Raw genomic sequence first — 54,528 nt, 5'->3', positions numbered from 1 at the left:
TCGACGGACGAGCCGGACGAGCCGCCCGATGCCGCTCCGACTCCGCTCGAGGACGCCCCGCCGCTCCCCCGCGCTCCGAACGACGGCAGCCGTCCGCCGTCCGCGGCGGGCGACGCCCCCACCGTCGCGAGCCCGGTCGTGTCGTCGCGCACGACCAGCTGCTCGTCGCGCGCCGGGTCCCAGAAGCCGAGGCGGAACGCGAGCGACATCAGCAGGATCGTGACCACGACCGTCGGCGCCACCACCGCGAATCCGCCGAGCATCATCACGCCCAGCGGCACTCCGAGCAGCCCCGCGAGCGCGACCGCGGCGAAGCCGGGCACCATCATCACGATGCCCGTCTCGAGCCCGACGGCGAAGGTCACGGCGACGATGCCGGTGCCCGCGCGCCCCAGCCGCGGCGCGATCCGGCGGGCGAGCGGGGCCGCGATCACGATCAGCGCGTCGACGAAGATCGTCTGCAGGTACGTGGCGAAGGAGAGGCCCAGCGCGTAGGGGATCCCGCGGCGGCCGAAGACGCGCAGCAGGCCCTCGACGAGCCGGACGACGGCGCCCATCTCGTTGAGCATCGCGCCGATGAGCACGCCCCAGCCGATCAGGAGGCCAGCCTCCATCATCACCTCGCCGAAGCCGGTGGTCATCGTGGAGACGGTGTCGACGGGGCCGAGCCCGGTGAGCAGGCCGATCGCGGCGGCTCCCACGGCCAGCGCCAGCACCGGGTTGAACCGGAAGCGCACGATCGCGACGACCACCACGACGATCACGAGGGCGACGACGCCCAGGGTGTACCACTCGGGCATGACGTCCTCCTCCGCCCGCGACTGCGCGTGCCGTCACACCCTAGGGGACCGCCGCGCACCCCCTCGCCCCCGCCGGGCGCAGGGCCCTAGCGTGGACGCATGGCACTGACGCTCCCCGAGCCCCGACTCCCCTCCCTCCTCGACTCCCCCGTCCTGCGCTGGGGGGTGATCGCGCCCGGCTCGATCGCCGGCTCGTTCGTCGAGGCGCTGCAGAAGCACACCCGGCAGCGCGTGGTCTCGGTGGGCTCCCGCTCGCTGGAGCGCGCGGAGCGGTTCGCGAGCCGGTTCGGGATCGAGCGGGCCTCGGCCGGCTACGAGGCCGTGGTCGAGGATCCGGAGGTCGACGTGGTCTACATCGCGTCCCCGCACTCGGAGCACGCCCGCCAGGCGCTGCTCGCCATCGCCGCGGGCAAGCACATCCTGGTCGAGAAGCCGTTCGCGCCGACCCCGGGCGAGGCCGAGATGATGGTGCACGCCGCGCGCGACGCCGGAGTCTTCGCGATGGAGGCGATGTGGATGCGCTACCTGCCGCACATGGACGTCGTGCGGCAGCTGCTCGCGGACGGGGCGGTCGGCGCGCCCGCCGTCGTCTCGGCCGACTTCGGCGCCGCCTTCGACTTCGACCCCTCCAGCCGCATCTTCGACCCGGCGCTCGCGGGCGGCGGCCTGCTGGACGTCGGCGTCTACGCCTCCTCCTTCGTCTCGATGGTGGCGGGCACCCCGCAGAGCACCGTCGTCGCCGGCAGCATGACCTCGACCGGCGTCGACGCAACCGCGACGATCGTCGGCAGCCACGCGCACGGGGTGCAGTCGGTGGCCACCTCGACCGTGCTGGCCGACACCCGGCACGCGGCGAGCGTCGCTGGGCGGGCGGGGCGGATCGACGTGCACCCGTCGTTCTGGACGCCGGGCGGCGTGACGCTCACCCGCGGCTCCGAGAGCGGGTCGTGGATCGACGAGACGCCGCTCCAGGGCGGCGAGGGCCTCGCCTGGGAGGCGCTGCACGTCGCGCAGTACGTGACGGAGGGGCGCACCGAGTCGCCGCTGCACCCGCTCGACGAGGTGGTCGCCGTGGTGCGGACCCTCGACGACGCGCGCCGCCGGCTGGGCGTCTCGGTGTAGGGCGGGCGGCGGGAGACCCCCGCCCCTGCCCTCAGCCCGCCGGCAGCTCGACGCGGAAGCTCGTGCGCCCCGGCTCGGACGCGACGAGGACGCGCCCGCCGTGGGCGTCGACGACCGCCGCCACGATCGCCAGGCCCAGCCCCGTCGATCCGGTCGTGCGCGCTCGGGAGGAGTCGCCGCGGGCGAAGCGCTCGAACAGCACCGGCACCAGCTCCGGCGCGATGCCCGGGCCGGAATCGGTGACCGTCACGACCGCGATCGGCCGCCCCTCCGACACCTCCTCGGCGAGGGCCGCCACGACCCGGGTGCCGGGGGGCGTGTGCACGGTCGCGTTCCGCAGCAGATTGGCGACCACCTGGTGCAGCCGGAAGCCGTCGCCGCGGATCTCGATCGGCTCCTCGGGGAGCTCGAGGTCCCACTCGTGGTCGGGGCCCGCGGCGTGCGCGTCCGAGAGCGCCTCGATCACGAGCAGCGTCAGGTCGACGGGCTCCTTCTCGAGGTCGCGGCCCTCGTCGAGGCGGGCGAGCAGGAGGAGGTCCTCGACCAGCGAGGTCATCCGGGTGGCGGCAGACTCGATCCGGTCGAGGGAGTAGGCCGCCGACTCCGGCAGCTCGGTCCCGCCGCGCCGGGGCAGCTCCGCGTAGCCGCGGATCGCCGCGAGGGGGGTCCGCAGCTCGTGCGAGGCGTCGGCGACGAACTGCCGCACCTTGTCCTCGCTCGCCTGCCGCGACTCCAGCGCACCGGTGACGTGGTCGAGCATGCGGTTGAAGGCGGCGCCGACGCGGCCGACCTCGGTGCGGGTGTCGGCGTCCTCCTCCGGGACCCGCTCGACCAGCTCGACGGCGCCGCGGTCCAGCGGCAGCTCGGCCACGCGGGTCGCCGTCGCCTCCACCCGCTCCAGGGGCCGCAGTGCCACGCGGATGATCGCGGTGGCGACGAGGGCGACCAGCAGCATCGCCAGCAGCACCACCACGACGACCACCCAGGTGAGGGAGGCGAGCGTCTCGGCGACCTCGCCCAGGGGGACGCCGACGACGACGACGGAGCCCTCGACCGCCGCCGCGCGCACGCGGTAGGTCCCGAGGCTCCCGGGCAGCTCGATGGTCGCCTCCTCGCCCCCCGCGGCGACGGCCGCCGCGAGCACCGAGTCGGCCGGGTCCGAGAACTGCCGGCAGACCCCGTCGGCGTCGACGTAGGCGCCGATGAAGGAGCCGTCCGAGCCCTGGACGGCGGTGATGGTGCTGAGGTTCTGGCTCGGGCCGCCGCCGAAGGATCCGCTCGGGCAGGTCGTGGCCTGCTCGATCGCGCTCGACCCGCCGAAGCGGCTCGGCCCGTCGAAGTCCTGGAGGCGCGTGACCGACTGGCTGAGCGACGCGTCCGTGCTGCCGTAGAGGATCGAGCGGGCGGAGAGCACGCTGACCGCTCCCACGACGCCCGCCGTCACCGCGACGAGCGCGACCACGGCGACGACCATCCGCCGCCGCAGAGTCCACGGCGCGCGCCGGCCGCGGCGGGAGCTGCGGAGGGCGGAGCGGGTCGCGAAGTCGCCGAGCGACGGGCGGCCGGTGCGGCTCACTGGTCGGCGGGCTTCAGGAGGTAGCCGGCGCCGCGCACGGTGTGGATCATCGGCGAGCGGCCGGCGTCGATCTTCTTGCGCAGGTACGAGATGTAGATCTCGACCACGCTCGACTTGCCGCCGAAGTCGTACGACCAGACCCGGTCGAGGATCTGGGCCTTGCTGAGCACGCGGCGCGGATTGCGCATCAGGAAGCGCAGCAGCTCGAACTCGGTGGCGGTCAGCTCGATCTCGTCGCCGCCCCGGCGGACCTCGTGGCTGTCCTCGTTCAGCACCAGGTCACCCACGACGACCTCGGGGTCGTCCGCGTCGTTGGCGAGCAGGGTGCTGCGGCGGATGAGGCCGCGCATCCGGGCGACCAGCTCCTCGAGGGAGAAGGGCTTGGTGACGTAGTCGTCGCCGCCGGCGGTGAGCCCGGCGATCCGGTCGTCGAGCGCGTCCTTCGCGGTGAGGAAGAGGACCGGGGTCTCGCTGCCGTCCGCGCGGACCCGCTGCAGGACCTGGAGGCCGTCGATGTCGGGGAGCATCACGTCGAGCACGATCACGTCGGGCCGGAACTCGCGGGTGATCGTGATCGCGGCGCGGCCCTCGGCGGCGGTGCGCACCTCCCAGCCCTCGTAGCGCAGAGCCATCTGGAGCAGGTCGGTGAGGGTGCTCTCGTCGTCGACGACGAGGACGCGGATCGGCGTCCCGTCGGCCCGCTTCAGGCGGGTGCGCTGCGCGGGGGCGAGGTGCTTCGAGGGGGCCGGGGTGCTCATGACTCCAGTATCGGGAGTTCCCTATGGATCGGCTATGACCGGCCGATGCCGTCGCTGTGCGCTCCCGATGCGTCCTCCGCGGGATCGGCGTCGAGCTCCTCCGGAGCGATCGCCGCGGTGCGCGCGTAGCCGCGGACCCGCCGGTCGATGAAGGTCGCCGCCCAGAGCAGGACGCCGATCACGAGCAGCACCCCCGCGATGCCGTACTGGGCGGTGTCGCGTCCCGAGGTGATCGGCAGCACCAGGTAGACGCAGGCGATCGTGCCCAGCACCGGCAGCACGGTGGGGGTCCGGAAGTGACGGTGCTCGACCGGCTGCCGCCGCAGCACCAGCACGGAGACGTTGACGACGGCGAAGACCGCCAGCAGGAGGAGCGACGTGGTCCCGCCCAGGAGCACCGCGATGGGGTCGGAGGGGTCGCGCGACACGTAGGCGGTGAGGAGCAGGGCGATCACCGTCGTGAAGAGGATCGCGGCCCACGGCGTGCGCCGTCCGCGCAGCACGTTCTGCAGGAACGGCGGCAGCACGCCCTGGCGGCTCATCCCATAGAGCAGGCGGCTGGCCATCATCATGTTGATCAGCGCGCTGTTGGCCACGGCGAAGAGCGAGATGAAGGGCAGCAGCGTCGAGATCGGGAAGTCGGGCGCCGCGGCCTCGACGACCGTGACGAGCGGAGTGTCGTTGCCGGCCAGCTCCCCCACGGGGACGATCGCGACGGCGAGCGTGGACACGAGCACGTAGACCACGGCGGTGATGCCGAGACCCGTGAGCATCACGCGCGGGAAGATGCGGCTGGGCTCCTTCGTCTCCTCCGCCATGTTCACGGAGTCCTCGAATCCGACCATCGCGAAGAACGCCAAGGAGGTCGCGGTGCTCACCGCGAGCAGCAGCGACTTGTCCTCCGGCGCCTCGAACGCGACCACCCGCGAGAAGTCGGCCTGCCCGCCGAACACGGCGAAGAAGCACACGAAGATCACGAGCAGCAGGCCCGAGAGCTCGATCAGGGTGAGCACCACGTTCAGCCCGACGCTCTCGGCGACGCCCCGCAGGTTCACCAGGGCGATGCAGACCATGAACACCAGCGCGATGCTCAGCCGCGTCCCCGCGCCGTCCCCGAGCCCGAAGCCGATCGCGAAGTTGCTCGCGAAGGCGCCCGAGGCGGCGGAGGCCGAGGTGATCCCGCTCGCCATCACGGTGAAGCAGACGAGGAACGTGACGAAGTGGATCCCGAACGCCTTGTGCGCGTAGAGCGCGGCGCCCGCGGCCTGCGGATACTTCGTCACCAGCTCCAGGTAGGAGCAGGCGGTGAGCGTGGCGACGACGAACGCGATCACGAAGGGGAGCCACGCGGCCCCGCCCACCTCGGCCGCGACCTGCCCGGTGAGGGCGTAGATCCCGGTCCCGAGGATGTCGCCGACCACGAACAGCAGCAGCAGCTTGGGGCCGAGCACCCGCTTGAGCTCGGGCGGGGCGGACGTCTCTCTCGTGGCGGTCATCGTCGGCCCCTCCCGTTGCGGATGAGCGCGAGCCTACGACCGCGGGCACCGCCCCGGGAAGAGCGGGCGCCCCCGGAGGAGGAGCCGACGACACCCACGACTCCGCCGTCGCGCCGTGCGCAGCGCAGCCTCCACCCCGCCGTCGGGAGGCTGCGCGAGGCCGGCTGACCGGATGCTGCCACGGCCGGAGCCTGCCCGGACGTCCCGTGGGCCCCCGACCCTCCGCCCCGCGCGGAGCCGGGGGTCCGCCGCATGTCCGGATGCTGCCGTGCCCGGATGCTGATCTGGTTCCGCCGACGGGCCTCCGCGAGGCTCGGAGGACCACGACGAGAGGACGCACCATGACCGCCACTGCACCCGCCGCCACCCCGCACCTCGGCCCCGTCGCCGCCGGAGGCGCCCTCGCCTGGGCCGCGCTGGCCGCGCTCCTCCTGCTCGGGGAGCCGCACCCCGCGGCGGTCCTCCTGCTCGTGCTCGCCGCCGCCGCCGCGACCTCGCTGAGCGTCGTCGCCGTCGCCCGCCGGCAGCCCCCCGCCCGCCGTACCGGCGTCGTGATCGGTCTCCTCGCCCCCCTCCTCGCGAACGCCGGTCTCACTCCGCTCGCCGCGCTGGTCGGCCCGGCCGTGTTCGGAGCGGTGGCGCTGGTCCTCGCCGGTGAGCTCGCCGTCGTCGCGGTTCTCGCGCGGCGGCGCTGAGTGCGCGCCTCCTACACTCGGGAGGGTCGGGAGAACGGGGGGGGCCGCCGGTGCTGAGCGAGAACGCGATCGCGCTGTACCTGCACGCGTCCGTGCGCGGAGACTGGTCGCTCGAGAGCGCGTCGGACGAGCTCGGCGTCACCGTCGACGGCCTCCGCGAGGCGCGCGACGAGCTGATCGGGCTCCGGCTGCTCGCTCCGCTGCACGCGGGCGCGGAGTCGCTCGCCACGGCCGCGCCGGACATCGCCCTGGCCGAGCTGATCGCCGACGACGAGCGGCGCCTCCTCGAGCTGCAGACCGGGATCACCCGCCGCCGCAGCGAGCTGATGGCCCTCGTCCCCGCCTACCGGAGCGCCCGCAGCGCCCTCGCCGCCGCGGAGCAGGTGGAGGTGATCGAGGACCCGGCGACCGTCCTCCGGCTGCTCCTCGACCTGCAGCGCGGAGCCTCGGAGGAGGTGCTGATCGCCGCTCCCGGCACCAGCAGCGTGGAGCGGCACGAGGCGAGCGACGCCGTCGACCGCGAGCTGCTCGGGCGCGGTATCGCGAGACGGACGCTGTACCACGACCGCCGCCGCGACAACGCGGCCCTCCGGCGCTCGGTCGCGGAGCTCGAGCCGCTGGGCGCGCGGTTCCGGACCCTCCCGGTGCTGCCCTTCCGGCTGGTGGTCTTCGACCGCTCCCTCGCGATCGTCGCCCGCTCCCGGGACGAGGACGACCGCGCCGCCCTGGTCGTCCGCTCCTCCGAGCTCGCGGCGACCCTGGCGCGCGTCTTCGACGCGGCGTGGGAGTTCGCAGCGCCCCTGCACGCGGCAGGTGCCGAGGAGGAGCCCTTCCTCTCCGCGGTGCAGCGCTCGATCCTGCAGGGCCTCGCCGCCGGGCTCACCGACGAGGCGCTCGCGGCACGGCTGGACCTCAGCGTGCGCACCTGCCGTCGGCACATCGCCGGTCTCTTCGACCTGCTCGGCGCCGAGAGCCGCTTCCAGGCGGGCGTGCTCGCGTCTCGGCGGGGCTGGCTGCCGGTCCGACCGCGCTGACGCCGGCCGTCGGCGAGCTCAGCGCCGCGGAGCCGCGGTGTCGGAACGGGGTGTCCGCTAGCGGACACGTCCTCTTCCGGCTCTTGTCCCGGCACTCTCCCAGGTCGAACATGGGGACCGCCGCCGACATCCCCGATGACGGGCGGCCTCCGCACCGCGACCCCGTACCCGACGGGACCGCGGCCCCGACGCCCGCGCCGTACCCGACGGACCGCGGCGCATCAGCGACCTGAGCCGAACGCGCGCACAGGCGCTCCTCCGGCGCGCCGTCCGGCACCCCCGACCGACGACGCTCCGGGCCCCCGCTTCCACCTACCCGAAGAGCTCACCCGTGAACCCCAGCACCCCCGCCCGCCCTGGTCCTCCCGCTCCACCCGAGATCCGCCCGCTCCTGACGCGCCAGCAACGCGTCGCCAGCCCCCGTGCCGTCACCAGCCGCGCCAAGCAGCAGTCGCCCTCGCTCATCATGATCGTGCTCCTCTCCGGCGCCGGCGCTCTGCTCTACGGCGCCTTCCTGCTCAACCCGCGCAACATCGGCGACCCCCTCCCGTTCGCCATCGTCATCATCTGCGAGCTGTACCTGATCGGCCAGGCCGCGCTCACGATGTGGACCGCCCTGTCGAGCACCTACGACCCGCGCGACTCCGCCTTCCACTCCGCTCGAGCGACGCTCTACGGGAGCCCGGTCGACGGCATCCCGATCGGCGAGGACCTCTACCTCGGCCGCCGCCGCATCACCGTCGACGTCTTCATCACGACCTACAGGGAGGACCCCGCGATCATCGAGGAGACGGCCCGTGCGGCCCGCGACATGCGCGGCACCCACGTGACGTGGCTCCTCGACGACGGGGACGACCCGCAGGTCGCCGCGATCGCCGAGCGCCTGGGCGTCCGCTACGTGGTGCGCGAGGACCGCGCGGGTGCCAAGGCCGGCAACGTGAACCACGCGCTCCGTCTGACAGACTCGGACTTCGCCGTGATGATCGACGCCGACTTCGTGACCGTGCCGGAGTTCCTGGAGGAGACTCTCCCCTTCTTCGCCCACGACGACGTCGCCTTCGTGCAGGCCCCGCAGGTCTACGGGAACGCGCACAACTTCATCTCGCGCGGCTCCGCCTACATGCAGATCGTCTTCTACGCCCTCACCCAGCCGGGCAAGAACAAGTACAACTCCGCCTTCTGCGTGGGCACCAACGCCGTCTTCCGCCGCAAGGCCCTCGACGACATCGGCGGGATGTACGAGGGCTCGCAGTCCGAGGACATCTGGACGTCGATCTTCGTGCACGAGCGCGGCTGGCGCTCGATCTTCGTGCCGATGACCCTCGCGGTCGGGCGCACGCCCGAGACGATCGAGGCCTTCGTCCGCCAGCAGGTCCGCTGGGCCGTCGGCGGGTTCGAGATCCTGCTCAAGCACAACCCGTTCTCGCCGAAGCGCCGGCTCACGACCGACCAGCGCGTGCAGTACTTCATGACCGTCACGTTCTACTTCACCGGGATCGTGCCGCTGGGCCTGATCGTGCTGCCCCCGCTGCAGATCTACCTGAACATCACGCCGGTCAGCCTGGAGGTGCCGCTCGTCGAGTGGATCCTCTTCTACTGCGGGTTCTACGTGCTGCAGATCGGGCTCGCGCTGTTCATCATCGGCTCGTTCCGGTGGGAGACGCTGCTGCTGTCGACCGTCACCTTCCCGATGTACACGAAGGCGTTCTTCCTCGCTCTCGCGGGTCGGAAGCCGGCCTGGACCTCGACGGGCGCGACCGGGCAGGCCGCCTCGCCCTTCAACTTCATCAAGGTGCAGATGGTCTTCCTGGTGTTCCTGGCCGCGACCTCCGTCGTCGGCTTCCTCAAGGCGGAGTGGACCGCGGAGTACTCGGTGGCGCTCGCCTGGAACGTCCTGAACACCCTCACGCTCGGAGCGTTCGCGGTGATCGCGGCGCGCGAGCACGTCCTCCTGAAGCGCGCCGCCCGGGCCGAGGTGGTCGCTCCGAGCGGCCCCGCCGCCGCGGGACGCCACGGACTCGCCGTGGGTGCGGCATGACCGCGCTGCGCTGGCTCGGCTTCCTCGCCTCGTGCGCCCTCGCGCTCGGCGTCGCCGCCGCCGGCCTGGTCTACGCGAACAACTCCTCGCTCACCGTGCGGGCGGCGAGCGCTCAGCTCGTCACCGACGAGTACTCGCTGGGGACGCCCTACGCGGGCACGATCCAGGACCTCACGATCTCCCGCGGCGACGCGGTGGAGAAGGGCGACGTGCTCTTCAGCCTGCAGAGCACCGTCCTCGAGTCCGACATGCAGACGAAGACGTTCACCAGCGCCGATGTCGGCTACCGGATCGAGGAGGGCGGCCTGATGGTCTTCACGGCGGCGCTGGACGGCGTGGTCACATCGGTCGACGCCGAGATCGGCTCCTTCGTCGAGGAGGACCAGATGATCGCGGTCGTCGCGATCTCGGACTCGATCCACCTCGAGAGCGAGTTCGTGCTCGGCGCCCGGGACTACTCGCGGGTCCCGATCGGCGGCACCGTCGCCGTGGCGATGCCGGACGGGACGACCGTCGACGCCGAGATCTACGACGTCGAGGTGGAGCGGTTCCACGAGGGGCGGGCGACGACCGTCATCCGCGCGCGCACCGACGAGATCACGACGCAGAACTACACCGTGGTCGGAGCTCCCGTCGCGGCGGAGGTGCGGCTCCGCGACGACGGCGACGGCTTCGGCGGCTGGCTGGTCGCCCAGCTCGGCAGGCTCTTCACGCCGGGCGGGTTCGCGCGGTGAGGCGCGGGGCGGAGGCGGCCCTCGCTCTCGCCCTCGCGATCGCAGGCCTCACCGGATGCACGTCCGACGGCTCCGCGTCCGACTGGGCCGTGGCAGCGTCCGTGCATGCGCGGGAGCTGCCGCAGGTCCCCGGCCCCTACGCGGGGACGGCGCGGCTCGCCGAAGGGGTGCGGCCGCCGACGAACTCGTGGGTGTCCGGACCGGTGTTCGGGGAGGATCTCCCGCTCTACACAGGGATCCTCACCGTCACGCCGCGCGCCGACGGCTTCACCGTGGGCCTCCCGATCGTGGAGGCGGCTCCGCGGACCGTCTACGCCCTCGCCCGGGACGATCTCACCGTGACGGTCCCCTCGAGCGCGGTGGCGCTCTCCGCGTTCGACGACCTCGTCGCGCACTGGAGCCTCGCGGGTGCCGGTGAGCTCGTCGCAGCCGAGGGCTGGCCCTACGCCTCCTACCGGACCGAGAGCGCCCAGACGGTGCTGATCGGAGGCGCCACCGCTCCCGAGCGCGCGGCCGGCGGCCTGCTCCTGGTCACCGCGGGCGGACAGCGGTACGGGCTGGTGGCGCCCGCCGCCGCCCTCGATGCGTTCCCCCGGATGACGCTGGACGGCACGCTGCTCCTCTTCGCGGTGCCTCCGGGAGCGAGCAGGGCGCGGATCGACGAGCTTCGGCGTCGTGCAGTGCCCCTCGAGGGCGCGAGCGTCTCCCACGTCGTCACGGCGAGCACCACCACCACGACCTACGCGCTGCGGACCGAGGGCGGCGCCGAGACGTTCTTCGGCCTCGGGGCCGAGGGGGCGATCGGCTACGACACGCTCTACGGCCGGGTGGGGCTCCGTGCGGGAACGTCGTTCTCCCGCGCCGCCCCCACTATCGTCGAGTCGGGGGCGCTCGATCTCGGCTCCCTCACGGCCGAGGAGACGACGACGCTCCGGACGCAGGTGCCGCTCGACGCCGCGGCCACCCGCTTCGCCGCGCCCGACACCTACGGAGCCGGCAAGGAGCTCTACCGCGCCGCTGCTCTGCACCGTCTCGCCGTCGACCTCGGCCTGGAGGAGGTGGCGGCCGACCTGCACGACCGGATCGCCGCCGAGCTCGACCAGTGGCTCGACCCGCGCGGCTGCGCACCGGGCGCCGTGAAGTGCGTCGTCTACGACCCCGTGCTCGGAGGCGTCGTCGGCTCCGCGCCGTCGTTCGGGTCCGACGCGTTCAACGACCACCATTTCCACTACGGCTACCTGCTCTCCGCCGTCGGGATGCTGGCCGCCGAGGACCCGTCCCTCCTCGAGCGGTACCGGACCGTCGCGGACCTGCTCGCCCTGGATCTCGCCTCTCCCGTCGACACCGCCGAGTTCCCGCGGCTGCGCGTGTTCGACGCGTACCGCGGCCACTCCTGGGCCTCGGGGCTCGCGCCGGCCCGGGACGGCAACGACCAGGAGTCGGTGTCCGAGGCGGTCAACGCCTGGAACGGCCTCGCCCTCTGGGCCGCCGCCTCCGGGAACGCGCCGCTGCTCGAGGAGGCGCGCTGGCTGCTCTCCCTCGAGACGCAGGCGGCTGAAAACCTCTGGCTGAGCCCGGAGACGCCGGTCGGCTTCGAAGCGCCGTTCGTCGCGATCAACTGGGGCGGCAAGCGCGACTACGCCACCTTCTTCGACGCGACACCCTCGGCGCTGCTGGGGATCGAGCTGATCCCGATGCCGCCGTCGACCGCGTTCCTCCCCGACCCCTCGCGGGTCGACGAGCTCGTGGCCGGAGCCCCAGGCGCGCCGCTCGCCGACTACGTGCTGATGCTCCAGGCGACGAGCGACCCGGCCGCGGCTCTCGCGCGGGCGGAGCGCCTGCCGGACTCCTCGATCGACAGCGCCGACTCGCGCAGCTACCTGTCGGCGTGGATCCTCACCCGCTGATCCCGCACAGCCCGCTCAGCCCGCGTGCGCTCCGAGGAACGCGAGCGCCCGCGGCCAGGCGTCGGTCGCCGCCTCGGCCTGGTAGGTCTGCTCGTTCGCGTCGTTGAAGAAGGCGTGGCCCGCTCCCGGGTAGACGACGACCTCGACGTCCTTGCCCTCGGTCGCCTCGCGGATGCGCGGCACCTGCTCGACGAGGGGAGCGTCCTGATCGCCTAGGAACGCCAGCACCGGCACCTGCAGCGCGCCGAGCTCCTCGGCGGACGCGGTGACGTGCCCGTAGAACGGCACGGCCGCCGCCAGCCGCGGCTCGGCCAGCGCGAGCGCCCACGAGAAGGTGCCGCCGTAGCAGAACCCGGTGACGGAGACGCTGGTCGCGCCCTCCTGGCGCAGGAGCCGCTCGACGAGGGCGCGGAGAATCGCGACGGTGCGCGTCGCGTGCTCCGGAGTGAAGACGGGGGCGAAGAAGGTGCGCAGCTCGACCTGGCGCGGCAGGCGCCGCACCGGGTGGTCGTAGTCGGCGCGCTGCTCCTCGTCGAGCTGCTCGAGCAGGCCGCTGTCGGCCAGGAGCTCGGGGGCGACGACGCTGTAGCCCTCGGCCGCGTAGCGGTCGGCGACCGAGCGGATGTGCCCGTCGACCCCCCAGACCTCGTGGATCAGGATCAGCGCGCGGCCGCCCTCACCGCTGCGGTACACCGGTACGTCGTGCTCGGCCAGGGTCCAGGTCTCATCGCTCGTGGGCATGCTCGCACCCTAGCCCCGGACCCCGGGAGCACGCGTCGTCAGAAGTCGTACTCGCAGTTGCGGAGGTTCGCCACGTCCTCGGTGAGCGTCGGCTCCCCGCCGAGCAGGAACGCGTAGTTCTTCGAGCTGGAGGCCAGGAAGCGCAGCGTCGAGTCGTGCACGCAGTCGCGCTCGGTCAGCAGCACGGACGAGCCCAGGGCCGCCGCCGTCGTCGCTCCCGAGAGGGCGTCGGCGAAGGAGGACCCCGCGGCGAGGAAGACGCTGTCCTGCAGCAGCGACTGGGGGTAGGCGCTGTTCAGCTCGACGCTGGTCTCGTAGCGGTCGCGGCCGGCGATCCTCGAGACCGAGGGGGCGAGGCCGCGACGCGCGAAGTCCGCCACGTACGCGTCCCGGATCGAGGGGTCGCCGCCGAGGAACTCCACGTGCTCCGGCGCCAGGGCGCGCACCGCGGTCGCGGTCGCGGAGTCGGCGCCCGAGGTCGCACCGTCGACCAGCAGCACGGGCTGCGCACGCCAGCCGGCGATCGGCGCGGCCGACAGGGCGTCAGGGAAGTTCGTGCCGGTCGCGACGAACATGTTCGAGTAGGGGCCGGTGCCGAAGGCGTCCGCGACGATCCGGCGGGAGGTGTCGTAGCGGTCCGTCCCGCCGATGCGCTCGGTGCCGCCGACGATCGAGCGGATCGCGGACAGGACCCCGGGGCTCACGCTCAGCTCGCTGCCGACGACCACGACCCGCTCCGGGCGGAGGCGGCGGATCTCGTCGGAGACGACCCGCGGCAGGCGGTCGGGATCGGTGAGCAGGAGCGCGCCTCCGAGTGCGGCGGCGGCCGGGCCCGCGCTCAGCGCGTCCGGCCAGTTCGCCCCGCTCGCCACGTAGAGCACCGGGATGCCCGGGGAGAAGTAGCCCGTCGCCTCCACCGAGGTCGCGTAGCGGTCCGATCCGGCGAGGCGGCCGGTGTACTGCTGGTAGTCGCTGCTCAGCGAGAGGTCGATCCCGGCGGCCGATCCGCCCACCGGGACGCGCACGTCTCCCGCGTCGCCCGAGCGGAGGACGTGGTCCCAGTAGCTGTCGTCGATCACGTCGTCGCGGCTCGACGCCCGGACGAGGTAGTCGCCGGGGACGACCTGCTGGAACGAGTACGGGTTGTCGCCGCCCGTGATCAGGTCGAGCTCGCCGGTGCGGAAGTAGCCGTCGGTTCCCGGGTCGCGGTACCAGATGTCGACGCGCTGGTCGCCCGCGACGCCGCTCAGGCGTCCCTCGAGCGAGCCCAGCCGTGCGGTGCGCAGCTGCACGCCGGCCGCAGGGGCCTGGAGCGGCTCGGCGCTGCGGGCGACGGCGCTGCCGCCGGACCAGAGGTCGGCGTACAGGTCGGCGTTGTCCTTGATCAGCAGGTAGTAGGTCTGCCCGGCGGTGAGCCCGTCGATGCTGAAGGTGAGGTCGCCGGCGACGGAGTGGTTCCCGAGGAGCCCCGCCTCGCTCGACCAGACCTCGACGTTCAGGAGGGCGCCGCGGGGAGTGGTGGTCGCGATCGAGCCGTCGGCCTCCTCGACCACGACACGGCCGCTGATCGACGCCGCAGCGCTCGCACGGGCGGCGCTCGGCGCCTCGTCCGGCACGGCGGGCAGGGGGGACTCGGCGCTGGGCTGCCAGAGAGGCTGCCCCTCGGGGAGCACGATCGAGCGGGGCGCGTCGGAGGCGGCGCCGAATGCGGCGACGGGGGCGGCCGACGGCGCGGCCGCCGATGCGGCGGAGGCGAGCGGGCTGGAGGTGATCGCCAGGGCGGCGACGAGGACCGCGGAGGCGGCGGACCTCAGAACGAGCGGGGACACGGCGGAATGCCTGCTTCCAGGAGGAGGTCGCCCTGCGGCCGACCCGGCGGAGGGGATCGCGCTCATGCTAGCGGCGGCCCGCGCCCCGTCGTCCTCCCCGATCAGGGGTCAGGAGACAGGCGGCGCGACGAGGATGTCGTCCCACTCCAGAGCGCGCTCGAACCGGAAGCCGTGCCGCTCGTAGAGGCGGCGGGCGTCGCTGCGCTTCAGCACGTCGAGCCGGAAGGGCAGACCCGGCCGCGCCTCCTCCGCCATCACCCGGCGCAGGACGGCGCCGCCGACTCCGCGTCCCTGTGCGTGCGGCGCCAGGTAGAAGTGCTCGATCCAGACCGCGTCCGGCTCGACCCGCGCGGCGATGCTCCCGGCGAAGGCGCCGTCGAGCTCGATCACCCGGGTGAGCTCGGGCCGGTAGCCGTCGAGGAAGCGGTGCCGCACGCGGTGCTCGTCGTAGCGGTCGAGCGTCTCGAGCGACGGGCGCATGACGACCGCGCGCAGCTCGGCGATCGCTGCCGCGTCCTCCGCGGTCGCGGGGCGGAGCGACCAGCCGGCGTCGTCGGCCACGGTCAGCGGCCGCGGGGCTTGCGGGTGCGCCGCACCGCCGGCGCGGACGCCTTGGCGCGGGCCGGCTTCTTCTTGCCGCCGCCGGCCCTCTCCGCCTTCTCGCGCGCCTCCCGCGCCTTCGCCTTGGCGGCCTTCGCCCGCGACTCGACCTTCGGCGTCGCGGCGGTTCCGCGCGTGGTGTTCGCGCTGCGGCCGCGGACGACTCCGATGAAGTCCTCGACGTCGTCGCCCTTGTCGTCCGTCACCCAGGCGAGGCGGACGGAGGAGGGAGCGACGCCGGTCACCGGCACCGCGGTGACGTCCTTGCGGCTGTGCACGCGCGCCACCGACTGCGGCACGATCAGCACGCCCACGCCGGCCGCGACCTGCTCGACCGCGTCGTCGAGGCCGGCCATGCGCGGCAGCGGGCGCCGCGAGCCGTCCGCGAGCTCCTCGGCGACCGCGGCCCACTCCGGCACGTCCTCCGGATCCTGGAGGAGGTGCTCGCCGGCCAGCTCGGCGACGTCGAGCTCCTCCGCGGCGGCCAGGGCGTGCTCGCGGCCGACGACGGCGACGGGCTGCTCGTCGTAGAGGTGGATGGAGCTGAGGGCGGAGGAGGAGACGTCGCCGCGGACGAACGACAGCTGCGCGCGGCCGTCGAGCAGCGCCTGCTCCTGATCGCGCTCGGCGACGACGGTGATGCGCAGCGGGAGATCGGAGCGGCGCTGGCCCCAGACGCGGGTCCACTTGGTGGGGGTGACGCCGGGCACGAGGGCGACGGCGAGCACGGGGCCGGCGGGGACGGCGTCCTCGGCGTCGGAGTCGGCGTCGTCGGAGTCGGCGGCGTCGACATCGCTGTCCCCGGCGTCGCTGTCCTCGGAGTCGAGGTCGTCGGAGTCGCCGTCCTCGGAGTCGCCGTCGGTGTCGTCCGACTCGGTTCCGGCTCCGGCGCCGACCGCGCCCGATCCGGCCGACGCGTCGACAGCCGCCGCGTCCGCCCCGCCCTCCGGACGCCCCTCCGCCTCGGGAGCGGCCTGCTGGTCGACGGTCTCGGGCTGCTCGCTCATCCCCTCAGGGTAGGTGGTCCGCGCCGCGCCGGTAGGGTTGCCGCATGGCCAAGGCGACACAGACGATGAAGGCTGCGACCGCGGCGAAGAAGCTGCAGGTCTACCTGCCCGCGACCCCGGAGGAGTTCCAGGAGTCGGCGATCACGCGCGAGCAGTACGACGAGCTCGCCGCGAACCCGCCCGCCTGGCTCGTGCAGCTGCGCGAGGAGGGGCCGCACCCCCGCTCCGTCATCGCCTCCCGGCTGAACGTCTCCATCTCGGGGCTCGCCCGCGGCGGCGTCACCGAGGCGCTGACCACTCCCGAGATCCAGGCCCTGCTCGACGAGGTCCCCGAGTGGCTGCGCGTCGAGCAGAACCGCTACGCGGAGGTCCGCCGCGAGCAGGCCCGCATCAAGTCCGAGCGCGCCGCCAAGGCCGCCGACTGACCCCACCCCCGCCTGCAGGACCCCGATCCGGCGCGGGCGACGTGGCCTGCGGACCGGAGCGGGATCCCGCCGAGGGGAGCCGCGCGGCTACTGGTTCGAGAACGCGGCGTCGAACGACGCGGTCGGGGTCCTCCAGAGCAGCGAGCGGATGAAGCCGACGGCCTCCTTCGCGCCGTGGAGGCGGTCCATCCCGGCGTCCTCCCACTCGATGGAGATCGGGCCGGAGTAGCCGATCGACTCCAGCGCCCGGAACGCGTCCTCCCACGGGACGTCGCCGTGCCCCGTCGAGACGAAGTCCCAGCCGCGGCGCGGGTCGCCCCAGGGCAGGTGCGAGCCGAGCACGCCGGCGCGGCCGTTCTTCGGACGCAGGCGGGTGTCCTTGCAGTCGACGTGGTAGATCCGGTCCTTGAAGTCGACGATGAAGCCGACCGGGTCGATGTCCTGCCACATCATGTGCGACGGATCCCAGTTGAAGCCGAAGGCCGGGCGGTGCCCGATCGCCTCGAGGGTGCGCACGCTCGACCAGTAGTCGTAGGCGATCTCGGACGGGTGCACCTCGTGCGCGTAAACCACGCCGTTCGCGTCGAACTCGTCGAGGATCGGGTTCCAGCGGGTCGCGAAGTCCTCGTACCCCTCGTCGATGACGGAGGCCGGGACCGGCGGGAACTGCGCCACGTAGGGCCAGATCTTCGAGCCGGTGAAGCCGACGACCACGTCCACGCCGAGCTTGCGGGCGACCCGCGCCGAGCGCTTCATGTCCTCGGCGGCGCGCTGCCGCACCCCCTCCGCGTCGCCGTCGCCCCAGGTGTAGTCGCGCACGAGTGCCTTGTGGCGGAAGTCGATCGGGTCGTCGCAGACGGCCTGGCCGGTGAGGTGGTTCGAGATGGCGAAGACCTCGAGGCCGTAGCGGTCGAGGATCTCCAGGCGCGAAGCGGCGTAGGCGTCGTCCTCGTCCGCGCGCTTGAGGTCGAGGTGGTCGCCCGAGGCCGCGATCTCGAGGCCGTCGTAGCCCCACTCGGCGGCGAGTCGGGCGACCTCCTCGAAGGGCAGATCGGCCCACTGCCCGGTGAACAGCGTCACGGGGTGGGTGGCGGGGTAGGTCTTCTCGTCGCTCATGCGGCGATCTCCGTCCGGTCGTCGGCGGCGGGCACGGTCACCCAGACGCCTGTCTCGGCCGCGTCGAGCACGGCCTCGGTGATGCGCGCCGCGCGGAGGCCGTCGGCGAAGGTCGGCAGACCCTCCACGTCGGCGCCCGCCACGGCGGCGTAGGTGTCGCGGGCGAACGCCGTGAAGGCGTCCTGGTAGCCCATCGGATGACCGCTCGGCACGATCGAGAGCCGGGCCGCATCGGGCGCGAGGATCGAGGCGTCGCGCGGCACCAGCAGGGCGCTGTCGCGCCGGCCGACCCACAGCGTCTCGGGGAGCTCCTGCTCGAAGCGCAGCGACTCCTCCAGCCCGGAGACCTCGAGCACCAGCTCGTTGCGGTGGCCCGCGGTGACCTGCGAGACGAGGAGCGTGCCGACGGCGCCGCCCTCGAGCCGGACGATCAGGCCGGCCACGTCCTCGGTGCTCACGGGGCGGCCGCCGCGCTCGGCGTGGACGGTGCTCGTGATCGCGGCGAGCGAGTCGATCCGGTCGCCGGTGACGAACTCCAGCAGGTCGACCAGATGCGAGCCGATGTCGCCGAAGGCGCGCGAGCGGCCGCCGGCGGCCGGGTCGACGCGCCAGTTGTCGTCGGAGGCGCCCAGCAGCCAGTCCTGGAGGTAGCTCCCGCGGACCGTGACCAGACGGCCGGTCTCGCCGGAGGCGACGCGGGCACGGGCCTCGCGCACCATCGGGTGGAAGCGGTAGGCGAACGGGACGGTCGCCACCACGCCGGCGGAGGACGCGGCCGCAGCGAGCGACTCCGCCTCCCGAAGCGTCGCGGCGAGCGGCTTCTCGCAGACCACGTGCTTGCCCGCCTCGATCGCCGCGAGCGCGAGTGCGGCGTGCGTGGCGTTCGGGGTGCAGACGTGCACGAGGTCGATGCTCTCGTCCTCGATCAGGGCCCGGGCGTCCGGGTAGGCGCGCTCGACGCCGAGCTCGGCCGCCGCCCGCTCGCCCTTCTCCGGGGTGGAGGAGGCGACTCCGGCGAGCACCGCTCCGGCGCTGCGGGCCGCGCGGCTGTGCACGGCCGCCATGAAGCCGCCGCCGAGCACGCCGACGCGCAGGGGCGCGGGCATCAGGAGAGGGTCGCTTCGGTCGGGTCCCAGCTCTCGGGCAGTGCGGGGCGGGGCGTCACGGAGCTGGTGACGAGGACCTTCTCGCCGGTCTCGGCGGCCTCGAGGAGCGAGAGCATCACGTCGGTGACGTGATACGCGAGGTCTCCGGAGGCGGCCTCGGGGCGGTCGGCCCGGATCGCGCGGGCGAGCTCGAGCACGCCGGTGCCGCGGGAGGCGGTCGAGCCGGTCGCCGCGATGACCTCAGGCTCGGCGGACCCGCGGCGGTGCAGGGTGATCTCTCCGTCGTGCTGGTTCGGGTCGGGGAGGACGAGGGTGCCCTCGGAGCCGTTGATCTCGACGAAGCCGGTGCGCGGCAGGCTCGACTCGAAGCTCCACACGCCCTGGGCCGAGGCCCCGGACTCGAAGCGGAGCAGCCCGCCGATGTGCGTCGGGATGGTCACCGGGAACTCGGTGCCCTCCTTCGGGCCGGAGCCCACCACGCGGGTGGCGCGGGCCTGGGACGAGATGGCGGTGACGCTCTCGACGGGGCCGAGGTTCTGCACGAGCGTGGTGATGTAGTAAGGGCCCATGTCCAGCAGCGGTCCGCCGCCCTCGGCGAAGAAGAACTCCGGGTTCGGGTGCCACGACTCGGGGCCGGGGCCCTGGAAGAGGGTGAGGGCCGAGAGCGGCGTGCCGATGGCTCCGCTCTCGATCACGCGCTGCGCCGTCTGGAGGCCCGCGCCCAGGAAGGTGTCGGGAGCGGTCGCGACGCGCAGCCCCTTCTCCTTGGCCAGCGCGAGCAGCTCGATCCCGCTGTCGCGGTCGAGCGAGAAGGGCTTCTCGGTCCACACGTGCTTGCCCGCCTCGACCGCGCTGCGCGCGACCTCGACGTGCGCGGCCGGGATCGTGAGGTTGACGACGATCTCGACGCCCTCGTGCGCGAGGAGCTCCTCGACGGTGCCGGAGGCGGGGACGCCGAAGGCCTCGGCCTGGGTCCTCGCCCGCTCGAGGTCGATGTCGGCGACGAAGAGCACCTCGAGGTCGGGGAAGACGGTGAGGTTGGTCAGGTACTGGGTGCTGATGTTGCCGGCGCCGATGACGCCGACGCCCACGCGGCCGGTGCCGCTCATGCGCCGAGCCCCGAGACGTAGCGGTGGGCCGACTCCAGGCCCTCGAAGATGTCGCCGGCGTAGGCGTCAAACTCCAGCACGGGCAGGGCCTGCGGAGCGGCGGCGAGGATCGCCGGGACGTCCATCGCGCCCTCGCCCGCGGGCAGCTGCTCCTGGGTGTCGGCCGAGATCGGGCCGTCCTTCACGTGCAGGAAGCGCACCTGGTCGCCGAGGCGTCCGAGCACCTCGACCGGGTCGTCGCCGCCGACGGCCGCCCAGTAGGTGTCGAGCTCGAGGACCATGCGCGGGTCGAGCAGGCTCGCGAGGTGCTCGAAGGCGCTGCGGCCGTCGACGCGGTTCTCGAACTCGAAGGCGTGGTTGTGGTAGCCGAGCACCAGGCCGCGGGCGGCGGCGGAGTCGACCAGCGCGTTCAGCTCGTCGGCGATGCGGGCGACGTCGTCCGCGGTGGTCCAGCGGGTCGGGTCGACGAAGGGGTCGATCACGGTCTCGACTCCGAGCGAGGCGGCGGTGTCGAGGATCTCGTCGACGGTGGCGTCGCCCTGCGGGCCGAGGAGGCGGGCGTGGGCGCTGGGAGCGCGCAGTCCGCTGGCCGGGAGCGCCGCGCGGTAGGCGTCGGCCAGGTCGACGAACCCGAAGAGCTCGACCGTGGTGAAGCCGATCGCCGCGAGGCGGTCGAGGGTGGCGGGCAGATCGGCCGCGAGCGGCTCGCGCACCGAGTACAGCTGGACAGAGAGGTCTGGGGGTGTGGCCACCGGTGGGGCTCCTGATCGCATCGGAAGGTGTGCCTCGAACCCTACGCGGACTTTTGCTCACGGACAAGCAAAACTAGCCCTGCGCGCCCGCCAAGTCGGGCGCCCGCCGCACAGAAGCACGGGCGCTGTGGTTGACTCTGGCCATGTCCCCGCGCCGCCGCATCACCGTCAGCGCGGTCGGCGAGCTGCTGCTCCTGCTGGCCGACGGGGCTCCCCGGACTCGGGCCGACGTGGTCGCCGAGACGGGCCTGCCGCGCGCGGCCGTCTCCGCCCAGCTCGACGTCCTCACCGCCTCCGGCCTGGTCGCCCGACAGGACGACGCCCCCTCCTCCGGCGGCCGTCCCGCCGCCCGCGTGGCCTTCGACCCCCGGGCGCGCAGCCTCCTCGCCGTCGACCTGGGCGCCGCGCACGCCGTCGTCGCCCTGACCGACCTCGACGGCACGGTCCTCGCCCGCCGCCGCGAGAGCATCGCCATCGCCGACGGCCCCCTCGCCGTCCTCGGCCACGCCCTCGACGTCGCCGCGGCCCTGCTCGGCCGGACTCCGGCGGCCGGCCCGCTCGCGGGAGTCGGCGTCGGCGTCCCCGGACCCGTCGAGCACGCGACGGGCCGCCCGGTGAAGCCGCCGATCATGCCCGGCTGGGACCGCTTCGACATCCCGGAGTTCGTCGGCCGCCGCCTCCCCGTACCCGTCCTCGTCGACAACGACGTGAACCTGCTGGCGCTCGGCGAGCACGCCGACCACTACGCCGACGTGGACGACCTCCTCTACGTGAAGGTCTCCACCGGCATCGGAGCCGGGATCGTCAGCGGCGGCGCCCTGCAGCGCGGAGCCCTCGGAGCCGCGGGCGACCTGGGCCACGTGCAGGTCCCCGGCGACCGCGGCGAGGCCGACCTCGAGGCGATCGCGAGCGGCTCGGCGATCGCCCGCCGGCTGACCGAGTCCGGGATCGACGCCGCCAGCACCTCCGACGTCGTCACCCTGCTGACCGGCGGGGACCCCACCACCGTCGAGCTCACGCGCGCCGCCGGCCGCGACATCGGCGAGGTGCTCGCCACCTGCGTGAACCTCCTGAATCCGTCCGTCATCGTCGTCGGCGGCAGCATCGCCCAGGCCAGCCACGAGGTCCTCGCCGGGGTCCGCGAGGTCGTCTACCGCCGCTCCCTCCCCCTGGCGACCCGCGCGCTCGACATCGTGCAGGCCGCGGCCCAGGGCGGAGGCGTCCGCGGTGCCGCCCTGATGGTCCGGCGCCACCTCCTCTCCCCCGCGCACGTCGACGCCTTCCTCGACGCCTGAGCCGCCGGCGCGGGCCGTCGCGCCCCGGTGAGAGGGCGCGGGTCGGCGTGCCGATTCGACCGGGCGCCGCAGGGGGCAGAGAATGAATCGGTGCCCGACCTGCAGCTCTCCTTCCCCTGGGAGACGCAGCCCGTCTTCACGGACGCCGAGCCCCCGCACCTCCGGAGGGTCGTCGCCGACTCCTCGGACCGCGTCGCCTGGCTCCGCGCCCGCTCGCGCGGCATCACGGCGACCGACGTCGCCCGCCTCTCCTCCCCCGCCGCGATCGGCAAGGCAGCGCTCGACAAGCTCTACGGCACCGGCTTCGGCGGCAACGCCTTCACCGACCACGGCCGCGCCCGCGAGCCCGAGATCGCCGCCTGGGTGCGGAGCGAGCACGCGATCGAGCCCAGCAGCACCCTCTTCCACGCGAGCCAGGAGCGGCGGCACCTCGCCACGCCCGACGGCATCGGCCTCCGCGAGGACGGCCGGCTCGAGCTCTGCGAGATCAAGACCACGACGAAGCCGTGGCGGAGCATCCCGCGCCACTACCTGCGGCAGGTCTTCTGGCAGCAGTACGTCCTCGGCGCCGAGCGCACGCTCGTCGTCTGGGAGCAGCACCGCGACTTCGTGCCGATCGAGGGCGAGCCGAACTCCCGCTGGGTCGACCGCGACGAGGACGAGATCCACATCCTCGTGCGGCTGGCGGGGATGCTGATGGCCGAGCTGCACGAGCGGACGCGCGCCCGGTGACGGTCCTCCTCCTGCACGGCCTGGGCGGCGACCGCTCCCAGCCCCTGGGGCTGCTGCGCTCCGCCCTCCCCGCCGGCAGCGAGGTCATCGCTCCGGACGTCCGCGCCCACGGCGCCTCCGAGCTGCTCGGCGCGCCCGGCGACTTCGCCCTCGAGGCGCTGGCCGACGAGGTGACGGAGGAGGTCGTGCGGGCCGGAGCCGCGCACAAGCCGCTCACGGTGCTCGGCATCTCGATGGGCGCGGCGATCGCCCTGCGCCTCGCCGTCCGACGCGTGCTGCCGATCGACCGTGCCGTCTTCGTGCGCCCCGCCTTCACCGCCGAGCCGCTGCCCGAGAACCTCACCGTGTTCCCCGTCATCGCGCAGCTGCTGCACGACCACGGAGCGAAGCGCGGCGAGCGGATGTTCCGCGCCTCGGGCCTGTTCGCGCGCGCCGCTGAGGTGTCCCCCGCGTCGGCGGAGGCGCTGACACTGCAGTTCCGCTCCCCGCGCGCGGCCGAGCGCGCCGTCCGTCTCGCCCAGATCCCGCGGAACGCCGCCTACCGCGATTCCGGAGAGCTGGGCGAGGTCATCGCGCGCACCCTGGTGATCGCGGCCGAGCGCGACCCCGTGCACCCGGTCGAGGTCGCGGAGGCGTGGGCTAGGGCTCTTCCGGATGCGGACTGCGAGCGGGTGCCGTCGCGGGACGAGGGCTTCGCCGCTCAGCAGGACCGGATCCGCGGGCACGTCCGCGGCTGGCTCGCTCGGCGCTGAGGTCCTCGAGCGCGAGCACCAGGCCGACGAACGCGAGCCAGAGCACCGCGATCGCCGTCGCCACGAACTCGAGCGTCCCGCCGAGCCGCAGCCACACGCGCAGGAGCGACAGGATCCCACCCGTCCCGGCGACGACCGCCACCGAGATCCCGGCGGCGAGCGAGAGCCGCGCGACCGCAGGGCGCCCCCGCACGGTCGCCAGCTGGAGCATCGCGGCGCAGGCGGCCCCGAAGCCGAGCACGGCGGCCGAGGTGTGGATGAGGTCCTGCCAGCGGAAGGCCGGCCCGACCGGCAGCGGGCAGCCCGCCGTGCAGGTCACCTGCGAGGCGAGCGCGAAGCAGGCGGCCGCCAGGAGGATCGCGCCCGCCGGGCGGAGGGCGGGCAGCAGGCGGGCGCGCACGGGCCAGGCGCCCGCGGCGATCAGCGCGCCGCCGGCCGCCACGAGCAGAAGGGCGGCCTCGAAGGCGCCCGCCGTCGGCAGGTCCGGCGCGCCCATCTCGCTGACGTAGACCCAGCGGCTGGTGCCGATGCTGATCCGGGCGGCCAGGAGGACCACGAGCCCGGCCAGGACAAGGAGGGCACCGCCGACCAGCAGGGTACGTCGGCGTCGCATCCCCTCATCGTGCCAGACCGGGCGCCCGCGGCTCCGCGCGCCAATCTTCTCCCGAGGGTGACACCCCCGTAACAGCGCCGACTCATTGCCTCGATTGACTGGTCGCGGCGTCGGATGCGGGGATCGGGGGCGACGTCCTCGGCACGCTCCACCCGCACGCCTCAGCGACAGGAAAGGCGACGATGCACACCAGCGCGCTCGGGCACGGCCTCGCGATCGGCGAGATCCCGGAGGAGGTCGTCCTCCCCGACACGATGACGGCGGCGGTGATCGACGCGCCGGGCGACGCCTCCGCCCTGCACCTGGCGACCGTGCCGACACCCTCCGCCATCAACGCCGAGTTCACCGTGAAGGTGGTCGCGGCCGGCGTGAACCCGCTCGACGCGAAGACGCGCGCGGGCCAGGGGGTCGCCTCGCAGATCGCCTCCTACCCTGCGGTCCTCGGCCACGACTTCTCGGGCGTCGTCGTCTCGAGCCCCTACCCGGCGCATCCGCTGCGGCCGGGCGACGAGGTCTACGGCTTCGTCATGGTGCCGCGCTACTCGGGCTCCTACGCGGAGTACGTCAGCGTGCCGAGCGTCTCCATCGCGCGGAAGCCGTCGACGCTCTCGCACGTCGAAGCGGCCGGCGTCCCGCTCGCGGCGCTCACCGCCTGGGGCATGGTCGTCGAGCTCGCCAAGGCGCACGAGGGCCAGCGGATCCTCATCCACGCCGGGTCGGGCGGAGTCGGCCACTTCGCGGTGCAGTTCGCCGCCTACTTCGGCGCCTCGGTGATCGCGACCGGCTCGACCCGCAACCTGCAGTGGCTGCACGAGCTCGGCGCCGCGCAGGTGATCGACCACACCGCCGAGCGCTTCGACGAGCTGCTGTCCGGCGTCGACGTGGTCATCGATCTGGTCGGCAACGTCCACGACGACACGGGCTCGCGCTCGCTGAGGGTCCTCCGCCCCGGGGGCCTGATCGTGAACGCGCCCACCGGGAGCTGGCCCGGGTTCTTCGAGGAGGCGGCCGCTGCGGGCGTGCGCGCCTCCACCTACCGCGTCGCTCCCGACGGGGCGACCCTCGGCGTGGTCTCGCGCCTTCTCGAGTCGGGCGACGTCCGCGTCTTCATCGACGGCATCTTCCCCCTCGCCCGCGCCTGCGAGGCGCACGAGCAGCTCGAGACGGGCCACACCCGCGGCAAGATCGTCCTCACCGTCTCCGAGGGCTGACCTCGGCGAGATGCCGCTCCGGTACGCCACGCGGAGCGTGTCGCGTACCCGGGCGGCGTCTCGCGGGGAGGGTCAGGAGAGAGAGCGCTCGAGGACGAAGTCGTCCTCCCAGCGGTCGCCGACGAGGAAGCGCTTGCGGCCGACGACCGCGAAGCCGTGCTTGGAGTAGAAGCGCTGAGCGCGCGCGTTCTCCTCGTTGACGCCGAGCCAGACGCCCGCGGCACCGTGTGCCCGCGCCTCCTCGAGGGTCGCGGCCATCAGCGCGGCCGCCGCTCCGGAGCCGTGCCGGCCGGGCAGGAGGTAGAACTTGCTGAGCTCGACGGTCGGACGCAGCCGGATCGCCGCGACGACGTCGGCGTCGGCGGGCTCCCCGCGCACGAGCATCGCGTAGCCGGTCAGCGCGCCGGAGTCGTCGTCGACCAGGAGCGAGCGGAGCGGATCGGCGAGGTGGTCGCGGAAGCGCTCGACCGAGAGCACGGTGCGCACGAACTCGGCCTTCGCCTCCGCGGTGGTGTGCGGCGGGCAGGCCAGCGGGAAGGTCGCGGCGGCCAGCTCGGCCAGGGCCTCGGCGTCGGCGGCAGACGCCCGGCGGACGGTCACGGGAGGCGCGGCGAAGCGGAGCGGCGGATCACCGGTCCAGTATGCCGGGACGACGAAGGAGGGGGCCCGCCGAAGCGGACCCCCTCCTCACGTCAGTGCGTGCTCGGCTCAGGCCAGGACGTTGACGTCCAGCGGGATGCCGGGGCCGAAGGTCGTCGAGACGGCGGCCTTCTGGATGTAGCGGCCCTTCGAGGAGGACGGCTTGAGGCGGAGGATCTCGTCGAGCGCGGTCTTGAAGTTCTCCTGGAGCTGCTCCTCGGTGAACGCGGCCTTGCCCACGACGAGGTGCACGTTGGCGTGCTTGTCGACGCGGAACTCGATCTTGCCGCCCTTGATCTCGGTCACGGCCTTCGCCACGTCCGGGGTCACGGTGCCGGTCTTCGGGTTGGGCATGAGGCCGCGGGGGCCGAGCACCTTTCCGAGACGGCCGACCTGGCCCATGAGCTCCGGGGTCGAGACGGCGGAGTCGAACGAGGTGTACCCGCCCGCGACCTTCTCGATGAGCTCGGCGCCGCCGACCTCGTCGGCACCGGCGGCCAGCGCGGCCTCGGCGGCCGGACCGGTCGCGAACACGATGACGCGGGCGGTCTTGCCCGTGCCGTGGGGCAGGATGACCGTGCCGCGGACCATCTGGTCGGCCTTGCGGGGGTCGACACCGAGCTTGAGGGCGACCTCGACGGTGCTGTTGAACTTGGCGGAACCGGTCTCGCGGGCGAGCGCGACGGCCTCGTCGGCCGTGTAGAACTTGCCCTCTTCGAGCTTGGCCGCGGCGGCCCGGTAGGCCTTCGACTTCTGTGCCATGTTGTTTCTCCTTGAAACGAGAATGTGGTTCTAGAGCCTGGCGGGCTCTCCCACGGGGGTGATGGAGTTCTGGTGGTGCCGCGATCGCGGCCGTGACTGCTGCTCGCGGGAGGCGGAGAGGTCCTGCGGAGGCGCTTCCGGCCCGGGCGTGCGGCCCGCTGAGGGGCCGCCGTCGGGTTCTCGAGGCTTCCGCGGTGGGTCCGCGCCGGTGGGCGCGTCGCTCCCGCCGTCGAGCAGCGCGTCGCGCTACTCGACCGTGATGCCCATCGAGCGGGCGGTGCCGGCGATGATCTTCGCGGCGGCGTCGATGTCGTTGGCGTTCAGGTCGACCTGCTTCGCCTCGGCGATCTCGCGGACCTGCGCCTGGGTGAGCTTCGCGACCTTCACGGTGTGCGGGGTCGAGGAGCCCTTGGCGACGCCGGCGGCCTTCTTGATGAGCTCCGCCGCGGGCGGGGTCTTCAGCACGAAGGTGAACGAGCGGTCCTCGTAGACGGTGATCTCGACGGGGATGACGTTGCCGCGCTGCGACTCGGTCTGCGCGTTGTACGCCTTGCAGAACTCCATGATGTTGACGCCGTGCTGACCGAGCGCCGGACCGATCGGGGGCGCGGGGTTGGCCGCGCCGGCCTTGATCTGGAGCTTGATCAGGCCGGTGACCTTCTTCTTGGGGGCCATTCTGATTCCTTTTCTCAGGGTTCGAGCGGTCGGGGGCTCCCGGCCGCTCTCCCGCGCATCCGACGGTGCCGGATCGCGGTGGAGGAGGGTCGTCCGGCGCGCACAGAGGCGGGCGCCGACACGAAAACCCGTACGAGCTTACACGAGCGGGGCCACCCCCGACAGGGCGGAGGAGGGGCCGACGCCCGGGGGCGCGTGGGGCGGTGCCGGAGGGGGCGCCGCCCGGAACGGCGAACGCCCCCTCCGACGTGCGGAGGGGGCGATCACGCGGCGCGGAGGCGATGCGTCAGAGCTTGGTGACCTGGTCGAACGACAGCTCGACCGGGGTCTCGCGCTCGAAGAGCGAGACGAGCACGGTGAGCTTGCCGCTCTCGGGCTTGATCTCGCTGATCGAGCCGGGAAGACCCGCGAACGAGCCCTCCTTAATGGTGATGGTCTCGCCGATCTCGAAGTCGACCTCGGCGGGCAGCACGCGCTGGGCCTGCTTCTGGCCCTTGGCACCGGAGGTCTTCGAGGGGGCGACATCCTTGATCTCGACGAGGCTCTTCAGCATCGTGAAGGCCTCCTCGAAGCGCAGCGGGGTCGGGTTGTGGGCGTTGCCCACGAAGCCGGTGACGCCCGGGGTGTGGCGGACGACCGACCACGAGTCCTCGTTGAGGTCCATGCGCACCAGCACGTAGCCGGGGATGCGCACCCGGGTGACCATCTTGCGCTGGCCGTTCTTGATCTCGACCACGTCCTCCATCGGGACCTGGACCTCGAAGATGTAGTCCTCGGCCTCGAGCGAGACCTTGCGGTTCTCGATGTTCGACTTCACGCGCTTCTCGAAGCCGGCGTAGGAGTGGATGACGTACCACTTGCCCGGCTTGCCGCGCAGCTCGGTGCGGAAGGCCTCGTACGGGTCGATGTCGGCGAGGTCCTCACCGGCGGACTCGGCGTCCTCGGCGGCGACCTCGGCCTCGTCCTCGACGGCCTCGAGGGCCGCTTCGGCCTCCTCGACGGTGTCGATGTGGGCGGCCTCGTCGACCGCGGAGTCGGCCTCGGGGTCGTCGACGGAGCCGATGGCGTCCAGCGCTGCCTCGAGGTCGGAGGCGAGGTCGTCCTCGGACTCGTTCTCGTCGATGATGCTCAGCGCACCCTGCTCGGCGGGCTCGACGGCGTCCTCAGCCTGCGACTGGACGTCGCCCTCCTGCTCCTCCTCGACCTCCGACGACTGCTCGGCAGCCGTCGCCCAGTCGACGTCGTCGCGGTTTCTGTCAGACACTCGTCACAACTCTCTCTCGATCGATCGGTCGCGCCCCTCGGGGCGCGTCCCGCTGTCGCCGGCACCCTCCGCTCGCGCGGCCCGGATGCTCTCGGGTCAGGCGGCGGGTGTGCCGAACACGTACGTCACGGCCAGGGCGAAGACCCAGTCGAGGAAGGACACCAGCGCCATCATGATGACGACGAAGATCAGCACGACCACGACGTAGTTGCCCAGCTCCTTGCGGGTGGGCGTCACGACCTTCTTCAGCTCGGCGATGACCTGCCGGATGAAGAGGGCGATGCGCGCGAACGGGTTGCGCCGCGCGGCTCGCTGCTGATTGGCGATCGCGACGACGTCCTCGCTCGGCTCGTCGACTGCTTTCCCGGCCACCTGCACGCACCTTTCCCGCACCGGAACCTCCGGTGTGGCCGACCGCCCGTCATGGGCGGCCCTGGACCGATGACCGCAGCGTCGCGGGGACCGCGTGCGACGGGCATCGATGTGCAGGGCGGACAGGGCTCGAACCTGCAACCTGCGGTTTTGGAGACCGCTGCTCTACCAATTGAGCCACCGCCCTATGGATGCCGTTGCGAGCATCCGAGGAGGAGACCGACCCGCCGCCCCACCGCCGCGACCCTCGCGGGCGCTGTGGATGAGGGCAGAGATCGACTACCTCGGACGAGTGTACGTGGACCCGCAGGGCGTGTCCAGCCGAGCGGCGGGGGGCCTCGGAGCCCCGTGCGCGCGCAGGATACGCTGGCCGTCGTGTCCTCCACCACGCGCATCTCCGCCCGCATCGCCGCCATCGCCGAGTCCGCCACTCTGAAGGTCGACGCCAAGGCGAAGGCCCTCCAGGCCCAGGGCCGACCGGTCGTGTCCTACGCCGCCGGCGAGCCCGACTTCCTCACTCCCGAGCACATCGTCGAGGCCGCCTCGGCCGCCGTGCTCGACCCGGGGAACTACCGCTACACCCCCGCGGCGGGCCTCCCCGACCTCCGCGCTGCCATAGCTGAGAAGACGGCGCGCGACTCCGGATGGGCCGTCGACCCCTCGCAGGTCGTGGTCACCAACGGCGGCAAGCAGGCCGTCTACCAGGCCTTCCAGACCCTCCTCGACGACGGCGACGAGGTGCTGGTGCCGACCCCGTACTGGACCACCTACCCCGAGGCGATCAAGCTCGCCGGCGGCGTTCAGGTGGACGTGTTCGCGGGCGCCGACCAGGGCTACCTGGTCACCGTCGAGCAGCTGGAGGCCGCGCGCACCGAGCGCACCAAGGTGCTCCTGTTCGTCTCCCCCTCCAATCCCACCGGCGCCGTCTACTCGGCCGAGCAGACCCGCGAGATCGGCGAGTGGGCCGAGGAGCACGGCCTCTGGATCATCGCCGACGAGATCTACCAGAACCTCGTCTACTCCACCGGCGACCAGGACGACGCGAGCCCGCTCGAGCACGCGACCTCGATCGTCGAGGCGGTGCCGGCCCTGCGCGACCGGACGATCCTCGTCAACGGCGTCGCGAAGACCTACGCGATGACCGGCTGGCGCGTCGGATGGATGGTCGGCCCGGCCGACGCGATCAAGGGCGCCTCGAACCTCCAGTCGCACCTCTCGAGCAACGTCTCGAACATCTCGCAGCGCGCCGCGATCGCCGCCCTCACCGGTCCGCAGGAGCCGGCCGAGGAGATGCGCCTGGCCTTCGACCGCCGCCGCCGCACCATCGTCGCCGAGCTGAACGCGATCGACGGGATCGAGTGCCCCACCCCCGGCGGCGCGTTCTACGTCTACCCCGACGTGAACGGGCTGCTGAACCGCGAGTGGAACGGCACCACCCCGACGACCTCCCTCGAGCTCGCCGACCTCATCCTCGAGCAGGCCGAGGTCGCCACCGTCCCCGGCGAGGCCTTCGGACCGAGCGGCTACCTCCGCCTGTCCTACGCCCTCGGCGACGACGCGCTCCTCGAGGGCGTGCGCCGCTTGCAGCGGCTCTTCGGCACCGTTTAGCCCTCCTCCGCCTGCGCCGTCGATCGGCAGCGGCGGCTCGACGACGGGGGTGCGTCGCAGAGAGCGGGGTGCGCAGCGCGGACGACGATCCGTGACACGCGGACCGCCGATCGCCGCTCGACCGTGCCGCACGGTGACGGCGGGTACTGCGACGGGCCTGTCCGACAGGTGAGGGGTGCCTGGCATCTCGGGGCGGGGAGGGCAAGAGGGAGGCGGAAATCGGGGATCACTGTCGCCGGAGGGGTGCGACAGGGCACGCTGTGACGATGAGCGAAGACCACGCCGTCCGAGTCCGCGACCTGCGGAAGGACTACGGGGGCGCTCCGGCGGTCGCGGGAGTCTCCTTCGACATCCACCGGGGCGAGACCTTCGCGCTCCTCGGCCCGAACGGCGCCGGGAAGTCGACGACCATCGAGATCCTCGAGGGCTACCGCGACCGCTCCGGCGGCGAGGTGTCGGTGCTCGGGGTCGACCCGCGCCACGGCGACCTGGCGTGGAAGGCGCGTCTGGGGATCGTCCTGCAGTCCAGCGGCGAGTCCGGCAACGCGACGGTCCGCGAGCAGATCGCGCACTTCGCCAGCCTCTATCCGCGACCGCGCGACGTCGACGAGACCATCGAGGCCGTCGGGCTGACGTCCAAGGCCCGCTCGCGCATCGGGCGCCTCTCGGGCGGCCAGCGCCGCCGCGTCGACGTCGCCCTCGGCATCATCGGCCGTCCCGAGCTGGTGTTCCTCGACGAGCCCACCACGGGATTCGACCCCGAGGCCCGCCACTCCTTCTGGGACCTGATCGCCCTGCTCAAGAGCGAGGGCACGACCATCCTCCTCACCACCCACTACCTCGACGAGGCCGCCCGCCTCGGCGACCGCGCCGCCGTGATCTCCGGCGGGCGGCTCCTGGCCATCGGCCCGATGAGCGCGATCGGAGGGGACGAGGCGCGCGTCCCGATCGTGCAGTGGCGCGAGGACGGCGTGCTGCACCGGCTGCGCACCACCGAGCCCGCCCGGACCGTCGCCGAGCTGCACGCCCGGATCGGGGAGCCGACGGCGCTCGAGGTCGTCCGCCCCAGCCTCGAGGACATCTACCTCGACCTCATCCGCGAGGACCGCGACGCGGTCGACCTGATCGGAGAGCCCGCGTGACCGCCGTCGCCACCCGCCCCCGCACCCTCTCCACCGGCCCGGGACGCACCGTCCGCCTCGGACTCGCCCGCGCCCGCTACGAGATCCGCTCGTACTTCCGCGCTCCGGACCAGGTGTTCTTCACCTTCCTCTTCCCGGTGCTGCTCCTGACGATCTTCTCGGTCGCGTTCGGCGACACCGCGGTGATGCAGGCGAACCCGCAGGACCCGGGCATCCCGATGGCCGAGTACTACGTGCCGGGCCTCGCCGCGGCCGGGATCCTGCTCTCGGGCGTCCAGAACCTGGGCGTCGACATCGCGGTCGAGCGCGGCGACGGCACGCTCAAGCGCCTCGCGGGGGCACCGCTGCCGGTCTTCAGCTACTTCATCGGCAAGTTCGGCCAGGTGCTCGTGACGAGCCTCGCGCAGACGGCCCTGCTGCTCCTCGTCGCGGCGACGGTGTTCTCGGTCGAGCTGCCCACCGACAGCGGGCGCTGGGCGACCTTCGCCTGGGTCTACCTGGCAGGAGTCGCGACGTCGGCCATCCTCGGCATCGCCGTCTCCGCGCTGCCCCGCTCGGGCAAGAGCGCGACCGCCGTGATCGTGCCGCCGCTGCTCGTGCTGCAGTTCATCTCGGGGTCGTACCTGTCGTTCACGACGCTGCCGGACTGGCTGCAGAACACGGCGAGCGTCTTCCCGCTCAAGTGGATCGCGCAGGGCATGCGCGCCGTGTTCCTGCCGAGCGGGTTCGAGGAGGCGGAGGTGAACGGGTCGTGGGACCTCGGCGGCGTCGCGCTGGTGCTCGGTATCTGGCTCGTCGTGGGGCTCGTCGCCTGCCGCTTCGGCTTCCGCTGGATCCGCCGCGACAGCTGAGCCGGAGGAGGCCGCGGCCGGAGGGCGCGCGTCCCCGGGAGCGCGGGGCCTGCGCGCGCAGACCGCGCGGACTCAGACCGCGGTGCCGACCACGACGGGCTCGGGGTGCAGCAGCACGCCGAACTCCGCCAGGACGCGGCCCTGGACGTACCGGGCGAGCTCGGCGACCTGCTCGGCCGTCGCTCCTCCGCGGTTGGTCAGGGCGAGGGTGTGCTTGCTCGACACGGCGGCCCGCGAGCCGGGCAGGGCGAAACCGCGCGAGACGCCGGCGTGCTCGATCAGCCACGCGGCGCTGAGCTTCACCAGGCCGTCGGCGCGGGGAGGCACGGGCAGCCCGACGGGCGCTCCGGCCTCGACCGCGGCGAGCGGGGTGATGACGGGCGCCTCCGCCGTCGGCTCGACCGGCCAGCGCGGCGCCTCGGGCGGCAGGGAGTCGGCGAACGCGCTCGTGACGAGGGGGTTGGTGAAGAAGGAGCCGGCGCTCGCGGTGTCCGGGTCCTCCGGATCGAGGACCATGCCCTTGCCCGCACGCAGCGCCAGCACGGTCTCGCGCACCCGCGCGAGCGGCACGCGGTCGCCGAGCGCGACTCCGAGCGCCGACGCCAGCTGACCGTAGGCGACGGGAGTGCCGTCGCCCTCGGCGCCGACCTCCTCGAGCGCGAACTCGACGGCCAGCACCGCGCCCCGGCGGCCCTGCTTGATCACGGAGGTGCGGTAGGCGAACTGCAGCTCCTCCGCCGTCAGCCGGACGGGCTCGCGGGCGCCCTCGTCGAGGAAGTCGACCGCGACCAGCGTGTCCGAGAGCTCCTGGCCGTAGGCGCCGATGTTCTGCACCGGCGACGCACCGACCGTGCCGGGGATGCCGCTGAGAGCCTCGAGGCCCGCCCAGCCGCGCTCCACGGTCGTCGCGACGAGGCCGTCCCACGACTCGCCCGCCTGGACCCGCAGGAGCACGAGCCCCGGCTCGTCGGAGGGGAGCCGCTCGACGCCGGTGGTGCGCACGCGCACGACCGTGCCCTCGACCCCGTCGTCGCCCACGAGGAGGTTGGAGCCGCCGCCGAGCAGCAGCCACGGCTCGTCGTCCGACCACAGGCCGACGAGCGTCTCGACCAGCTCCGCCTCGGTGGCGGGCTCGACGAGGCGCTCGGCGGGTCCGCCGACGCGGAGGGTGGTCAGGGCGGAGAGCAGCGGCGCGGAGGTCACGCGAGTCGGACCCGTGCCTGGGCCTTGCCGAGGACGGACTGGCCCTCGACCGAGACGGCGAGGTCGACGCGGACCCAGCCCTCCTCGGCGTTCACAGCACCGATCCTGGCGACCACGTCGATGGCGGCGCCGTCGCGCGGGTCCACCACGACGGGGCGGGTGAAGCGCACCTGGTAGTCGACCACGCGTCCGGGGTCGCCGACCCAGTCGACGACGACCTGCACCGCGGTGCCCATCGTGAGCATGCCGTGCGCGAGCACGCCGGGCAGGCCGACCTCGGCGGCGACGTCGTCGCGGTAGTGGATGGGGTTGAAGTCGCCCGAGGCGCCCGCGTAACGCACCAGGGTGCCGCGGTCGATCGGGAAGCGGCTCTCGGCGACGACCTGGCCGACGCTCAGCTCGGCGAGAGCGGGCAGTGCGGTGCTCATTCGTCTCCCCTGACCACGAGGGTCGAGATCGCGGTGACGACGTGCTCGCCGCTCGCGTCGACCATGCGGGACTCGGTGGTGACCATCGAGTGGGCGCCGAGCTTCTTGATGGCGGCGACCGAGAGGGTCGCGGTCAGCTCGTCGCCGGCGACGACCGGACGGGACAGCACGAAGCGCTGGTCTCCGTGCACGACGCGGCTGAAGTCGATCCCGCCGTCGGGCTCGGCGAGCAGCTGCTGGAGCGTGAACTCCTGCACGACGACGGCGAAGGTGGGCGGAGCGACGAGGTCGGGGTGCCCGGCGGCGCGGGCGGCTTCGACGTCGTGGTGCAGGGGGGAGGTCGCGCAGACGGCGCGGGCGAACTCGCGCACCTTCTCGCGCCCCACCTGATAGGGCTCCGTGGGCGCGAAGACGCGCCCGACGAGTTCGGGGTTCACTGGCACCCGGCCATCCTAGGCGCTGCCGTCGCGGGGCCCTCGGGGCTCCGGAGGCGCCGCCTGTGGTCACCCGGGTATGACCACCGGGAATTTCCCATCCGTGTATGGCTGACCCGCGGCCGAACTTCTCCGAAGCTGGCGGGCATGTCGACACCCACTCCCGAGCGCGACTGGGCGACCTACGCCCGCGAGCTCGGCACCAACATGCACCGGGCCCGCATCGCCAAGGGCGCCAGCCAGGAGCGGATCGCCCACGCGGCCGGGCTCGCGGGCTACACCTACCAGAAGTTCGAGAAGGGCGAGTCGAAGCCCGGCTCGCCCGCGAACCCCACGCTGCACACCCTCCTCGCGCTCTGCGAGGCGCTCGAGATCGAGCTGACGGACCTCCTGCCGCCCGATCCGCCGCGCACCTCACGCGGCGCCGAGTAGCCGGAGCACCGCGCCGGCCAGCCGCGACCCCGAGCTGAGATCGAGGTCGACCTCGCCGAGCCCGTCGGCCTCCAGGCGGAGCCTGTCCTCCCCCGACTCCCCCGGGCGGCACAGGGAGACGTGCACCGTCGCGCCCGCGGCCCCGTCTCGGCCCGCCCAGAGCACCACCGGGAGCGAGCTCGCCGCGGAGCGGTGCAGCCGCTCCCCCGCCGCGACCAGCTCGTCGTGCTCGCCCGCGCACCAGCGCGGGCACCCCTCGTCGTTCCTGCCGTCCATCCGCTCCTCCACGTTCCGCACCCCTCGGTCGAGGAGACCAGCCCACCAGGCGGTACCGACACCGAGGGCCCGCCGCGCCCCGATCCCGACCGGGGTGTGGACAGGAGACGGTCGTCCGCCCGTTGTGGAGGAGCGAGGACCAGGGTCCCATACGCAGGTGGTGCCGCCAGGGGTCCGGCACGAAGCACCGGCGCGGTGTCAGCGGTGGACGATCAGCCAGGTCGCGATCGCCGTGGTCGAGCCCGTGTTGACCATGCGGTGCGGCCGCTCGCACGGGAACGTGATGGCGTCGCCCGGCCCAAGGACGACCGACTCGTCCTCGAACTCGACCGTCAGCTCTCCGAGCGTCACCGTCCCCATCTCGAACCCGTCGTGGCGGAGCAGCTGCCGGTGCGCCGTCGAGGTCGAGCCCGGCGGGTAGGTCGACTCGAAGAAGTCGACGGCGTCCAGCGGACGCGGCGCCAGACGGCGGAACAGCACTCCGCCCTCGAGCGCCACGGGCGCCGACTCGCGCGCCCGGACGACCGCGGTCTCGACCGGCGCCGACGCGCCCTGGTCGAACACGGCGGACAGCGGGACCCCCAGCGCGTCCACGAGGGCGATCATCCGGCCGACCGAGGGCTGCATGGCTCCGCGCTCGATCTGCGAGACGGCGCTCACGGAGATGCCGAGTCGCCCGGCGAGTGCCTTCAGCGACAGGCCCGCCGAGAGCCGCAGCTCCCGCAGCCGGGCGCCGAGTCCGGCCCCGTCCGCGATCGCCCGGGCGGCCGCCTCGTCGGGCGCGGTGTCGTCGGAGGGCATGGCCCGTCCCCTCTCGCGGATCGTCACACAGCCGTAACGGAGCCGAAACGAGCGGCGGCCTCCCGACTCGTAGCGTGGCCCGCGTGAAGTGATCACTTCACTCGGAACGCTCTCCGCGACGCCCCGTCTCCTCGGCCGGACGTCCCGACCACCCTGACACATCCGCTCCGTGCCGCTCTGCGCACGACCGCCCGAGAGGTGGATCCACCCATGTCCGACCGCGTCACCGCACCCCGAGTCACCGCTCCTCCCGTCGATCCGGATCCCGCCGCCGCGGCGAGCGCCGGCTACGACGACCGCCTCTCCAACGAGGACCTCGCCCCGCTCCGGAAGCAGCGCTGGTCGAGCTACAACATCTTCGCGTTCTGGATGTCGGACGTGCACAGCGTCGGCGGGTACGTGACCGCGGGCTCGCTCTTCGCGCTGGGCCTGGCCGGCTGGCAGGTCCTCGTCGCCCTGGTGGTGGGCATCGTGATCGTGCAGGTCTTCTGCAACCTCGTCGCCAAGCCCAGCCAGGTCACCGGCGTGCCCTACCCCGTCATCAACCGGGCGATCTTCGGCATCCGCGGCGCGAACATCCCGGCGATCATCCGCGGATTGATCGCGATCGCCTGGTACGGCGTGCAGACCTACCTGGCGGCGCAGTCGCTGAACATCGTCTTCCTCAAGTTCTTCCCGGGCATGGCCGCCCTGAACACGCCCGAGGCGTCGTTCCTCGGCCTCTCGGCTCTGGGCTACCTCTCCTACGCGATCCTCTGGGTCGCGCAGGCCGCGCTGTTCTGGCGGGGCATGGAGTCGATCCGCCGCTTCATCGACTGGGCGGGACCGGCGGTCTACGTGGTGATGCTCGTGCTGGCCGTCTACCTGGTGTCGCAGGCGGGCTGGGAGAACATCTCGCTCACCCTCGGCTCCGGCGAGCCGCTCGACCTCGCCGCCGCGGTGCCGGTGATGATCTCGGCCGTCGCCCTGGTCGTCTCCTACTTCTCGGGCCCGATGCTCAACTTCGGCGACTTCTCCCGGTACGCCCGCAGCTACGGCGCCGTGAAGCGCGGCAACCTGCTCGGCCTCCCGATCAACTTCCTCTTCTTCTCCCTCCTCACCGTGATCACCGCCTCGGCGACCGTGCCGGTCTTCGGCGAGCTGATCACCGACCCGATCGAGACCGTCGAGCGGATCGACACCTGGTTCGCCGTGCTCCTCGGCGGGCTCACCTTCGTCATCGCGACGATCGGCATCAACATCGTCGCCAACTTCATCTCCCCCGCGTTCGACTTCTCGAACGTCAACCCGAAGAAGATCAGCTGGCGGATGGGCGGCATGATCGCCGCCGTCGGCTCGGTGCTGCTCACCCCGTGGAACTGGTACTCGAACGACACCGCCATCCACTACACGCTCGGCATCCTCGGCGCGCTGATCGGACCGCTGTTCGGCGTCCTCATCGCGGGCTACTACCTGATCAGCCGCCAGCGCGTCTGGGTGGACGACCTCTACACGATGAGCGAGAAGGGCCGCTACTGGTTCTCGCGCGGCTTCAACCCCAACGCCGTCTGGGCGACCGTGATCGGCGGAGTCCCCTCCGTCGCCTCGGTGCTCGTGCCGCGCTGGATCGCGGAGGCGGGAGGCGCGGAGTTCACCTGGCTCGGCGACTACAGCTGGTTCCTCGGCTGCGGGCTCGGGTTCGTCGCGATGGCCGTGCTCGAGCGGCGCGCGCCGCGGATCGGGCGCCTCGACGAGGACCTCGAGCACGTCAGCGACGGCTCGACCGTCTGATCCGGCCGGCACGGAGGAGGGATCCGCTCCGGCCGCTCCGCATCCCGCGGACCGGCGGCCGGGCGGGTCCCTCCCCCTCCCGGCACCCGAACCGAGGAACCACCATGCGCATCACCGTCGTCAACCCGAACACCAGCACTGCGATGACCGCGGCGATCGGCCGGGCCGCCCGCTCCGTCGCCTCGCTCGGCACCGAGATCACGGCCGTCACCCCGCCGATGGGTCCGGCGTCGATCGAGAGCCACTACGACGAGGCGCTCGCCGTGCCCGGCGTCCTGCACGAGATCGCCCGGGCGGAGGCGGCCGGCTGCGACGGCGCGGTCATCGCGTGCTTCGGCGACCCGGGCGTCGACGCCGCGCGCGAGATCGCGAGCGGCCCGGTCGTGGGGATCGCCGAGGCCGCCATGCACATGGCCGCGCTCGTCGGCCGGGGCTTCAGCGTGGTCACCACGCTCTCGCGCACGAGCGGCCGCGCCTGGGACATCGCCCGCCGCGCCGGGTTCAGCGACGCCTGCCGTCAGGTGCGCGCCTGCGACATCCCCGTGCTCGAACTCGACGACCCCCGCTCCGACGCCCGCCGCGCGATCCTGGCGGAGTGCGCCGAAGCGCTGGCCGTCGACGGGTCCGACTCGATCGTGCTGGGCTGCGCGGGCATGGCCGACCTGTGCCGCGACCTCTCACGGGAGCTGGGCGTGCCCGTGATCGACGGCGTCGCCTCGGCGGTGCGCCTGGTGGAGGGGCTCGTCGCGATGGGCGTCAGCACCTCGCGGCGCGACGAGTACGCCGCGCCGCGGACGAAGGCGATGGCGGGGCTGCTCGCTCCGTTCGAGCGGGTCTGAGGTTCCACGTCCCGTGCAGTCGGGCGTTCTGCCGGACCCCCGACCCGGACCCACCTGCGAGGATCGGGGGATGAGCGTCCTCCGCGATCTCGGCCTCGGTGCCCGGCTCTTCCTCCGCGGCTTCCGCACCTGGGTCCGCTCGCCGCGGGCGATGCTCCTCGGCGCGATCCCGCCCCTGATCGTCGGCCTGGTCTTCGTCGGCGTGCTGGTCCTGGTGCTCACGCGGGTGCAGGACGCGGTGACCGCGCTCACCCCGTTCGCAGGCGGCTGGGACGAGGGCACGGCCGCCACCGTCCGCCTGGTGCTCTCGATCGCGGTGGTCGGCGCCGCGCTCGCCCTCGGCGTGGTCCTCTTCGCCGCGGTGACCCTGCTGGTCGGCGACCCCTTCTACGAGCGGATCTGGCGGCGGGTCGAGGACGACCTCGGCGGCGTGCCCGACGAGCGCGAGAGCACCTTCTGGCAGGGGGTCGGCCGCGGCCTCCGCGACTCCGCCGTGCTGGTCGCCACCTCCCTCGGGATCGGCGTGGTCCTGGTGCTGCTGGGCCTGGTGCCGGTGGTCGGCTCGATCGTCGGCCTCGTCGCGGGCGCGTTGGTCGGCGGGAGGGCCCTCGCGCTCGAGCTGACCGGGTTCGCGGGCGACGCCCGGGGGCTCTCCCTCCGCGACCGCCGCCGCCTCCTCGGCGAGCACCGCGCGGTCTCGCTCGGCTTCGGCATCGCCGTCTACCTGGCGTTCCTCGTCCCCGGGGGCGCGGTCGTCGCCACCCCCGCCGCGACGGCCGGCGCGACCCTCCTGCTCCGGACCCTGCGGGGCGAGCCGACCGAGCGGCCCGCCGCCTGACACCGCTTGGCCGCCGCCCGGCTCTCCCCTAGACTCGCCGCGTGCGCACGTCGATCCGAAGCCCCTGGTGGCCCGCCTCCTAGGCGGACCGACGCGCAGACCCCTCGCACGCGACCGCCTCCTCCGGGCGGTCGTTCTGCATGTCAGGGCCCGGGTGGGGCACGACCCGATACAAGGACCACGATGACCTCGCTCCTCTCCCGCATCCTCGCCTCCGACGGGACGCTGCCGTTCGCGGTGGTCCTCCGCCAGGGCCGCGACGCCGTCGACGTGTTCACGGGCGACGTGCTCGACGTCGAGGGCCTGGCCGACATCCCGCTCGACGGCGACGACGTGCTGACCCTCGTGCCCTACCGGCAGGTGCGCGAGCGCGGCTTCGCGGCGAAGGACGACGGAGCCCCGCTGCGCAACCTCGTGGTGCGCGAGCGCGAGAGCGTCCCCCTGGCCGAGGTGCTGCGGCTCCTGCCCGAGCGGGAGATCCCGGTCGAGGAGCGCGGCTTCGACGTGCCGGACGACGAGTACGCCGACATCGTCCGCCGGGTGATCGAGGACGAGATCGGCCGCGGCGAGGGCGCCAACTTCGTCATCAACCGCGCCTTCGTCGCGCAGACCGACGCGCCGCCCGTCGAGGCGGTCCTGGCCTGGTTCCGCCGCCTGCTCACCGACGAGTCCGGCGCGTACTGGACCTTCGCGATCCACACCCCCGGCGTCGACGGCGCGCAGACGGTCACCGCCGTCGGCGCGACCCCCGAGCGCCACGTCTCGGTGCGGGACGGCGTCGCGATGATGAACCCGATCAGCGGCACCTTCCGCCACCCCGCGGCCGGACCCACCGGGGAGGAGGTGCTCGCGTTCCTCGCCGACGTGAAGGAGAGCGAGGAGCTCTTCATGGTCGTGGACGAGGAGATGAAGATGATGAGCGCGGTCTGCCCGGACGGCGGCCGCATCCTCGGGCCGTTCCTCAAGCAGATGTCGCGGCTCAGCCACACCGAGTACCTGCTCGAGGGCCGCACCGGACTCGACGTGCGCGAGGTCCTGCGGCTGACGATGTTCGCGCCCACGGTCACCGGCTCGCCGATGGAGAACGCGTGCGCCGTGATCGCCGAGTACGAGAAGGAGCCGCGCGGCTACTACTCCGGCGTGCTCGCCCTCTTCGAGCCGGAGGAGCACGGCTACACGGTCGACGCCCCCATCCTCATCCGCACCGCCTACCTCCGCGCGGACGGCCGCCTCACCGTGCCGGCCGGCGCGACGCTCGTGCGCCACTCCACCCCCGAGGGCGAGGTCGCCGAGACGCGGGCGAAGGCGTCGGGCGTCCTCTCCGCCCTCGGCCTGCTGCCGCACCGCGAGGTGCCGCCGGCCATCGACCTGAACGCGCAGCCGGGCGTGCAGGAGGCGCTCGAGGCGCGCAACGAGCGGCTCGCCTCGTTCTGGCTCCGGCCCCAGGCGCCCGAGCACATCGCCGGCCTCGCCGGGCACACCGCGCTGATCGTCGACAACGAGGACCAGTTCACGACGATGCTCGCCCACCAGCTGCGCCACCTCGGGATGGACGCCCGGGTCGAGCGCTGGTCGGAGGTCGCCGACGTGCTGAGCGACGACCTCGTCGTCTTCGGCCCCGGCCCGGGCGACCCCCGCGACGACTCCGACCCGCGGATCGCGCACCTGCGCTCGCTGATGACCACGCGCCTCGAGGCGGAGCGGCCGATGCTCGCCGTCTGCCTCAGCCACCAGATGCTGTCGCTGCTGGCTGGCCTCCCGGTCGAGCCGCTGCCCGCGCCCCGCCAGGGCGTGCGCCTGGCGGTGGACGTGTTCGGCGAGGACGCCGCGATCGGCTTCTACAACACCTTCTCCTCCGTCGCCCCCGGCGTCGCGCGCACGCCCCGGCTGGGGCTCGAGGTGTCGGTCGATCCGGAGACGGGAGTGGTCAACGCCCTGCGCGGCGAGCACGTCGCGTCGGTGCAGGGGCACCTGGAGTCGGTGCTCTCCTCCGACGGCCTGCGCACCCTGGAGCGGCTGGTCCGCACCGCGACCGCTCAGCCCGCGCGCGCATGAGCGGCCTGCGGCTGATCGCGTCGCCCGCCTACCCGGCCGAGCTGCAGGAGGCGGTGGCCTCCGCCGTGCGCGCGGCGGCCGAGGCGGCGCGCGGCTGGTACGGGCGCGGCGACAAGATCGCGGCGGACGAGGCGTCGGTCGCGGCGATGCGCGCCGTGCTGGCCGACGCTCCGTTCGACGGCATCGTCGTGATCGGCGAGGGCGAGAAGGACGAGGCCCCGATGCTCGCGAACGGCGAGCGCCTCGGCCGCGCCTCCGCACCCTCCTGCGACGTGGCGGTCGATCCGCTCGACGGGACCCGGCTCACGGCGGAGGGGCTCCCCGGCTCGGTGAGCGTGATCGCGCTGGCCCCGCGAGGCACGCTGTTCGACCCGCGCGACGTCTTCTACATGGACAAGCTGGTCTGCTCGGGAGCGGGCCGGGGCGCCGTCTCGCTCGACCTCCCTCCCGCCGAGAACGCCGCACGGCTGGCGGCGGCGCTCGGGAAGCCCGTCGCGGAGCTGGTCGTCGTCGTGCTCGACAAGCCGCGTCACTCCGGGCTCATCAAGGCTCTGCGCGCGGCCGGGGTCGCGCTCGAGCTGCGCGGCGAGGGCGACGTGTCGGTCGCGATCGAGGCGGCCGATCCCGCGGGCCGCGTCGACCTCGTCCTCGGCATCGGCGGCACCCCGGAGGGAGTGGTCGCCGCCTGCGCCGTCCGCGCCCTCGGCGGGGTCATGGAGGGGCGCCTCGCCCCCCAGACCGCACCGGAGCGCGCCAACGCCCTGGCCGCCGGCCACGACCTCGACCGCCTGCTGACCCTGGAGGACCTGGTCTCCTCGGACGACGTGCTCTTCGCGGGCTGCGCGGTCTGAGACCTCTCCCACGGGCAGGACCTCGCCCGGGAAAGCCGAAGGCCCCGGCTCGACGCGCGAACCGGGGCCTTCTCGCTGTAGCGGGAGCGGGACTTGAACCCGCGACACCACGATTATGAGCCGTGTGCTCTAACCACCTGAGCTACCCCGCCGCGCGTTCTTCGCAGGTCTGGCCTGCGGGGAACGGAGCCCCCTGTGGGAATCGGACCCACTACCTCTTCCTTACCAAGGAAGTGCTCTACCAATGAGCTAAGGGGGCGCACCTGCGGGTCTGACAGCCCCTCTCGGGGCGTGCCCGCGATTTGGCACCGTTAGACGATAGCACCTCCGCGGAGCGTCGATGACCGCGGGGGACGCGCCCCCGCGGCCGCCCGTCTGCGGCTACGCCCGGCTCGCCTCGTCGAGCGCGGCGAGCTCCTCGGCGCTCAGCTCGAGGGAGGCCGAGGCGATCAGCGCCGGCAGCTGCTCCATCACGCGGGCGCTGGCGATCGGCGCGACCACTCCGGGCTGCGAGCGGAGCCACGCGAGGGCCACCGTCGCCACCTCGGCGCCGTGCGCCTCCGCCGCCGCGTCGAGCGCCGCCAGCACCCGGCGGCCGCGGCCGTCGAGGTAGCGGGAGGCGCCGTCGGCGCGCGGACCCTCGGGCGTCGATCCGTCGCGGTACTTGCCGGTCAGGAATCCTGACGCCAGGGCGGAGTAGGGGACGACGGCCAGCCCCGCCTCGCGGGCGAGGGGCAGCAGGTCGGCCTCGATCCCGCGCTCCACGAGGTTGTAGTGCGGCTGCAGCGCGACGGGCGCGTGCAGGCCCTCCTCGCCCGCGATGCGCAGCCACTCCGCGACGCGCTCGGCGCTGAAGTTCGACACTCCGATCGCGCGAACGAGGCCCTGGTCCACGAGCTCGGAGAACACGGCGGCGATGTCGGCCATCGGCACGGCCTCGTCGTCGAAGTGAGCGTAGTAGAGGTCGATCCGGTCGGTCGCGAGCCGCTCGAGGGAGGCGCGGGCGGCCGCGCGCACGGTGTCGGGCGCGAGGCCGGTGAACTGCGGGTGGCGGCCCGCCTTCGTCGCGATCACCACGTCGTCCCGGTCCCCCGAGCGCTGCGCGAGCCACTCGCCGATGATCGTCTCGGACTCGCCGCCCGTGTTGCCCGGGACCCAGGCGGAGTAGGCGTCGGCGGTGTCGATGAAGTCGCCGCCCGCGGCCGTGTAGCCGTCGAGGACGTCGAAGGAGGTCTGCCGCCCCGCGGTCCAGCCGAAGACGTTGCCGCCGAGCGAGAGCGGGAAGACGTCGATGCCGGAGTCGCCGAGCGGCGAGCGGGTGACGGAGGAGGATGCTGCGCTGTCGATGGTCATCCCCCGATTCAAGACCCGCTCCCCGCCGTGATCGATCCCCCTCCCGCGCATGCGCGGCAAGGACTCAGGCTCTCAGCGCCGCGGGTAGTCGGCGTAGGCGAAGCGCGTCGAGTCCGGCGCCCAGCCGGAGACGTTGATCGTCCCCTGCCCGCCGTGGAGGCGCTCCAGCACGCGGCCGGGCTCGAGCGTCGAGCGCCCGGGGAGGTCGAGCAGCCGCAGCTCGACGTCGACGTTCTCGGGGTGCCCGGCCGTCCCCTCCGGATAGGCGAGGTAGAGCAGGTGCGCGCCGTCGGGCGACTCGTGCGGGAACCAGTCGACCGTGTCCGACTCGACCAGGCGGGAGAGCGCGGAGCCGTCGAGGCCGATCCGGAACAGCTGCGCACCTCCTCCGGCCCGCTCGGAGTTGAAGACGAGGGTGCGGCCGTCGGCCGAGACGTCGACGCCGTCGTCCGCCGGCTCGTCGTCGGTCAGGGCGGTGAGCGCGCCTCCTCCGGCCGGCATCGTGTACACGTCGGTCCGCCACCGCCCGGAGGCGTCGCCGCCGCCGATCAGCGCGAGGGTCGCGCCGTCGGGCGAGACGCCGTGCAGGTAGTGCTTGAAGCGCGCGCCCTCGCGCTCGGCGGTCAGGCGGCGGGCGGGGGCGGAGCCGTCGAGCTCGACCGCGTACAGGTGCCCGTCGCGCGCCGAGACGTAGGCGAGCCCGCCGGACGGGGCGAGCACGTGGTCGTTGTTGAGCTCGGCCGGCACCCCGTCGAGCGGGATCGGCTCGAGCACGGGCGTCCCCTCGAGCGGCAGTCGGAAGAGGCCGCCGTCGCCGTTCACGATCAGGGCGGAGCCGTCCGGAGTCCAGTTCGGCGCCTCCACGAGGACGGAGTCGGACTCGAAGACGGTCGTCGACTCCCCCGTCGCGAGGTCGTGGACGCGGAGTCGGCAGAGCTGGTCGGGGAGGAGCGAGCGGGCCATGCTCCCCACGGTAGGGCCCTGGCGGATCACGACGGGGCCGTCAAGCCTCTCCGCACTCAGGTTCCGCGGGAGGGCGCTCCGATATTCTTGACCGACTTATGCGCTGGGTACACCTTGGGAGGAACATGTGATGCTCCTCATCCTCGTGATCTCGTTCGCGATCGCCGTGGTGACCCCCTGGCTGGTGGACCGGTTCGGGCCGAAGACGTTCTACGCGCTGGCGCTGATCCCGGCCGCGAGCTTCGTCGCCACCGCGACCGCCCTGCCGACGATCCTCGACGGCGGCGAGATCCGCGAGTCCGTGCCGTGGATCCCCGCGCTCGACATCGCCCTCTCCTTCCGCCTGGACGCGCTCTCGATCGTCCTCGCCCTCGTGGTCAGCGGAGTCGGCGCCCTGGTCCTCGCCTACTGCGCGACGTACTTCAGCCGCGACGAGCCCTCGCTGGGCCGGTTCGCAGCGCTCCTGTCCGCGTTCGCCGGAGTGATGTACGGGCTGGTCACGGCCGACGACGTGATCATCCTCTTCGTCTTCTGGGAGGCGACGAGCGTCCTCTCCTACCTCCTCATCGGCCACTACAGCGGGCGCAAGGAGAGCCGGGGTGCCGGTCTCCAGGCGCTCCTGGTCACGACTCTCGGCGGGCTGGCGATGCTGGTCGGGATCATCGTCCTGATCGTGCAGGCCGGTACCACCAGCCTCTCCGGGATCGTCGCCGCCGCCCCCTCCGGCCCGATCGTGTCGACGGCGCTGGTGCTGGTGCTGCTCGGCGCGTTCTCGAAGTCCGCCCTGGTGCCGTTCCACTTCTGGCTGCCGGCCGCGATGGCCGCTCCCACGCCGGTCAGCGCCTACCTGCACGCCGCCGCGATGGTGAAGGCGGGCATCTACCTCGTCGCGCGCCTCGCGCCGGGCTTCGCCGACGACTCCGTCTGGCTGCCCGTGGTGGTGAGCGTCGGAGTCTGGACCATGCTCGTCGGCGGCTGGCGCTCGCTCCGGCAGTACGACCTCAAGCTCGTGCTGGCCTACGGCACCGTCAGCCAGCTCGGCTTCCTGACCGTCGCCGTCGGCTTCGGCTCGCGCGACGCCGCGCTGGCCGGACTGACCCTGCTCGTCGCCCACGCCCTCTTCAAGGCGCTGCTCTTCCTCACCGTCGGCATCGTCGACCACCGCGCCGGCACGCGCGACCTCCGCAAGCTCAGCGGCCTGGGACGGCAGGCGCCGGTGCTCGCGGGCGCCGCCCTCGTCGGCGTGCTGTCGATGGCGGGCATCCCGCCGCTGCTGGGCTTCGTCGCCAAGGAGGCCGTGTTCACGAGCCTGATCTCGGCGATCGAGCAGGGCTCGTTCTGGGCCTGGGTCGCGCTGGTCGGCCTCGTCCTCGGCTCGATCCTCACCGTGGCCTACTCCGCGCGCTTCTTCTGGGGCGCCTTCGCCCGGAAGAAGGGGCTCGAGGACACGCACCTGCACGCCGAGCCGTGGACCTTCACCGCCGCCCCGGTGCTGCTGGCCGCCGCCAGCATGATCGGCGGGATCGCCGCCTCCGTGCTCGACCCGCTCGTCGCCGTCTACGCGGACACCCTCCCCTACGCCGCCCCGGACGCCGACCCGGAGCTCGCCGCCGCCGCGGAGGCCTCCGACCACGGCGGCTACCACCTCGCGCTCTGGCACGGCTTCGAGCCCGCGCTGGCACTCAGCGCCCTCGTGATCGCCGTCGGACTCCTGCTCTTCGCCAAGCGCGTCGCCGTCGCGCGCGCCCAGTCGATGCTGCCCAACCGGATCGACTCGGCCGAGGGCTACTGGGCCACCGTCCGCTGGCTCGACCGAGTCGCCAGCACGGTCACCGAGTCCGTCCAGCGCGGCTCGCTCCCCCGCTACCTGACGGTGATCTTCGCGGTCTTCGTCCTCGGCGTCGGCGGTGCGGCCGCCCTCAACCGCACCTGGCCGGGCGATCTCGTCTTCTGGGACAGCCCGGGCCAGCTCGCGGTCGCGGCCGTGATGATCCTCGCGGCGGTGCTGTGCGCGATCGCCCGCAACCGCGTCGCCGCCGTGCTGCTGGCAGGCGCCACCGGCTACGGGATGGTGGCCCTCTTCGCCCTGCAGGGCGCACCGGACCTCGCCCTCACCCAGGCGCTGATCGAGACGGTGACCCTCGTGGTCTTCGTCCTGGTGCTGCGCCGCCTCCCGACCCGCATCGCCGCGAAGCACCAGCCGATGCGCAAGCGCCTACGCGCCGTCATCGGCATCGCGGTCGGAGCGGTCATGGCCCTCGCCGCCACCATCGCCCTCGGCGCCCGGACCGCGACGCCGATCTCGGCCGAGCTGCCCCGCCTCGCCTACGAGGAGGGCAAGGGCCGCAACATCGTCAACGTCCTGCTCGTCGACATCCGCGCTTGGGACACGATGGGCGAGATCTCGGTCCTCGTCGTGGTCGCCACCGGCGTCGCGAGCCTGATCTTCCTCTCCAGCCGGGCCGGAGGCGCTCCCCGCCTCGAGTCGCAGAGCGCCAACGACCGCCGCGAGCGCGCGATGGACCTGACCACCTCCTCCGCCGACGCCGAGCGCGACGGCGACCGGGGCTCCTGGCTCGTCGCCGGGCGCACGCTCCGGCCGGAGAACCGCTCGATCGTGCTCGAGGTGCTGGTGCGCCTGCTCTTCCACCCCGCGATGATCGTGTCGGTCTACCTGCTCTTCACCGGACACAACACCCCGGGCGGAGGCTTCGCGGGCGGCCTGCTCGCCGGTCTCGCCCTCGTCGCGCGCTACCTCGCCGGCGGCCGCTTCGAGCTCGGCGAGGCCGCGCCGATCGACGCGGGCAAGGTCCTCGGACTCGGCCTCTTCTTCGCCGTCGGCACCGCCGTCTCCTCCCTCGCCTTCGGCCTCGAGGTCCTCGAATCGAGCTGGCTCGACCTCGAGGTGCCGGTGCTGGGCGAGCTCCACCTGGGCACGTCCACCCTCTTCGACATCGGGGTGTACCTGATCGTGATCGGCCTCGCCCTCGACATCCTCCGCAGCCTCGGCGGCGAGGTCGACCGCCACGGCGAGGAGGCCGAGCAGGGCTCCCCCTCGGGCGACGGCGTCACGCACTCGACCGACAGCACCCCCGGCCCCGGCCAGGGCACGGTCGACGGGCTCGAGACCTCGCTCCCCACCGGCTCCACGGTCGTCGGCGGACCGGGCAGGGGGGACGGCGCATGAGCATCACCCTCGTCCTCGTCGTCGTGATGGCGGTGATGTACGCGGCGGGCGTCTACCAGATGCTCGAGCGCAGCCTCACCCGAATCCTGATCGGGTTCCTGCTCGTCGGGAACGCGACCAACATCCTCATCCTGCTGATGGCCGGCCGCTCGGGCATCGCGCCGTTCGTCACCGACGACGGGCGCTCCTACGAGCAGATCGCCGCCGAGATGGCCGACCCGCTGCCGCAGGCGCTGATCCTCACCGCGATCGTGATCACCTTCGGGGTGTCCGCCTTCCTCCTCGCGATGATCTACCGGCGCTGGCGCCTCGCCAACGCCGACCAGGTGGAGGACGACGAGACCGACGCCTCCGTCCGCGAGGACGCGGCGGGCATCTCGGCCCAGACCACCGCCGACGACCGGGCGCTCGACGTCCTGCTCGAGTCCAGCGACGAGGGCACCGCCGCCAAGCACGGGGAGAGCGCCATGACCGACGACAGGAAGGAGGACCGATGAACGCCCTGATCCCGCTCGTCGTCACCCTCCCCCTCCTGGGAGCGGCCGTCGCGCTGATCCTCGGACGCCACCGGCGCGCGCAGATCACCGTGAACATCGTGACGCTCTCGAGCGTTCTGGTGATCTCCTCGGTGATGCTCGTGCTGGTCCTCACCGGCGACGGAGGCGGCAGCGCCGTCTACGTGGGCGGCTGGGAGCCGCCGTGGGGCATCGTGCTGGTCGTCGATCCGCTCGCCGCGCTGATGCTCGTGATCACCTCGATCACCCTGCTGGGCGTCCTGCTGTTCTCGGTCGGCCAGGGCCTCGTCGACGGCAACCGCGAGACGCCGGTCACGATCTTCCACCCGACCTACCTGATCCTCTCGGCGGGCATCCTCAACGCCTTCGTCGCGGGCGACCTCTTCAACCTCTACGTCGGCTTCGAGATCCTGCTGGCCGCGAGCTACGTGCTGATCACCCTGGGCGGCACCGCGCCGCGGATCCGCGCCGGCACGACCTACGTGGTCGTCAGCCTGGTCTCGAGCGTGTTCTTCCTCTCGGCCATCGGCCTGCTCTACGGCGCCACCGGCACGGTCAACATGGCGCAGCTCTCGATCCGCATCGCCGAGCTCCCCGCCGACGTGCAGCTGGTGCTCCACGTGGTGCTGCTGCTCGGCTTCGGGATCAAGGCGGCCGTGTTCCCCCTGTCGTTCTGGCTCCCGGACTCGTACCCCACGGCTCCGGCGCCGGTCACCGCCGTCTTCGCCGGACTCCTCACCAAGGTCGGCGTGTACGCGCTGATCCGCACCGAGACCCTGCTCTTCCCCGGCGGGAGGCTGAGCGAGGTGCTGCTGGTGGTGGCGCTGCTGACGCTGATCGTCGGCATCCTCGGCGCCGTCGCGCAGGCCGACATCAAGCGGATGCTGTCCTTCACGCTGGTCTCGCACATCGGCTACATGGTCTTCGGGATCGCCGTGGGCACCCCGGCCGGCTACGCGGCGACGATCTTCTACGTCATCCACCACATCACGGTGCAGACGACGCTCTTCCTCGCGACCGGCCTGATCGAGCGCGTCGGCGGCACCACCTCGATCCTGCGCCTCGGCGGGCTGCTCAAGGCCTCGCCGCTGCTGGCGCTGCTCTACTTCATCCCCGCGATGAACCTCGGCGGGATCCCGCCGTTCACCGGCTTCCTCGGCAAGGTGGGGCTCTTCGTCGCCGGCACGGAGGCGGCCGTCGACCAGCCGTCGTGGCTGATCTGGGCCGTCATCGCCGCCGGAGCCGTCACCTCGCTCCTGACCCTCTACGCCGTCGCGCGCGTCTGGAACATGGTCTTCTGGCGCCGGCAGGAGGAGGTGCCCGGCTACGAGTCGCCCCTGATCGACCAGCTGCAGGAGGACCCCCACGACACGGGCAGCATCCGCACCCGCCACTCGCCGCCGATGATGGTGCTCGCCACCGCGGGGATGGTCGTCGTCGGCGTCGTGCTGACCGTCGGCGCCGGTCCCCTCTACGACGCGAGCGAGCGAGCGGCGAGCGCGGTCGCCGACCCCGCGACCTACATAGCGACCGTCTACCGCGACTCGTCCTTCGGAGAGGAGGGGCCGCGATGAGCCCCCGCCGCCGCGTCGACATCTGGAACCGCGTCGCGATGTTCGTGACCCTCGTCGGGATCTGGGTGCTGCTCTGGGACGACGTCTCGGTGCTGTCGATCGTCACCGGCTTCCTGGTCGCCCTGCTGATCACCCGGGTGTTCTACCTGCCGCCGGTCGAGTTCTCGAACCGCATCAACCCGTGGTTCGTGCTCCTCTTCCTCCTGCGCCTGCTGGCCGACATCGCGGTGGCCTCGGTGCGGGTGTCCTGGCAGATCCTGACCCTGCCGGTCCCGGTGCACAACGCCATCGTCGCCGTGCACCTGCGCAGCCGCTCCGAGGGGATGCTCGTCTGGACGACGGAGGCCGTCTCGCTCGTCCCCGGCTCCCTGGTGATCGACGTGGACCCGCAGCTGAACGTCCTCTACCTGCACGTGCTCGGCGTGACCCACGACGAGGGCGAGCGGATCGACGAGGTGCGCCGGACGGTCCTCCGGACGGAAGCGCGCATCGTCCGGGCCATCGGCTCCCGCGAGGACGTGCAGCGGGTGAACCGGCCGATCGAGGCCGGATCGGGGGTGGTCCGGTGATCGACTGGCTGATCTGGATCCTGGTGCCGGTCTTCGGCGCCGCCTGCCTGCTCGCACTCGTGCGGATCCTCCGCGGTCCGTCCGTGCTCGACCGGGTCGTCGCGGCCGACGTGCTCGTCGCGACGATCATCTGCGGGATCGGCGCCGAGATGGCGGTCAACCACCACGCGCGGACCCTGCCCGTCGCGCTCGGGCTCGCGCTGTTCGCCGTCTTCGGATCGATCAGCGTCGCCAAGTTCATGGCCAACCGCGAGGAGGACTGACATGGACCTGTTCTTCGACGTGCTCACCGCTGTGCTGCTGCTGGTCGGCGCCCTGCTCTCGCTGCTGGCCGCGATCGGCTTGATGCGGTTCGACGACCTGCTCTCCCGGATGCACGCGGGCACGAAGCCGCAGGTGCTCGGACTGATCTGCGTGATGCTCGCGGTCGCCATCCGGAACCCCGGCTTCGCCGCCGCGGGGACCATCGTGCTGGTGATCGGCTTCCAGCTGCTGACCGTGCCCGTCTCGGCGCACATGGTCGGCCGGGCGGCCTACCGGGCCGAGGCCGTCTCTCCCGGGTACCTCGTCGCCGACGAGCTCGCGGAGGCGGTCACCCGCGCCGACGAGCAGGCCCGCGCGACCGGGCCCGAGACCGCGCACGCGTCCGAGGAGCGGGCGCGCACCTCCTCCGCGCCCCCGCCCGAGGACGAGGACGGCCCGGCCGCGACCGCCTAGGCGACGAGGACGAGCTGCACGGCGGAGGCGCCGGTCATGCTGCGCAGCGCGAATCCGCCGATCGCGAGGGTGACGGCGACCAGGCCGCCGACCAGCAGCACCAGCAGCGGCACCACCCACAGCAGCGCCCGTCGGCGTCGGGCTCGGGCCTCGTCCGGCGTCTCTTCGATCACCCGTCGACTGTACGGGACGGCGGGGGGCGTGCCCCCGGCGCCCACGAGCCGCCCGATAAACTCGACCGCATGACCCTGGACTCCGCTACCTCCGGCGCGCCCGAGAACTCCCCCGGCCCCGACTCCGAGGCCGAGCACCGCCGGGGAGCCGAGTGGTGGCGCACCGCCGTCATCTACCAGATCTACCCGCGCTCCTTCGCGGACGCGGACGGCGACGGCATCGGCGACCTGCCCGGCATCGCCTCGCGCCTCGAGAGCCTCGCCGAGCTCGGCGTCGACGCGATCTGGCTCTCGCCCTTCATGACCTCGCCGCAGAAGGACGCGGGCTACGACGTCGCCGACTACTGCGACGTCGATCCGCTCTTCGGCACCCTCGCCGACTTCGACGCGATGCTCGCCCGCGCTCACGCCCTGGGCATCCGGATCATCGTCGACCTCGTCCCCAACCACTCCTCCAGCGCCCACCGCTGGTTCCAGGAGGCGCTCGCCGCTCCCGCGGGCAGCGCCGAGCGGGCGCGCTACCTGTTCCGCGACGGCCGGGGCGAGTCGGGCGAGCTGCCCCCGAACAACTGGGAGTCTGTCTTCGGCGGCCCCGCGTGGACCCGCGTCATGGAGCCCGACGGCTCGGCCGGCCAGTGGTACCTGCACCTCTTCGACACCTCGCAGCCCGACTTCGACTGGACGAACGAGTGGGTGCGCGAGCGCTTCCGGGAGGTCCTCCGCTTCTGGCTCGACCGCGGCGTCGACGGCTTCCGCGTCGACGTCGCGCACGGGATGATCAAGGCCGAGGGGCTGCCCGACTACACGCCGCCCGCCGACAGCGGGTCGATGGGCGGAGTCGCTCCCGCCGACGGCGAGGAGCCCGCCACCGCCCCCTACTGGGCGCAGGACGGCGTCCACGAGATCTACCGCGACTGGCACTCCCTGCTCGCCGAGTACCCGGACGACCGCGTGCTCTGCGCCGAGGCGTGGGTGCAGCCGCTCTCCAAGCTCGCCCGCTGGGTCCGCCCCGACGAGATGCACCAGGCCTTCAACTTCGCCTACCTCGAGACCCCGTGGAGCGCACCCGCCCTCCGCGACATCATCGACTCCTCCGTCGAGGCCTTCGCCGCCGTCGGCGCCCCGTCGACCTGGGTGCTGTCGAACCACGACGTCGTGCGCCACGCGAGCCGCCTGGCACTGACGTCCGACAACCCGCAGGGCTACGGCATCGGCCCGCGCACGCAGGGACTCCCCGACCCCGTCCTGGGGCTGCGCCGCGCTCGTGCCGCAACCGCCCTCATGCTCGCGCTCCCCGGCTCCGCCTACGTCTACCAGGGCGAGGAGCTCGGGCTCCCCGAGGCGATCGACCTGCCGGACTCGGCGCGTCAGGACCCGACCTGGTTCCGCACGGGCGGCGAGCGCTACGGCCGTGACGGCTGCCGGGTGCCGATCCCGTGGGAGGCGGACGCACCCGCGTACGGCTTCAGCGGCACCGGCGACTCCTGGCTGCCGCAGCCCGGCGACTGGACGCCGCTCGCGCGCGACCGCCAGCGCGGTGTCGCGGGCTCGACGCTCGAGCTGTACCGGTCCCTGCTCGCGGTGCGCCGCGCCGAGGACCTGGGCTCCGGCGCCGTCGAATGGCTCGAGGGCTACCCGGAGGACGTCGTGGCGTTCCGCAACGGAGCCGTCACGGTGATCGCGAACCTCGGCGAGGCTCCGGTCGAGCTGCCCGTCGGCTCCGTGGTGCTGTCCTCGGAGGAGCTGCACGAGCCGGCGCTGCCCGCCGACACCACGGTCTGGCTGCGCGCGGAGTAGCGGGCCGCGGGGTCCGCCCGGCGGCGCCCGCGTCCCGCCGCCGGTTCAGCGCCCGGCGTTGGCCTTGAGCCAGAGGTAGGAGTCGACCTTCGTCACGCCGTCGAGGCGGATCTCGAAGTGCAGGTGCGGGCCGGTCGACATGCCGGTCGTGCCCACCAGGCCGAGGAGCTGACCGACCTTCACCGGGTCGCCCTCGGACACGGCCGCCGAGCCGTGCTGCATGTGCGCGTACACGCTCGAGACGAGCTGCCCGTCGATCTCGTGGTCGACGATCACGTGCACGCCGAGCGAGCCCTCGCCGTCGATGACCGTGCGCACGACGCCGTCGGCGATCGCCTGGATGGGCGAGCCGTCGCCCGGGTTGAAGTCGGTGCCGCCGTGGTTCACCGAGCAGCCCGCGCAGTTGCGGTAGCCGAAGCGGTCGCCCACCGGCACGCCGACGGCGAAGGGCCACTGGATGGACGCGTTCGGGTCGTTCGTGAAGCCGGTGTCGGAGGTGCGGACGATGTCGGCGACGTTGGTCTGCGTCTTGCGCTCCTGCACGCCGAACCCGTCGCGGGCGACCGTCTCGGCGCTGACCTCGCCGGCGACGAACGACTGCGCGCCGCGGCGGGCGTCGGCGCCGAAGGGGGTCGAGAGGCTCTGCGCCTGCACGTCCTCCGCGGTCAGGAGCGATGTGGCCGGCAGAGAGGTCGCCGCCACGATGGCCGCGACGAAGGAGAGGGCGACGAGTCCGCCGACCCGGGCCCGGCGCACGGGCCGGAGCGGCGTCGCGCGCGGAGCGGGGACGGGCGCCGGGGCACTGCGGACCGAGGCGACGCGGCGCTCCGCCTCGCGCAGCTGCTCCGCCGTGGGAGCCGCGAGGAGGTCGTCGGAGCCGCTCGCCAGCGAGACGTCGGAGGCGAGGGCCAGAGCGCGCTCGCGCTCGCGGAGCTCGCGACGGGAGAGGGGTGGAGTCGATTCGCCGGGGGTCGATGCAGGGGCAGCGGGGG

General features: G+C 73.0%; 54 protein-coding genes and 3 tRNA genes (1 of these 57 only partly in view). 27 read left to right on the top strand and 30 right to left on the bottom strand.

The genetic code is table 11. The annotated features are described in order from the left end of the window. Positions 1 to 800, bottom strand: the 5' portion of a protein-coding gene (locus C5C30_RS12040; RefSeq protein ID WP_104333805.1) for a GntP family permease. It extends 691 nt beyond the left edge of the window; only the first 800 of its 1,491 coding nucleotides appear in the window; the start codon lies at positions 798 to 800; the stop codon falls past the left edge of the window. 99 nt (positions 801 to 899) lie between these two features. Between C5C30_RS12040 and C5C30_RS12035 the strand changes: the two genes are divergently transcribed. After that, the gene (locus tag C5C30_RS12035) at positions 900 to 1,922 is read left to right on the top strand and encodes a Gfo/Idh/MocA family protein (RefSeq protein ID WP_104234222.1); all 1,023 of its coding nucleotides are present in this window, start codon (positions 900 to 902) and stop codon (positions 1,920 to 1,922) included. A 31-nt stretch (positions 1,923 to 1,953) separates the two neighbouring features. Here C5C30_RS12035 and C5C30_RS12030 read toward each other — a convergent pair whose 3' ends face one another. From C5C30_RS12030 to C5C30_RS12020, 3 genes are read right to left on the bottom strand one after another with little or no spacing between them, the layout of a single operon-like run. Further along, entirely contained in the window at positions 1,954 to 3,498 is a 1,545-nt protein-coding gene (locus tag C5C30_RS12030) for a cell wall metabolism sensor histidine kinase WalK (protein ID WP_219812137.1), read from the bottom strand. Beyond that, complete coding sequence (locus tag C5C30_RS12025; protein WP_104223650.1) at positions 3,495 to 4,256, bottom strand: response regulator transcription factor; 762 nt, start codon at positions 4,254 to 4,256, stop codon at positions 3,495 to 3,497. Before C5C30_RS12025 ends, C5C30_RS12030 begins: the two co-directional genes overlap by 4 nt. A gap of 32 nt (positions 4,257 to 4,288) precedes the next feature. After that, the gene (locus tag C5C30_RS12020) at positions 4,289 to 5,752 is read right to left on the bottom strand and encodes an APC family permease (RefSeq protein WP_104247764.1); all 1,464 of its coding nucleotides are present in this window, start codon (positions 5,750 to 5,752) and stop codon (positions 4,289 to 4,291) included. A 341-nt stretch (positions 5,753 to 6,093) separates the two neighbouring features. Between C5C30_RS12020 and C5C30_RS12015 the strand changes: the two genes are divergently transcribed. The 5 genes from C5C30_RS12015 (at position 6,094) to C5C30_RS11995 (ending at position 12,160) form a co-directional block, all read left to right on the top strand. After that, positions 6,094 to 6,447, top strand: a complete 354-nt coding sequence (locus C5C30_RS12015) for a hypothetical protein (protein WP_104324517.1) — start codon at positions 6,094 to 6,096, stop codon at positions 6,445 to 6,447. Between the two features lie 50 nt (positions 6,448 to 6,497). Continuing rightward, positions 6,498 to 7,481: a helix-turn-helix transcriptional regulator gene (locus C5C30_RS12010; RefSeq protein WP_104333804.1), complete on the top strand. Its 984-nt coding sequence runs from the start codon at positions 6,498 to 6,500 to the stop codon at positions 7,479 to 7,481. 331 nt (positions 7,482 to 7,812) lie between these two features. Then, the gene (locus C5C30_RS12005) at positions 7,813 to 9,519 is read left to right on the top strand and encodes a glycosyltransferase family 2 protein (protein WP_104247767.1); all 1,707 of its coding nucleotides are present in this window, start codon (positions 7,813 to 7,815) and stop codon (positions 9,517 to 9,519) included. Continuing rightward, positions 9,516 to 10,253: a biotin/lipoyl-binding protein gene (locus C5C30_RS17715; RefSeq protein WP_181131555.1), complete on the top strand. Its 738-nt coding sequence runs from the start codon at positions 9,516 to 9,518 to the stop codon at positions 10,251 to 10,253. Before C5C30_RS12005 ends, C5C30_RS17715 begins: the two co-directional genes overlap by 4 nt. After that, positions 10,250 to 12,160 carry a glycosyl hydrolase gene (locus tag C5C30_RS11995; RefSeq protein WP_104333803.1) on the top strand — a complete coding sequence of 637 codons (1,911 nt, stop codon included), beginning with the start codon at positions 10,250 to 10,252 and terminating at the stop codon, positions 12,158 to 12,160. The genes C5C30_RS17715 and C5C30_RS11995 overlap by 4 nt, the downstream gene beginning before the upstream one ends. Positions 12,161 to 12,175: 15 nt before the next feature. Here the strand turns inward: C5C30_RS11995 and C5C30_RS11990 are convergent, their stop codons facing one another. The 4 genes from C5C30_RS11990 to C5C30_RS11975 form a co-directional block, all read right to left on the bottom strand. Next, complete coding sequence (locus C5C30_RS11990) at positions 12,176 to 12,901, bottom strand: dienelactone hydrolase family protein (RefSeq protein ID WP_104223644.1); 726 nt, start codon at positions 12,899 to 12,901, stop codon at positions 12,176 to 12,178. Between the two features lie 38 nt (positions 12,902 to 12,939). Beyond that, positions 12,940 to 14,730, bottom strand: a complete 1,791-nt coding sequence (locus C5C30_RS11985) for a cell wall-binding repeat-containing protein (RefSeq protein WP_104333802.1) — start codon at positions 14,728 to 14,730, stop codon at positions 12,940 to 12,942. Positions 14,731 to 14,838: 108 nt separating this feature from the next. After that, positions 14,839 to 15,291: a GNAT family N-acetyltransferase gene (locus tag C5C30_RS11980; protein WP_258061255.1), complete on the bottom strand. Its 453-nt coding sequence runs from the start codon at positions 15,289 to 15,291 to the stop codon at positions 14,839 to 14,841. Positions 15,292 to 15,293: 2 nt separating this feature from the next. Further along, positions 15,294 to 16,337: a LysR substrate-binding domain-containing protein gene (locus C5C30_RS11975; protein WP_104333801.1), complete on the bottom strand. Its 1,044-nt coding sequence runs from the start codon at positions 16,335 to 16,337 to the stop codon at positions 15,294 to 15,296. 44 nt (positions 16,338 to 16,381) lie between these two features. Between C5C30_RS11975 and C5C30_RS11970 the strand changes: the two genes are divergently transcribed. Then, complete coding sequence (locus tag C5C30_RS11970; RefSeq protein WP_104223641.1) at positions 16,382 to 16,762, top strand: DUF5997 family protein; 381 nt, start codon at positions 16,382 to 16,384, stop codon at positions 16,760 to 16,762. A gap of 87 nt (positions 16,763 to 16,849) precedes the next feature. On the opposite strand, the gene C5C30_RS11965 is transcribed toward C5C30_RS11970, so the two are convergent. From C5C30_RS11965 to C5C30_RS11950, 4 genes are read right to left on the bottom strand one after another with little or no spacing between them, the layout of a single operon-like run. Beyond that, positions 16,850 to 17,878 carry a sugar phosphate isomerase/epimerase gene (locus tag C5C30_RS11965; protein WP_167299019.1) on the bottom strand — a complete coding sequence of 343 codons (1,029 nt, stop codon included), beginning with the start codon at positions 17,876 to 17,878 and terminating at the stop codon, positions 16,850 to 16,852. Continuing rightward, positions 17,875 to 18,984, bottom strand: coding sequence for a Gfo/Idh/MocA family protein (locus C5C30_RS11960; protein WP_104260442.1), 1,110 nt, complete (start codon positions 18,982 to 18,984; stop codon positions 17,875 to 17,877). The genes C5C30_RS11965 and C5C30_RS11960 overlap by 4 nt, the downstream gene beginning before the upstream one ends. After that, positions 18,984 to 20,093: a Gfo/Idh/MocA family protein gene (locus C5C30_RS11955; RefSeq protein WP_104260443.1), complete on the bottom strand. Its 1,110-nt coding sequence runs from the start codon at positions 20,091 to 20,093 to the stop codon at positions 18,984 to 18,986. The genes C5C30_RS11960 and C5C30_RS11955 overlap by 1 nt, the downstream gene beginning before the upstream one ends. Then, the gene (locus C5C30_RS11950; protein ID WP_244230510.1) at positions 20,090 to 20,845 is read right to left on the bottom strand and encodes a sugar phosphate isomerase/epimerase; all 756 of its coding nucleotides are present in this window, start codon (positions 20,843 to 20,845) and stop codon (positions 20,090 to 20,092) included. Before C5C30_RS11950 ends, C5C30_RS11955 begins: the two co-directional genes overlap by 4 nt. A 143-nt stretch (positions 20,846 to 20,988) precedes the next feature. Between C5C30_RS11950 and C5C30_RS11945 the strand changes: the two genes are divergently transcribed. From C5C30_RS11945 to C5C30_RS17705, 3 genes are all read left to right on the top strand, one after another. Continuing rightward, positions 20,989 to 22,140, top strand: coding sequence for an ROK family transcriptional regulator (locus C5C30_RS11945; RefSeq protein ID WP_104223637.1), 1,152 nt, complete (start codon positions 20,989 to 20,991; stop codon positions 22,138 to 22,140). A gap of 99 nt (positions 22,141 to 22,239) precedes the next feature. Beyond that, on the top strand, positions 22,240 to 22,872 hold the full coding sequence (locus C5C30_RS17710; protein ID WP_104223661.1) for a YqaJ viral recombinase family protein: 633 nt from the start codon (positions 22,240 to 22,242) through the stop codon (positions 22,870 to 22,872). Beyond that, complete coding sequence (locus C5C30_RS17705) at positions 22,869 to 23,624, top strand: alpha/beta fold hydrolase (RefSeq protein ID WP_181125664.1); 756 nt, start codon at positions 22,869 to 22,871, stop codon at positions 23,622 to 23,624. Before C5C30_RS17710 ends, C5C30_RS17705 begins: the two co-directional genes overlap by 4 nt. Here the strand turns inward: C5C30_RS17705 and C5C30_RS11935 are convergent. Then, a complete protein-coding gene (locus C5C30_RS11935; RefSeq protein ID WP_104223635.1) occupies positions 23,512 to 24,237 on the bottom strand; it encodes a DUF998 domain-containing protein in 726 nt (241 codons plus the stop codon). The two genes, C5C30_RS17705 and C5C30_RS11935, sit on opposite strands and share 113 nt — an antisense overlap. Before the next feature lie 182 nt (positions 24,238 to 24,419). Between C5C30_RS11935 and C5C30_RS11930 the strand changes: the two genes are divergently transcribed. Next, on the top strand, positions 24,420 to 25,448 hold the full coding sequence (locus C5C30_RS11930) for an NADP-dependent oxidoreductase (protein WP_374952914.1): 1,029 nt from the start codon (positions 24,420 to 24,422) through the stop codon (positions 25,446 to 25,448). Positions 25,449 to 25,520: 72 nt separating this feature from the next. Here C5C30_RS11930 and C5C30_RS11925 read toward each other — a convergent pair whose 3' ends face one another. From C5C30_RS11925 to C5C30_RS11900, 6 genes are all read right to left on the bottom strand, one after another. Beyond that, complete coding sequence (locus C5C30_RS11925; protein ID WP_104292415.1) at positions 25,521 to 26,048, bottom strand: GNAT family N-acetyltransferase; 528 nt, start codon at positions 26,046 to 26,048, stop codon at positions 25,521 to 25,523. A gap of 108 nt (positions 26,049 to 26,156) precedes the next feature. After that, complete coding sequence (gene rplA / locus C5C30_RS11920) at positions 26,157 to 26,849, bottom strand: 50S ribosomal protein L1 (RefSeq protein WP_104223633.1); 693 nt, start codon at positions 26,847 to 26,849, stop codon at positions 26,157 to 26,159. 246 nt (positions 26,850 to 27,095) lie between these two features. Further along, positions 27,096 to 27,524, bottom strand: coding sequence for a 50S ribosomal protein L11 (gene rplK, locus C5C30_RS11915; RefSeq protein WP_104223632.1), 429 nt, complete (start codon positions 27,522 to 27,524; stop codon positions 27,096 to 27,098). 286 nt (positions 27,525 to 27,810) lie between these two features. After that, positions 27,811 to 28,788, bottom strand: a complete 978-nt coding sequence (gene nusG / locus C5C30_RS11910; RefSeq protein ID WP_104223631.1) for a transcription termination/antitermination protein NusG — start codon at positions 28,786 to 28,788, stop codon at positions 27,811 to 27,813. A gap of 96 nt (positions 28,789 to 28,884) precedes the next feature. Next, positions 28,885 to 29,160 (bottom strand): preprotein translocase subunit SecE, encoded by a 276-nt coding sequence (gene secE / locus C5C30_RS11905; protein ID WP_068208793.1) that lies wholly within the window; start codon positions 29,158 to 29,160, stop codon positions 28,885 to 28,887. Positions 29,161 to 29,274: 114 nt separating this feature from the next. After that, positions 29,275 to 29,347: transfer RNA gene (locus tag C5C30_RS11900), tRNA-Trp, on the bottom strand. Positions 29,348 to 29,526: 179 nt separating this feature from the next. Here C5C30_RS11900 and C5C30_RS11895 point away from each other — a divergent pair. The 3 genes from C5C30_RS11895 (at position 29,527) to C5C30_RS11885 (ending at position 32,761) form a co-directional block, all read left to right on the top strand. Then, the gene (locus C5C30_RS11895) at positions 29,527 to 30,768 is read left to right on the top strand and encodes a pyridoxal phosphate-dependent aminotransferase (protein ID WP_374953262.1); all 1,242 of its coding nucleotides are present in this window, start codon (positions 29,527 to 29,529) and stop codon (positions 30,766 to 30,768) included. Positions 30,769 to 31,034: 266 nt separating this feature from the next. Beyond that, positions 31,035 to 31,910, top strand: a complete 876-nt coding sequence (locus C5C30_RS11890; RefSeq protein WP_104223630.1) for an ABC transporter ATP-binding protein — start codon at positions 31,035 to 31,037, stop codon at positions 31,908 to 31,910. Further along, the gene (locus C5C30_RS11885; RefSeq protein ID WP_104223629.1) at positions 31,907 to 32,761 is read left to right on the top strand and encodes an ABC transporter permease; all 855 of its coding nucleotides are present in this window, start codon (positions 31,907 to 31,909) and stop codon (positions 32,759 to 32,761) included. Before C5C30_RS11890 ends, C5C30_RS11885 begins: the two co-directional genes overlap by 4 nt. 72 nt (positions 32,762 to 32,833) lie before the next feature. Here C5C30_RS11885 and C5C30_RS11880 read toward each other — a convergent pair whose 3' ends face one another. The 3 genes from C5C30_RS11880 to C5C30_RS11870 are packed head-to-tail and all read right to left on the bottom strand — an operon-like array spanning position 32,834 to position 34,835. Further along, on the bottom strand, positions 32,834 to 33,964 hold the full coding sequence (locus tag C5C30_RS11880) for a UDP-N-acetylmuramate dehydrogenase (RefSeq protein WP_104260446.1): 1,131 nt from the start codon (positions 33,962 to 33,964) through the stop codon (positions 32,834 to 32,836). After that, positions 33,961 to 34,392, bottom strand: a complete 432-nt coding sequence (locus tag C5C30_RS11875; RefSeq protein WP_104238284.1) for a MaoC/PaaZ C-terminal domain-containing protein — start codon at positions 34,390 to 34,392, stop codon at positions 33,961 to 33,963. The genes C5C30_RS11880 and C5C30_RS11875 overlap by 4 nt, the downstream gene beginning before the upstream one ends. Next, positions 34,389 to 34,835 carry a MaoC family dehydratase N-terminal domain-containing protein gene (locus C5C30_RS11870; protein ID WP_104333799.1) on the bottom strand — a complete coding sequence of 149 codons (447 nt, stop codon included), beginning with the start codon at positions 34,833 to 34,835 and terminating at the stop codon, positions 34,389 to 34,391. Before C5C30_RS11870 ends, C5C30_RS11875 begins: the two co-directional genes overlap by 4 nt. 138 nt (positions 34,836 to 34,973) lie before the next feature. On the opposite strand from C5C30_RS11870, the gene C5C30_RS11865 reads away from it, so the two are divergent. Beyond that, positions 34,974 to 35,258 carry a helix-turn-helix domain-containing protein gene (locus C5C30_RS11865; protein WP_104223625.1) on the top strand — a complete coding sequence of 95 codons (285 nt, stop codon included), beginning with the start codon at positions 34,974 to 34,976 and terminating at the stop codon, positions 35,256 to 35,258. Here the strand turns inward: C5C30_RS11865 and C5C30_RS11860 are convergent. Together C5C30_RS11860 and C5C30_RS11855 are read right to left on the bottom strand one after the other, a co-directional pair. Further along, positions 35,241 to 35,534, bottom strand: coding sequence for a DUF6907 domain-containing protein (locus C5C30_RS11860; protein ID WP_104254833.1), 294 nt, complete (start codon positions 35,532 to 35,534; stop codon positions 35,241 to 35,243). The genes C5C30_RS11865 and C5C30_RS11860 overlap by 18 nt on opposite strands. A gap of 198 nt (positions 35,535 to 35,732) precedes the next feature. Beyond that, complete coding sequence (locus tag C5C30_RS11855; RefSeq protein WP_104333798.1) at positions 35,733 to 36,335, bottom strand: helix-turn-helix domain-containing protein; 603 nt, start codon at positions 36,333 to 36,335, stop codon at positions 35,733 to 35,735. A 210-nt stretch (positions 36,336 to 36,545) separates the two neighbouring features. Here C5C30_RS11855 and C5C30_RS11850 point away from each other — a divergent pair, with 210 nt between their 5' ends. The 5 genes from C5C30_RS11850 to C5C30_RS11830 all read left to right on the top strand — a co-directional run bounded on the left by C5C30_RS11850 (position 36,546) and on the right by C5C30_RS11830 (position 42,688). After that, positions 36,546 to 38,105, top strand: coding sequence for an NCS1 family nucleobase:cation symporter-1 (locus C5C30_RS11850; RefSeq protein ID WP_104227042.1), 1,560 nt, complete (start codon positions 36,546 to 36,548; stop codon positions 38,103 to 38,105). Between the two features lie 104 nt (positions 38,106 to 38,209). After that, positions 38,210 to 38,944, top strand: coding sequence for an aspartate/glutamate racemase family protein (locus tag C5C30_RS11845; protein WP_104262967.1), 735 nt, complete (start codon positions 38,210 to 38,212; stop codon positions 38,942 to 38,944). A 70-nt stretch (positions 38,945 to 39,014) separates the two neighbouring features. Next, complete coding sequence (locus C5C30_RS11840) at positions 39,015 to 39,782, top strand: EI24 domain-containing protein (protein ID WP_104333797.1); 768 nt, start codon at positions 39,015 to 39,017, stop codon at positions 39,780 to 39,782. Between the two features lie 183 nt (positions 39,783 to 39,965). Further along, positions 39,966 to 41,837, top strand: a complete 1,872-nt coding sequence (locus C5C30_RS11835; protein ID WP_104254835.1) for an anthranilate synthase family protein — start codon at positions 39,966 to 39,968, stop codon at positions 41,835 to 41,837. Next, entirely contained in the window at positions 41,834 to 42,688 is an 855-nt protein-coding gene (locus C5C30_RS11830; RefSeq protein WP_104319318.1) for a fructose-bisphosphatase class II family protein, read from the top strand. Before C5C30_RS11835 ends, C5C30_RS11830 begins: the two co-directional genes overlap by 4 nt. A gap of 78 nt (positions 42,689 to 42,766) precedes the next feature. Here the strand turns inward: C5C30_RS11830 and C5C30_RS11825 are convergent. The 4 genes from C5C30_RS11825 to C5C30_RS11810 form a co-directional block, all read right to left on the bottom strand. Next, positions 42,767 to 42,840 (bottom strand) — tRNA-Met (locus C5C30_RS11825). A 35-nt stretch (positions 42,841 to 42,875) separates the two neighbouring features. After that, a tRNA-Thr gene (locus C5C30_RS11820) sits at positions 42,876 to 42,947 on the bottom strand. A gap of 122 nt (positions 42,948 to 43,069) precedes the next feature. Beyond that, positions 43,070 to 44,041, bottom strand: coding sequence for an aldo/keto reductase (locus C5C30_RS11815; protein ID WP_104238294.1), 972 nt, complete (start codon positions 44,039 to 44,041; stop codon positions 43,070 to 43,072). Positions 44,042 to 44,113: 72 nt separating this feature from the next. After that, positions 44,114 to 45,004: a PD40 domain-containing protein gene (locus C5C30_RS11810; protein WP_104319317.1), complete on the bottom strand. Its 891-nt coding sequence runs from the start codon at positions 45,002 to 45,004 to the stop codon at positions 44,114 to 44,116. Positions 45,005 to 45,134: 130 nt separating this feature from the next. On the opposite strand from C5C30_RS11810, the gene C5C30_RS11805 reads away from it, so the two are divergent. Genes C5C30_RS11805 through mnhG form a run of 6 tightly spaced genes read left to right on the top strand, consistent with a single transcriptional unit; the run spans position 45,135 to position 51,566 of the window. Next, positions 45,135 to 48,191 carry a Na+/H+ antiporter subunit A gene (locus tag C5C30_RS11805; RefSeq protein ID WP_104319316.1) on the top strand — a complete coding sequence of 1,019 codons (3,057 nt, stop codon included), beginning with the start codon at positions 45,135 to 45,137 and terminating at the stop codon, positions 48,189 to 48,191. Then, positions 48,188 to 48,688, top strand: coding sequence for a Na(+)/H(+) antiporter subunit C (locus C5C30_RS11800; protein WP_104223614.1), 501 nt, complete (start codon positions 48,188 to 48,190; stop codon positions 48,686 to 48,688). Before C5C30_RS11805 ends, C5C30_RS11800 begins: the two co-directional genes overlap by 4 nt. Then, entirely contained in the window at positions 48,685 to 50,280 is a 1,596-nt protein-coding gene (locus C5C30_RS11795) for a Na+/H+ antiporter subunit D (protein WP_104319315.1), read from the top strand. The genes C5C30_RS11800 and C5C30_RS11795 overlap by 4 nt, the downstream gene beginning before the upstream one ends. Next, positions 50,277 to 50,849, top strand: a complete 573-nt coding sequence (locus C5C30_RS11790) for a Na+/H+ antiporter subunit E (RefSeq protein WP_104234245.1) — start codon at positions 50,277 to 50,279, stop codon at positions 50,847 to 50,849. The genes C5C30_RS11795 and C5C30_RS11790 overlap by 4 nt, the downstream gene beginning before the upstream one ends. After that, complete coding sequence (locus C5C30_RS11785; protein WP_308470711.1) at positions 50,846 to 51,112, top strand: monovalent cation/H+ antiporter complex subunit F; 267 nt, start codon at positions 50,846 to 50,848, stop codon at positions 51,110 to 51,112. Before C5C30_RS11790 ends, C5C30_RS11785 begins: the two co-directional genes overlap by 4 nt. A 1-nt stretch (position 51,113) precedes the next feature. Continuing rightward, positions 51,114 to 51,566 (top strand): monovalent cation/H(+) antiporter subunit G, encoded by a 453-nt coding sequence (gene mnhG / locus C5C30_RS11780; protein WP_244229587.1) that lies wholly within the window; start codon positions 51,114 to 51,116, stop codon positions 51,564 to 51,566. Here the strand turns inward: mnhG and C5C30_RS17700 are convergent. After that, positions 51,563 to 51,739, bottom strand: coding sequence for a hypothetical protein (locus C5C30_RS17700; protein WP_181067860.1), 177 nt, complete (start codon positions 51,737 to 51,739; stop codon positions 51,563 to 51,565). The genes mnhG and C5C30_RS17700 overlap by 4 nt on opposite strands. Before the next feature lie 69 nt (positions 51,740 to 51,808). Here C5C30_RS17700 and C5C30_RS11775 point away from each other — a divergent pair, with 69 nt between their 5' ends. After that, positions 51,809 to 53,536: a glycoside hydrolase family 13 protein gene (locus C5C30_RS11775; RefSeq protein WP_104333796.1), complete on the top strand. Its 1,728-nt coding sequence runs from the start codon at positions 51,809 to 51,811 to the stop codon at positions 53,534 to 53,536. A gap of 45 nt (positions 53,537 to 53,581) precedes the next feature. On the opposite strand, the gene C5C30_RS18180 is transcribed toward C5C30_RS11775, so the two are convergent. Further along, positions 53,582 to 54,528: M23 family metallopeptidase (locus C5C30_RS18180; protein ID WP_104333795.1), on the bottom strand; the 947-nt coding region annotated here is incomplete at its 5' end.

This window comes from Rathayibacter sp. AY2B5 (genome assembly GCF_002931645.1).
In the GTDB taxonomy this organism is placed as follows: Bacteria; Actinomycetota; Actinomycetes; order Actinomycetales; family Microbacteriaceae; genus Rathayibacter.
The sequence above is the reverse complement of the archived record's forward strand: the minus strand, read 5'-3'. Positions and strand labels throughout refer to the sequence as shown.

What these genes read in the sequence shown, in the direction of transcription:
- C5C30_RS11990 (WP_104223644.1), bottom strand. Translation starts at nt 12,901, where the DNA reads ATGCCCACGAGCGATGAGACCTGGACCCTGGCCGAGCACGACGTACCG.
- rplA (WP_104223633.1), bottom strand. Translation starts at nt 26,849, where the DNA reads ATGGCACAGAAGTCGAAGGCCTACCGGGCCGCCGCGGCCAAGCTCGAA.
- C5C30_RS12015 (WP_104324517.1), top strand. Translation starts at nt 6,094, where the DNA reads ATGACCGCCACTGCACCCGCCGCCACCCCGCACCTCGGCCCCGTCGCC.
- mnhG (WP_244229587.1), top strand. Translation starts at nt 51,114, where the DNA reads ATGGACCTGTTCTTCGACGTGCTCACCGCTGTGCTGCTGCTGGTCGGC.
- C5C30_RS11875 (WP_104238284.1), bottom strand. Translation starts at nt 34,392, where the DNA reads ATGAGCACCGCACTGCCCGCTCTCGCCGAGCTGAGCGTCGGCCAGGTC.
- C5C30_RS11805 (WP_104319316.1), top strand. Translation starts at nt 45,135, where the DNA reads ATGCTCCTCATCCTCGTGATCTCGTTCGCGATCGCCGTGGTGACCCCC.
- C5C30_RS11800 (WP_104223614.1), top strand. Translation starts at nt 48,188, where the DNA reads ATGAGCATCACCCTCGTCCTCGTCGTCGTGATGGCGGTGATGTACGCG.
- C5C30_RS11855 (WP_104333798.1), bottom strand. Translation starts at nt 36,335, where the DNA reads ATGCCCTCCGACGACACCGCGCCCGACGAGGCGGCCGCCCGGGCGATC.
- C5C30_RS11935 (WP_104223635.1), bottom strand. Translation starts at nt 24,237, where the DNA reads ATGCGACGCCGACGTACCCTGCTGGTCGGCGGTGCCCTCCTTGTCCTG.
- C5C30_RS11850 (WP_104227042.1), top strand. Translation starts at nt 36,546, where the DNA reads ATGTCCGACCGCGTCACCGCACCCCGAGTCACCGCTCCTCCCGTCGAT.
- C5C30_RS11845 (WP_104262967.1), top strand. Translation starts at nt 38,210, where the DNA reads ATGCGCATCACCGTCGTCAACCCGAACACCAGCACTGCGATGACCGCG.
- C5C30_RS12035 (WP_104234222.1), top strand. Translation starts at nt 900, where the DNA reads ATGGCACTGACGCTCCCCGAGCCCCGACTCCCCTCCCTCCTCGACTCC.
- C5C30_RS11795 (WP_104319315.1), top strand. Translation starts at nt 48,685, where the DNA reads ATGAACGCCCTGATCCCGCTCGTCGTCACCCTCCCCCTCCTGGGAGCG.
- C5C30_RS11960 (WP_104260442.1), bottom strand. Translation starts at nt 18,984, where the DNA reads ATGCCCGCGCCCCTGCGCGTCGGCGTGCTCGGCGGCGGCTTCATGGCG.
- C5C30_RS11830 (WP_104319318.1), top strand. Translation starts at nt 41,834, where the DNA reads ATGAGCGGCCTGCGGCTGATCGCGTCGCCCGCCTACCCGGCCGAGCTG.
- C5C30_RS17715 (WP_181131555.1), top strand. Translation starts at nt 9,516, where the DNA reads ATGACCGCGCTGCGCTGGCTCGGCTTCCTCGCCTCGTGCGCCCTCGCG.
- C5C30_RS11890 (WP_104223630.1), top strand. Translation starts at nt 31,035, where the DNA reads ATGAGCGAAGACCACGCCGTCCGAGTCCGCGACCTGCGGAAGGACTAC.
- C5C30_RS12025 (WP_104223650.1), bottom strand. Translation starts at nt 4,256, where the DNA reads ATGAGCACCCCGGCCCCCTCGAAGCACCTCGCCCCCGCGCAGCGCACC.
- C5C30_RS11970 (WP_104223641.1), top strand. Translation starts at nt 16,382, where the DNA reads ATGGCCAAGGCGACACAGACGATGAAGGCTGCGACCGCGGCGAAGAAG.
- C5C30_RS11835 (WP_104254835.1), top strand. Translation starts at nt 39,966, where the DNA reads ATGACCTCGCTCCTCTCCCGCATCCTCGCCTCCGACGGGACGCTGCCG.
- C5C30_RS11965 (WP_167299019.1), bottom strand. Translation starts at nt 17,878, where the DNA reads ATGAGCGACGAGAAGACCTACCCCGCCACCCACCCCGTGACGCTGTTC.
- C5C30_RS11775 (WP_104333796.1), top strand. Translation starts at nt 51,809, where the DNA reads ATGACCCTGGACTCCGCTACCTCCGGCGCGCCCGAGAACTCCCCCGGC.
- C5C30_RS11955 (WP_104260443.1), bottom strand. Translation starts at nt 20,093, where the DNA reads ATGAGCGGCACCGGCCGCGTGGGCGTCGGCGTCATCGGCGCCGGCAAC.
- C5C30_RS11945 (WP_104223637.1), top strand. Translation starts at nt 20,989, where the DNA reads ATGTCCCCGCGCCGCCGCATCACCGTCAGCGCGGTCGGCGAGCTGCTG.
- C5C30_RS11975 (WP_104333801.1), bottom strand. Translation starts at nt 16,337, where the DNA reads ATGAGCGAGCAGCCCGAGACCGTCGACCAGCAGGCCGCTCCCGAGGCG.
- C5C30_RS11930 (WP_374952914.1), top strand. Translation starts at nt 24,420, where the DNA reads ATGCACACCAGCGCGCTCGGGCACGGCCTCGCGATCGGCGAGATCCCG.
- C5C30_RS11815 (WP_104238294.1), bottom strand. Translation starts at nt 44,041, where the DNA reads ATGACCATCGACAGCGCAGCATCCTCCTCCGTCACCCGCTCGCCGCTC.
- C5C30_RS12020 (WP_104247764.1), bottom strand. Translation starts at nt 5,752, where the DNA reads ATGACCGCCACGAGAGAGACGTCCGCCCCGCCCGAGCTCAAGCGGGTG.
- C5C30_RS11790 (WP_104234245.1), top strand. Translation starts at nt 50,277, where the DNA reads ATGAGCCCCCGCCGCCGCGTCGACATCTGGAACCGCGTCGCGATGTTC.
- rplK (WP_104223632.1), bottom strand. Translation starts at nt 27,524, where the DNA reads ATGGCCCCCAAGAAGAAGGTCACCGGCCTGATCAAGCTCCAGATCAAG.
- C5C30_RS11860 (WP_104254833.1), bottom strand. Translation starts at nt 35,534, where the DNA reads ATGGACGGCAGGAACGACGAGGGGTGCCCGCGCTGGTGCGCGGGCGAG.
- C5C30_RS11810 (WP_104319317.1), bottom strand. Translation starts at nt 45,004, where the DNA reads ATGGCCCGCTCGCTCCTCCCCGACCAGCTCTGCCGACTCCGCGTCCAC.
- C5C30_RS11840 (WP_104333797.1), top strand. Translation starts at nt 39,015, where the DNA reads ATGAGCGTCCTCCGCGATCTCGGCCTCGGTGCCCGGCTCTTCCTCCGC.
- C5C30_RS11865 (WP_104223625.1), top strand. Translation starts at nt 34,974, where the DNA reads ATGTCGACACCCACTCCCGAGCGCGACTGGGCGACCTACGCCCGCGAG.